Origin of the sequence: Corynebacterium tuberculostearicum, assembly GCF_022347385.1 — a bacterium.
Taxonomy (GTDB): Bacteria; Actinomycetota; Actinomycetes; order Mycobacteriales; family Mycobacteriaceae; genus Corynebacterium; species Corynebacterium tuberculostearicum_M.
Genome location: NZ_JAKRDT010000015.1, coordinates 1 through 53,346, shown reverse-complemented (window position 1 = coordinate 53,346; position 53,346 = coordinate 1). Strand labels below are relative to the sequence as shown.

Annotated in this window: 48 protein-coding genes and 4 pseudogenes; 19 read left to right on the top strand and 33 right to left on the bottom strand. The window is 58.7% G+C overall.

Features of this window, described 5'->3' with window-relative positions:
* The first annotated feature begins 252 nt into the window (after positions 1-252).
* Positions 253-1,605, top strand: coding sequence for a hypothetical protein (locus MHK00_RS09050; protein ID WP_250411435.1), 1,353 nt, complete (start codon positions 253-255; stop codon positions 1,603-1,605).
* 997 nt (positions 1,606-2,602) lie between these two features.
* On the opposite strand, the gene MHK00_RS09045 is transcribed toward MHK00_RS09050, so the two are convergent.
* Together MHK00_RS09045 and MHK00_RS09040 are read right to left on the bottom strand one after the other, a co-directional pair.
* Positions 2,603-3,142: an NADPH-dependent FMN reductase gene (locus MHK00_RS09045; protein WP_250411433.1), complete on the bottom strand. Its 540-nt coding sequence runs from the start codon at positions 3,140-3,142 to the stop codon at positions 2,603-2,605.
* 38 nt (positions 3,143-3,180) lie between these two features.
* Positions 3,181-3,870 (bottom strand): alpha-ketoglutarate-dependent dioxygenase AlkB, encoded by a 690-nt coding sequence (locus MHK00_RS09040; RefSeq protein WP_250411432.1) that lies wholly within the window; start codon positions 3,868-3,870, stop codon positions 3,181-3,183.
* A gap of 52 nt (positions 3,871-3,922) precedes the next feature.
* On the opposite strand from MHK00_RS09040, the gene MHK00_RS09035 reads away from it, so the two are divergent.
* Both MHK00_RS09035 and MHK00_RS09030 read left to right on the top strand, forming a co-directional pair.
* Positions 3,923-4,588: a sugar O-acetyltransferase gene (locus MHK00_RS09035; protein ID WP_250411430.1), complete on the top strand. Its 666-nt coding sequence runs from the start codon at positions 3,923-3,925 to the stop codon at positions 4,586-4,588.
* Complete coding sequence (locus tag MHK00_RS09030) at positions 4,589-6,856, top strand: ATP-dependent RNA helicase (protein WP_250411429.1); 2,268 nt, start codon at positions 4,589-4,591, stop codon at positions 6,854-6,856.
* Here MHK00_RS09030 and MHK00_RS09025 read toward each other — a convergent pair whose 3' ends face one another.
* Positions 6,857-7,627, bottom strand: coding sequence for a TSUP family transporter (locus tag MHK00_RS09025; RefSeq protein ID WP_250411427.1), 771 nt, complete (start codon positions 7,625-7,627; stop codon positions 6,857-6,859).
* Positions 7,628-7,737: 110 nt separating this feature from the next.
* Between MHK00_RS09025 and MHK00_RS09020 the strand changes: the two genes are divergently transcribed.
* Positions 7,738-8,829 carry an AbrB family transcriptional regulator gene (locus tag MHK00_RS09020; protein WP_250411424.1) on the top strand — a complete coding sequence of 364 codons (1,092 nt, stop codon included), beginning with the start codon at positions 7,738-7,740 and terminating at the stop codon, positions 8,827-8,829.
* Here MHK00_RS09020 and MHK00_RS09015 read toward each other — a convergent pair.
* A complete protein-coding gene (locus MHK00_RS09015) occupies positions 8,826-10,496 on the bottom strand; it encodes a DUF885 domain-containing protein (RefSeq protein ID WP_150850490.1) in 1,671 nt (556 codons plus the stop codon). The two genes, MHK00_RS09020 and MHK00_RS09015, sit on opposite strands and share 4 nt — an antisense overlap.
* A gap of 69 nt (positions 10,497-10,565) precedes the next feature.
* Complete coding sequence (locus MHK00_RS09010) at positions 10,566-11,135, bottom strand: LOG family protein (RefSeq protein ID WP_250411422.1); 570 nt, start codon at positions 11,133-11,135, stop codon at positions 10,566-10,568.
* A gap of 108 nt (positions 11,136-11,243) precedes the next feature.
* Between MHK00_RS09010 and MHK00_RS09005 the strand changes: the two genes are divergently transcribed.
* Positions 11,244-12,377, top strand: a complete 1,134-nt coding sequence (locus tag MHK00_RS09005; protein ID WP_086589001.1) for an ROK family transcriptional regulator — start codon at positions 11,244-11,246, stop codon at positions 12,375-12,377.
* On the opposite strand, the gene MHK00_RS09000 is transcribed toward MHK00_RS09005, so the two are convergent.
* From MHK00_RS09000 to kdpF, 14 genes are all read right to left on the bottom strand, one after another.
* Positions 12,360-12,956, bottom strand: coding sequence for an HAD family hydrolase (locus MHK00_RS09000; protein ID WP_005328248.1), 597 nt, complete (start codon positions 12,954-12,956; stop codon positions 12,360-12,362). The genes MHK00_RS09005 and MHK00_RS09000 overlap by 18 nt on opposite strands.
* Positions 12,957-12,968: 12 nt before the next feature.
* Positions 12,969-13,322: a hypothetical protein gene (locus tag MHK00_RS08995; protein ID WP_034668355.1), complete on the bottom strand. Its 354-nt coding sequence runs from the start codon at positions 13,320-13,322 to the stop codon at positions 12,969-12,971.
* Between the two features lie 82 nt (positions 13,323-13,404).
* A complete protein-coding gene (locus tag MHK00_RS08990; protein ID WP_250409660.1) occupies positions 13,405-13,902 on the bottom strand; it encodes a ferritin in 498 nt (165 codons plus the stop codon).
* Between the two features lie 285 nt (positions 13,903-14,187).
* On the bottom strand, positions 14,188-15,669 hold the full coding sequence (locus MHK00_RS08985; RefSeq protein ID WP_005326357.1) for a SulP family inorganic anion transporter: 1,482 nt from the start codon (positions 15,667-15,669) through the stop codon (positions 14,188-14,190).
* 21 nt (positions 15,670-15,690) lie between these two features.
* Positions 15,691-16,203, bottom strand: a complete 513-nt coding sequence (locus tag MHK00_RS08980) for a phosphoribosyltransferase (protein ID WP_005326355.1) — start codon at positions 16,201-16,203, stop codon at positions 15,691-15,693.
* Positions 16,204-16,276: 73 nt separating this feature from the next.
* Positions 16,277-17,680, bottom strand: coding sequence for an AMP nucleosidase (amn, locus tag MHK00_RS08975; protein WP_150851022.1), 1,404 nt, complete (start codon positions 17,678-17,680; stop codon positions 16,277-16,279).
* Between the two features lie 233 nt (positions 17,681-17,913).
* Positions 17,914-19,062 (bottom strand): MFS transporter, encoded by a 1,149-nt coding sequence (locus MHK00_RS08970; protein WP_005328255.1) that lies wholly within the window; start codon positions 19,060-19,062, stop codon positions 17,914-17,916.
* Positions 19,055-19,360, bottom strand: coding sequence for an ArsR/SmtB family transcription factor (locus MHK00_RS12020; protein WP_005326349.1), 306 nt, complete (start codon positions 19,358-19,360; stop codon positions 19,055-19,057). The genes MHK00_RS08970 and MHK00_RS12020 overlap by 8 nt, the downstream gene beginning before the upstream one ends.
* Before the next feature lie 586 nt (positions 19,361-19,946).
* Entirely contained in the window at positions 19,947-20,660 is a 714-nt protein-coding gene (locus MHK00_RS08960) for a response regulator (RefSeq protein ID WP_086589005.1), read from the bottom strand.
* Positions 20,653-23,247, bottom strand: coding sequence for an ATP-binding protein (locus tag MHK00_RS08955; RefSeq protein ID WP_250411420.1), 2,595 nt, complete (start codon positions 23,245-23,247; stop codon positions 20,653-20,655). The genes MHK00_RS08960 and MHK00_RS08955 overlap by 8 nt, the downstream gene beginning before the upstream one ends.
* A gap of 12 nt (positions 23,248-23,259) precedes the next feature.
* The gene (locus MHK00_RS08950) at positions 23,260-23,811 is read right to left on the bottom strand and encodes a potassium-transporting ATPase subunit C (protein ID WP_200436192.1); all 552 of its coding nucleotides are present in this window, start codon (positions 23,809-23,811) and stop codon (positions 23,260-23,262) included.
* Between the two features lie 17 nt (positions 23,812-23,828).
* A complete protein-coding gene (kdpB, locus tag MHK00_RS08945) occupies positions 23,829-25,892 on the bottom strand; it encodes a potassium-transporting ATPase subunit KdpB (protein WP_250411419.1) in 2,064 nt (687 codons plus the stop codon).
* On the bottom strand, positions 25,889-27,604 hold the full coding sequence (gene kdpA, locus MHK00_RS08940; RefSeq protein ID WP_005328265.1) for a potassium-transporting ATPase subunit KdpA: 1,716 nt from the start codon (positions 27,602-27,604) through the stop codon (positions 25,889-25,891). The genes kdpB and kdpA overlap by 4 nt, the downstream gene beginning before the upstream one ends.
* Positions 27,601-27,696 carry a K(+)-transporting ATPase subunit F gene (gene kdpF, locus MHK00_RS08935; protein WP_005328272.1) on the bottom strand — a complete coding sequence of 32 codons (96 nt, stop codon included), beginning with the start codon at positions 27,694-27,696 and terminating at the stop codon, positions 27,601-27,603. The genes kdpA and kdpF overlap by 4 nt, the downstream gene beginning before the upstream one ends.
* Before the next feature lie 535 nt (positions 27,697-28,231).
* On the opposite strand from kdpF, the gene MHK00_RS08930 reads away from it, so the two are divergent.
* Positions 28,232-29,221, top strand: a complete 990-nt coding sequence (locus MHK00_RS08930; RefSeq protein ID WP_250411417.1) for a lipase family alpha/beta hydrolase — start codon at positions 28,232-28,234, stop codon at positions 29,219-29,221.
* Here MHK00_RS08930 and MHK00_RS08925 read toward each other — a convergent pair.
* The 3 genes and pseudogenes from MHK00_RS08925 to bioB form a co-directional block, all read right to left on the bottom strand.
* Positions 29,222-30,144 (bottom strand): annotated as a pseudogene (locus tag MHK00_RS08925) (Sir2 family NAD-dependent protein deacetylase).
* Between the two features lie 10 nt (positions 30,145-30,154).
* Positions 30,155-30,427 carry a biotin synthase auxiliary protein BsaP gene (bsaP, locus tag MHK00_RS08920; protein WP_150850254.1) on the bottom strand — a complete coding sequence of 91 codons (273 nt, stop codon included), beginning with the start codon at positions 30,425-30,427 and terminating at the stop codon, positions 30,155-30,157.
* Complete coding sequence (gene bioB, locus MHK00_RS08915) at positions 30,427-31,407, bottom strand: biotin synthase BioB (RefSeq protein WP_250411415.1); 981 nt, start codon at positions 31,405-31,407, stop codon at positions 30,427-30,429. The genes bsaP and bioB overlap by 1 nt, the downstream gene beginning before the upstream one ends.
* A gap of 79 nt (positions 31,408-31,486) precedes the next feature.
* Between bioB and MHK00_RS08910 the strand changes: the two genes are divergently transcribed.
* Positions 31,487-32,797: a M20/M25/M40 family metallo-hydrolase gene (locus MHK00_RS08910; RefSeq protein ID WP_250411414.1), complete on the top strand. Its 1,311-nt coding sequence runs from the start codon at positions 31,487-31,489 to the stop codon at positions 32,795-32,797.
* 22 nt (positions 32,798-32,819) lie between these two features.
* The gene (locus tag MHK00_RS08905) at positions 32,820-33,386 is read left to right on the top strand and encodes a hypothetical protein (RefSeq protein ID WP_239454646.1); all 567 of its coding nucleotides are present in this window, start codon (positions 32,820-32,822) and stop codon (positions 33,384-33,386) included.
* Positions 33,387-33,408: 22 nt separating this feature from the next.
* On the opposite strand, the gene MHK00_RS08900 is transcribed toward MHK00_RS08905, so the two are convergent.
* From MHK00_RS08900 to MHK00_RS08890, 3 genes are read right to left on the bottom strand one after another with little or no spacing between them, the layout of a single operon-like run.
* A complete protein-coding gene (locus tag MHK00_RS08900) occupies positions 33,409-33,714 on the bottom strand; it encodes a CHY zinc finger protein (RefSeq protein WP_250411412.1) in 306 nt (101 codons plus the stop codon).
* Positions 33,692-34,531 (bottom strand): hypothetical protein, encoded by an 840-nt coding sequence (locus tag MHK00_RS08895; RefSeq protein WP_250411410.1) that lies wholly within the window; start codon positions 34,529-34,531, stop codon positions 33,692-33,694. The genes MHK00_RS08900 and MHK00_RS08895 overlap by 23 nt, the downstream gene beginning before the upstream one ends.
* Positions 34,531-34,896, bottom strand: coding sequence for a heme transporter (locus MHK00_RS08890; RefSeq protein WP_179387218.1), 366 nt, complete (start codon positions 34,894-34,896; stop codon positions 34,531-34,533). The genes MHK00_RS08895 and MHK00_RS08890 overlap by 1 nt, the downstream gene beginning before the upstream one ends.
* 118 nt (positions 34,897-35,014) lie before the next feature.
* Here MHK00_RS08890 and MHK00_RS08885 point away from each other — a divergent pair, with 118 nt between their 5' ends.
* The 4 genes from MHK00_RS08885 to MHK00_RS08870 all read left to right on the top strand — a co-directional run bounded on the left by MHK00_RS08885 (position 35,015) and on the right by MHK00_RS08870 (position 38,145).
* Positions 35,015-35,449, top strand: coding sequence for a hypothetical protein (locus MHK00_RS08885; protein WP_250411408.1), 435 nt, complete (start codon positions 35,015-35,017; stop codon positions 35,447-35,449).
* Positions 35,446-36,246, top strand: coding sequence for a PrsW family intramembrane metalloprotease (locus tag MHK00_RS08880; RefSeq protein WP_250411407.1), 801 nt, complete (start codon positions 35,446-35,448; stop codon positions 36,244-36,246). Before MHK00_RS08885 ends, MHK00_RS08880 begins: the two co-directional genes overlap by 4 nt.
* A gap of 95 nt (positions 36,247-36,341) precedes the next feature.
* On the top strand, positions 36,342-37,538 hold the full coding sequence (locus MHK00_RS08875; protein WP_250411405.1) for an HNH endonuclease signature motif containing protein: 1,197 nt from the start codon (positions 36,342-36,344) through the stop codon (positions 37,536-37,538).
* Positions 37,539-37,566: 28 nt separating this feature from the next.
* Positions 37,567-38,145, top strand: a complete 579-nt coding sequence (locus MHK00_RS08870) for an LURP-one-related/scramblase family protein (protein ID WP_005326299.1) — start codon at positions 37,567-37,569, stop codon at positions 38,143-38,145.
* An 80-nt stretch (positions 38,146-38,225) separates the two neighbouring features.
* Here the strand turns inward: MHK00_RS08870 and MHK00_RS08865 are convergent.
* Both MHK00_RS08865 and MHK00_RS08860 read right to left on the bottom strand, forming a co-directional pair.
* Positions 38,226-38,861 (bottom strand): annotated as a pseudogene (locus MHK00_RS08865) (IS6 family transposase).
* 93 nt (positions 38,862-38,954) lie between these two features.
* Complete coding sequence (locus MHK00_RS08860; protein ID WP_250411403.1) at positions 38,955-41,063, bottom strand: copper-translocating P-type ATPase; 2,109 nt, start codon at positions 41,061-41,063, stop codon at positions 38,955-38,957.
* On the opposite strand from MHK00_RS08860, the gene MHK00_RS08855 reads away from it, so the two are divergent.
* Positions 40,989-41,234 carry a hypothetical protein gene (locus MHK00_RS08855; RefSeq protein ID WP_070818012.1) on the top strand — a complete coding sequence of 82 codons (246 nt, stop codon included), beginning with the start codon at positions 40,989-40,991 and terminating at the stop codon, positions 41,232-41,234. The two genes, MHK00_RS08860 and MHK00_RS08855, sit on opposite strands and share 75 nt — an antisense overlap.
* Positions 41,235-41,240: 6 nt before the next feature.
* Here MHK00_RS08855 and MHK00_RS08850 read toward each other — a convergent pair whose 3' ends face one another.
* The 3 genes from MHK00_RS08850 to MHK00_RS08840 form a co-directional block, all read right to left on the bottom strand.
* The gene (locus MHK00_RS08850) at positions 41,241-41,567 is read right to left on the bottom strand and encodes a heavy-metal-associated domain-containing protein (protein ID WP_150851786.1); all 327 of its coding nucleotides are present in this window, start codon (positions 41,565-41,567) and stop codon (positions 41,241-41,243) included.
* Between the two features lie 140 nt (positions 41,568-41,707).
* Positions 41,708-42,835, bottom strand: a complete 1,128-nt coding sequence (locus tag MHK00_RS08845; protein ID WP_250411401.1) for a sensor histidine kinase — start codon at positions 42,833-42,835, stop codon at positions 41,708-41,710.
* Complete coding sequence (locus MHK00_RS08840; RefSeq protein ID WP_250411437.1) at positions 42,832-43,554, bottom strand: response regulator transcription factor; 723 nt, start codon at positions 43,552-43,554, stop codon at positions 42,832-42,834. The genes MHK00_RS08845 and MHK00_RS08840 overlap by 4 nt, the downstream gene beginning before the upstream one ends.
* Before the next feature lie 404 nt (positions 43,555-43,958).
* Between MHK00_RS08840 and MHK00_RS08835 the strand changes: the two genes are divergently transcribed.
* Together MHK00_RS08835 and MHK00_RS08830 are read left to right on the top strand one after the other, a co-directional pair.
* Positions 43,959-44,534 (top strand): CueP family metal-binding protein, encoded by a 576-nt coding sequence (locus MHK00_RS08835; RefSeq protein ID WP_049378083.1) that lies wholly within the window; start codon positions 43,959-43,961, stop codon positions 44,532-44,534.
* A 71-nt stretch (positions 44,535-44,605) separates the two neighbouring features.
* Positions 44,606-46,087, top strand: coding sequence for a multicopper oxidase family protein (locus MHK00_RS08830; RefSeq protein WP_239279316.1), 1,482 nt, complete (start codon positions 44,606-44,608; stop codon positions 46,085-46,087).
* A 120-nt stretch (positions 46,088-46,207) separates the two neighbouring features.
* Here MHK00_RS08830 and MHK00_RS08825 read toward each other — a convergent pair.
* The 3 genes and pseudogenes from MHK00_RS08825 to MHK00_RS08815 all read right to left on the bottom strand — a co-directional run.
* A pseudogene (locus MHK00_RS08825) lies at positions 46,208-46,342 on the bottom strand (3'-5' exonuclease); the annotation flags it as partial.
* Positions 46,343-47,088: 746 nt separating this feature from the next.
* A complete protein-coding gene (locus MHK00_RS08820; RefSeq protein ID WP_255718269.1) occupies positions 47,089-48,264 on the bottom strand; it encodes an MFS transporter in 1,176 nt (391 codons plus the stop codon).
* A gap of 83 nt (positions 48,265-48,347) precedes the next feature.
* Entirely contained in the window at positions 48,348-48,818 is a 471-nt protein-coding gene (locus MHK00_RS08815; RefSeq protein WP_239279318.1) for a cupin domain-containing protein, read from the bottom strand.
* Between the two features lie 101 nt (positions 48,819-48,919).
* Here MHK00_RS08815 and MHK00_RS08810 point away from each other — a divergent pair, with 101 nt between their 5' ends.
* The 4 genes and pseudogenes from MHK00_RS08810 to MHK00_RS08795 all read left to right on the top strand — a co-directional run bounded on the left by MHK00_RS08810 (position 48,920) and on the right by MHK00_RS08795 (position 52,961).
* Complete coding sequence (locus MHK00_RS08810) at positions 48,920-49,396, top strand: MarR family winged helix-turn-helix transcriptional regulator (RefSeq protein ID WP_250411400.1); 477 nt, start codon at positions 48,920-48,922, stop codon at positions 49,394-49,396.
* Between the two features lie 114 nt (positions 49,397-49,510).
* Positions 49,511-50,220, top strand: a pseudogene (locus MHK00_RS08805) (IS6 family transposase).
* A gap of 151 nt (positions 50,221-50,371) precedes the next feature.
* Positions 50,372-51,259, top strand: coding sequence for a hypothetical protein (locus MHK00_RS08800; RefSeq protein WP_239279320.1), 888 nt, complete (start codon positions 50,372-50,374; stop codon positions 51,257-51,259).
* Between the two features lie 493 nt (positions 51,260-51,752).
* Complete coding sequence (locus MHK00_RS08795) at positions 51,753-52,961, top strand: IS110 family RNA-guided transposase (RefSeq protein ID WP_250411398.1); 1,209 nt, start codon at positions 51,753-51,755, stop codon at positions 52,959-52,961.
* Positions 52,962-53,346 lie beyond the last annotated feature (385 nt).

The following is a 53,346-nucleotide window of genomic DNA, read 5'->3' as shown; positions in this document are numbered from 1 at the left end:
TCAAATAGTTCAACCAACTGCTCCCGCTGATGCTCACTCACCAAACTTCGAGCTCTCAATGAAAACTACTCCCCACTAATCGGAAACTGATTTCTCAGTCCAACTAATGGGGAGCAGTTCAGTGAGCAGCGGGGGCTTTGAAGATTTACTCCGAAAAAGTCGCTCAACTATTGTGCAAACCTCTGCAACCTTTCCAATAACGACTATGATCGGCAACTGCACTAATCCCAACCTAGATTTTCAGGATCTCGCATGAAAGATCTCAGCTCACTCGAGTTAGAAATAGAGAACCCCAAAACACGGGCACTGCTGTCCGAAGCTATTAGTTGCTACCAAGCAGGCGCCCACCGGGCCTCGTTAGTTTCGCTGTGGATCGCAGTTGCTGTAGATCTAATCCATAAACTTCGATATCTAGCAGATTCTGGTGCTAACGATGCACGCCAACACCTAAACAAACTAGACACCGCGATTAGGGATAAAAATGTGGGTCGAGCTCAAGAGTTCGAAAGGAAACTTCTCGACGAATGCGAAAATAAGTTTAATCTTCTGACCCATCGAGAAAGCGAAGAACTCCGGAGGCTCAAAACAGATCGAGACCTATGCGCTCACCCTGGTTTTATCGACAACGAGACTTTATTTGAACCCTGTGGAGAACTGGTCCGGTCCCATATTATCGCCGCACACCGTGCAACCTTCTCTCATCCACCGATAGCAGGTAAGGCTCAGCTCGATCTTATGGAGAAAGAAATCATAAGCGACGGCTGGCCCGACGATGAGAATTATTTTGTGGACCGTTTCTACCGGCGTTCCAGAGAGTCCACCCAATTTAACCTTTGCAAAATTTTGGTCAAGTGGAGCTTAATGCCGCCCGAGAAACTCCCAGAAGAAGATCCGAAGGTAGGTTCACGTGCACGATCGTCAGCTTGCAGCCTTAGCACGGCAGCACCTAGAGACTTCGAAAGAGCGCTTAATGACGTTCTTTCTAATTGGGAGACGAGCGGGAGTCTAGATGACACCACTCTCGTCCGTGCGGTCGGAGCATACGGCTCCCACCAGATATTTTGGGATAGCCTCCCCGAGACTGCCGAAAAGCGTCTATCAGCGGTAATCACCACAACTAATGACTCCGAGCTCTTTTCAAAAGGTTACTTGGTTGGCAACCCACCGCTCAAACAGATGTATAGGGATCGTTGGTCTCAATTAATCAAGACCTTGGATGCAGATCAACTAGCCATGTCGCATGATTCGATTTCCGATCATGAGGCTTTAATTCAAAGAGCTTTAGTTTTAGTCGAAGACTCGGGAAGTTTTCGCGATGCTGAGAAGAATCTTCGCACCTTGGAGCTCTTTGCAAAATACCTAGATAGAAAGCATATAGAGCAACTGTTCCAAGCGATAAAAAATAATAAATTTAATCAGGTGCGTCTCGCAGCGGACACTGAAGCAATTCTTATCAGTATCTTTGACCAACAAAAAGATATAGATGAGTCACGGGACACTTGGAGGTCAATTGCCGATTGGCTAAGTGAACGTGGTGCGGAAGACTCAGATAACTACTATTTATACTCAGATTTATCTAAGGTCGTTAATGATCTGGACCACTAGCCCCTAAGGACAAGCAAAGGAACCCTATGAGGTACTAATCCCACTGACTTCAATTTTTAGTCAATATTTCCCAGCCTAACGGTGGTTCGCATATTTGCCGCGATAAGAGGCTCCGGCAGTCGGTGACAGTAAGTCACACTCGCCGAATCAGCTCTATCTATATCTAAGTTTCTCAGCAAGAGACCTCGGCAGATCCCGCTGGTAAACTTTTGTCGCTCGATTTCCGCTCTGCTACTCCCGCTCAAGACGTTGCTGTGACCTAGTGTATTCCAGGTTTAAAGAGTTGTTACAGCAACAAGTCTCGGAGCAGAGAACCGCGACCATAACAGGTTTGCGATCATTTGCCGCGCGTTTTATATCTTTAGTTAGCAATTCTCTCCTTTGGACGCACTCGCCCTTACAAAACAGCCAGAAACCACGAATACCCAGCCATAGAACTAAAGAATTAACCAAAATGACTTAACTCTGCATGGGCAATTAGATGTTCACCGTGCTCACATTAACGGAAGTCGGCTGGGTGGCGCCCCAAGCGGATTGCCTCGACGGAATCTTAACAACAAAGGTCGACAGGACAATCGTAAAGCGCAACCGCGCCGCTGCTCGTCGCAGACAATCGCAACACCAGCAGGAGTTCCAACCACCAAGCTGAAGTGGATTTCGGTACCGGGTCCATTATGATTTTCCATCCGCAATGCGCGGCTTCTAGCACAGTATCGCCTAGCGGTTCCTAGTCCTTTTCGCCACCACCTTTAGCAACCTAGGAACCCGCTCGTTCTTAATGGGAGCAAAACTCCTTAACGAAAGCGTAAACTATTACGCCCATTTCAAAAGATGCACCACCGGTGTCTCCGGCAGATTTATCGATTACGCGCCCCAATAATCTGCAACCTATTGGGGTCAAGGAACGAGCGAATGTATACGTGATTCCGGAAGCAAAATCAGCTACTAATCCAGTTTTTCCTCGCCCATTCCTTCTAATATTACGCATTCAAGGAAGTTACAAGGAGTCTTCCAGCTCAGCCAGCAAGGAATTGGTGCGTTCCACCTTGGCATCGACAGGGCGGAATTCGCCATCGGCCCAGTCAGTAAAGAAACCGAAGTCGAGCTGATTGCGCAGCTGTGGCATAGAGAAGTTGACCACGATGGTGCGCCATGCTTCCACGCCGCGGATTGCGCCTGCTGGACCGTAACCGGCGAACGCAACCGGCTTAGCGGTCCACTCCCCGGCCAAGCAGTCGAAGGCATTCTTGAATGGACCCGGCACGGAGCGGTTGTACTCCGGAGTAACAAATACGAAACCATCGCAGGCATCCACTGCATCAGACCACGCCTGCACCTTTTCATCCGCGTACTGCTTATTGGCGGTGGCAGGAATGACGTCAGTGGTCAGCAGTGGAACATCAAACTCCTTGAGGTCCAGCAGGGTGTACTCCACCCCATCCTGGCACCCCTGGGCGAGATCATAGAGCCACTCACCCACTACCTTGCCGGCCGAGTTATCGCGGGTAGTGCCGATGATGATGCCGATACGAGGCATAAGAGAACCTTCTTTCCTTCAAGCTTTATGTAACATCCCTAGCTTACCGCCCGTGCAGATACTTGTCTGATAGTGATGTTGATACGTCCTTCACTCAACCCGCACCCCTCCGGCAAAGTGCCATCATTAACGCGCACCACCCCGTGGTAGGCAAAGCGCTTCGGCCCACCAAAGACCACCAAATCCCCAGAGCACAGCGTGATATCATCCCACGGCCGCGTGCGCGATTCGGTATGACCCATACGGAAAAGCGCCTCATCCCCAATGGAAAGCGAAATCACCGGCGCAGGTGATTCCTCAAAGGCGTCCACATGCATACCCATAGCCGATCCCGGTGGATAGTAATTCACCAGCGCCATCTCCGGCACAAAAGTATCCACCCACGCTGCAAGCTCGGGCGCTACCTCGGCCGCGCCGCGCAGCGCCCCCGGCGCAATCTGCCGCAGACTCTCCGGCACCGGCGGAACCCGCGTGCCCTCCATATTGTCCACATACCGATAGCTGGGATAGTGCCAATACCTGCCCAAATGCAACTGAAATACACTCATTTGCCCGCCGGATTTCAACCGCGGCCGCACCATCGCCATCGGCGTATTCGCATACTCGCGCGCAATGCCACGCATCTCTTCTACCAAGGCCTTCTGCTTATCGACGCCCACCCATGCCGGCACATGCCCCACCCCCGGAGCCACACGCACGCTCGGCCGCGGCAGCGAATCAAAAAGCATGACCTCACCCTAATCCCAGCACCCCAATAAATCGATCCACCCACCCTCTACAATGACACCCATGGATGCACAGGAGCGGCAGGACTTGGAACGCTACGGCTCATGGCAGCGGATGACCGGTGGGGAGTGGTTCTTGCCCAGCATGCCGGAGGCGAAGGAAGAGCACCAGCGCACTTTTCGCTTGGTTAAGCAGCTCAACGAGCTACAGAATACGGACCAAGTGCGTGCCGAAGGCATCCTGCGCGAGATACTGCCGGAGGAATCTGCGGTGCCGGGCCTGCACGTGCCGCTCAACCTGGAGTATGGCTGCAATCTCGTATGCGGCGAGCGCGTCTTCATTAACTTTGGCGCTACCATTTTGGCCCAGGCCCAGGTGATGCTCGGTGATGGCGTCATGGTGGGTCCCAATTGCTCCCTGATTACGGTGGGGCATCCGGTAAACGATCATGAAATGCGCGCTGGTGGGTGGGAGATAGCCAAGCCCATCACCATTGGTGACAACACCTGGCTCGGTGCCAATGTCACCGTGCTGCCGGGCATCACCATTGGAAAGAACTGCGTCTTAGGCGCAGGCACACTTATTACCACCGATATCCCGGATAATTCGCTGGTCCTGGGATCACCCGGCCGCGTGGTGCGCACGCTGGAAGACAATGAAGAGGCCTGGGAACGCCAGGATCTCAACGGTCCTGTCGAAGGTTTTGGAGCCGCGCACTAAATGTTTGATCTCGCTCGCATCGGCGCGGGTCTGCCCGTAGCCGAGACCATCGATTCGCTGCCGAAAACCGGAAACGTCGTCATCCAGGCCCCACCCGGCACGGGTAAGACCACACTCGTGCCACCGGCGCTGGCCAATCAAGCGGCAGGGCGCGGCAAGGTCATTGTCACCGCCCCACGTCGTGTGGCCGTGCGCGCGGCCGCGCAGCGATTAAGCACGCTTAGCGGCACCCCGGACAAGGTCGGCTTCGCCATCCGGGGCGAGTCCCGCAAGGGCAGCGAAGTCGAGTTCGTCACGCCGGGCGTGCTGCTGCGTCGTCTGTTGAAGGATCCGGAGCTCGAGGGCGTGTCCGCCGTTGCCATTGATGAGGTCCACGAGCGCCAGCTCGATACGGATTTGGTGCTGGGCATGTGCCTGGAGCTGGCCGAATTGCGTGAGGACTTTCGCGTCATCGCCATGTCCGCCACCGTGGATGCGCAGCGCTTTTCCCAGCTTATGGACGCGCCCGTGCACGTGACCGAGGCGGTGACCCATCCGCTCGATATCCATTACGCGCCCATGCCGGGCAGGGCGGCGGGAACGAGGGAGTTTTATGGGGACGTCGCCAAGCAGGCAGCCCGCCAGCAAGAATCAACGCTGGTCTTTGTGCCCGGCGTGCGCGAAGTCAACCTCGTGTGCGATGCCTTAGCAGGCCATAATGTATTTCCCCTGCATGGCAAGCAGACCACCGCGGAGCAAGACGCCGCGCTGTATACCGATGAACAGCGCATCGTCGTGGCTACCTCTATCGCGGAGTCCTCGCTGACCGTGCCGGGCGTGCGCGTGGTGGTAGATGCCGGGCTTTCCCGCGTTCCCCGGCGCGACGCCCAACGCGGCATGTCCGGGCTAGTGACGGTGTCTACCTCAAAGTCGAGTGCCGACCAGCGCGCTGGTCGTGCCGGCCGTGAGGCACCAGGCACCGTGATTCGCTGCTATTCGCAGGACGATTACCAGCACTTTTCCCCACACACCACCCCGGAGATCCTCTCCGCGGACCTCACCCAGGCCGCGCTGTTTTTGGACTGCTGGGGCGCGGGCCCCGATTTCCCGCTGCTCGATCCGCCCCCGGCCCAGGCCCTCGCATCCGCGCAGGCAACGCTCAAGCGCATTGGCGCCACGCAGGAACTCGCCCTCCTGCCCACCGATCCGCGCCTCGGCGCCTCCTTGCTCCGCCACGGCAGCCAGGCCGCGCCCATCATTGCCTCGCTTGCCGACGCCCCCTTACCCCCCGATCTCACCCGTCACCGCCCACCTCACAAAGAGGTCAAGCGGCTTGCACGTCTCGTAGAGGATCTCGGCCCCGCCGATTCCGGAGAGGTCGTAGCCACCGCCTTTCCCGAGCAGGTGGCCAAGCGCATGGGCGAGGACTACCTGCTGGCTAGCGGCACCCGTGCCCGCCTGCTCGATAACTCGGGCCTCACCGGTGCCTCGTGGCTCGCCATCGCGGAGGTGTCCTTGTCCAACGCGGGCAATGCCATCATCCGCTCGGCCGCCCGCATCGAGGAAACCGCAGCCTTGGCTGCCATCGGCGTCACCGAAGAAACCCGCGCCTTCCTGCGCGATGGCCGTGTGCGCGGCGTCAAAGTCAAGGCCGCGGGCGCCATCACGCTTTCTGAAACCCCTGTCAAAGTTACCGGCCCCGCAGCCGAGGAGGCCCTTGCCGCCGGCATCCGTGAAGAAGGCCTAGGCCTCTTTACCTTCAGCGAGAAGGCCCAAAGTTTAAAAGACCGCCTGCGCCACCTGCACGCCCACTTTGGCGAGCCGTGGCCCGATGTCGATTCCGCGGATCCCGCCGAGTGGCTCGGACCCGAGCTCCACCGTATCGCGGAAGGAACCCCCGCTGCCAAGCTCGACATGTACCCCGCGCTGCAACGCCTTCTGCCCTGGCCGGAAGCCACCCACCTGGACGAGCTCGCCCCTGAGCGCCTCCCAGTCCCCTCCGGCCGGGACGCACGAATCGACTGGTCCGGCGATCGCCCCGTGGTCCACATCAAGCTACAGGAATGCTTCGGCCTGGCCGCATCTCCCGAATACTGCGGCCACCGCGTGCAATTCCACCTGCTCTCCCCCGCCGGGCGGCCGCTCGCGGTGACCGATGATCTCGCCAGCTTCTGGTCCGGCCCTTATGCTGGCGTGCGCGCCGATATGCGCGGGCGCTACCCCAAGCACCCGTGGCCGGAGGACCCGTGGAATGCGATTGCTACCGCGCGCACCAAAAATCGAATGTAGTTAGCCCCATTGCTGCCAGCCCAGGTAGCAGCTCATGACCACAACGAGGGTAAGCAACGCGTAGCGGATGAATTTGGCACCGCCGCCGAGTACGGTACGAGCACCGAGAAGCGCGCCGGCGATATTGGCTACGCCGAGCACGATGCCGAGCGTCCACCACACGTGCCCGCCAATAATGAACACGACGAGCGCACCGAAGTTGGTAGCGGTATTGACTACCTTGGCCATGGCCGCAGAAGTCAGGAAGTTCTGCGCAAAAATAGAGGTAAAGGCCATGATCAAAAACATGCCGGTACCTGGTCCGAAGATGCCATCATAAAAGGAAATGATGCCGGAGAGCACCAAGACCACGACGGTCCGCCAACCGCCACGGGTACCGGCCGAATCGCTACTGCCAAAATCTGGCTTGAAGGCAACGAAGATGCCCACGGCCACCATGAGCACGATGATGATGGGTCGCATAACGTCTTTATCGAGGCTCGAGGCCACGCTGGCCCCCAACCCGGAGCAGACCAGCGCGATGAGGATGAAGCGCGCCATTTCTGCCTTGTCCAGCTTCACCTTGCGCGCAAGGGTCACGGCAGCGGATCCGGTGCCGGTCACCGCGGCGAGCTTGCTAGTGCCCAAAGCGGCGGCCGGAGCAAGGCCCGGCAGGACCGCCAGCAGCATGGGAATCAGGATCAACCCGCCACCGCCGATGACCGCATCGACCCATCCCGCGGCCGCGGTACCAAAGAAGAGAATCACCCACTGCACCAGATCAATTTCCATGCCCCCGATCATAAATCTTGAATGATGTAAGGTGATAACCCGCCTGCCGCCCTCCCCGTAGTGGAGAGAAAAGGGGGACTACACTGGCACAGCAGAACTAGGAGGCTCGCATGGCCGCACAGCAGGAAGGCACCGGGCTCAGTGCCCGTACTGTGGCTCGGTGGGCCCTTGTCGTTCTTGCTTCCGTCGTGCTGGGCTGGCTGTTTAGTATGTGGCACGTACCTGCTGCTTGGATCTTGGCAGCAATCCTCTCCTCCGGCGCCATCGCGCTCTTTACTGGGGAAGATCTACACGTAAACCGCAGTTTTTATAGCATGTCGCGTGGGTTTATCGGCATGATGGCTGCGATCCCACTGACCGTGGTGCCGGTGGGCCAATTGCTTGGCTTCCTGCCTGCCGCCCTGACAATCTCCTTTATCACTTTGATGGTGGGAGTTATCGGCGGCCAACTCTTACACCGCGCGCAGCCAGACGATGTCTCCTCCGAAACCGGCATTTTATCCATGCTGCCGGGTGGTGCTTCGCTAATGCCCGCGCTTGCCGACGAACTCGGTGCCGACTTCCGCTACGTCGCCCTCACCCAATACCTGCGCCTGTTAGTAGTCTCGGTATCGCTACCGGCCGTAGTCGCCTTATTGGACACGCCTGCCGGCGAGGGAGCAGATCTTTCGGTTGACGGCGAAACCACCTGGTGGATAGTTGCCCTAGTGATTGCCATTGCCTGCATAGGAGAAAAGGTAGGCAAGTTCCTCCATCTCCCCGCCGCCGCGGTGCTCGGCCCATTGCTGCTGACGGTTCTAGCCTCTTTCGTGTTGCCGGAGGGCCACACGCTCGAGCCGCTCTACATCTTTAAGGTGATGGCCTTTTTGTCCATTGGTTGGGTCTGCGGCGGTGGGCTTTCGCTGCCAGCGCTCAAGGCCTTTGCCAAGCAATTGCCCGCCACGGTTCTTTTCATCGTGGTCACCATCGGCATCTGCGCGGCCACCGCCTGGCCGCTAACCAAGTGGCTGCACATCACCTACTTCGAGGCCTACCTGGCCACCAGTCCCGGCGCGCTAGAGACGGTGCTCGCACTCTCGGCGGAGGGCGGGGCCGGCCCAGCGGTCATCGCAGTCCAGCTCACCCGCCTCATCGCGGTGCTGGTCGTAGCGGGCTACTTGCCACAGCTGCTGCGACTGGCCCAGCGGCTGCTGCGCCGCTAGTTGTCCAGGACCGCCTCGCGCAGGACGGACATCGGCACGGAGCCAAGGGCGAGGGCCTCCGAGTGGAACTCGCGCGCGCTCATCCCCTGCTTCTCTGCCTCGGCGCGGGTTTCTTGCCACAGGCGCTGGCCCAAAGCATAGGACGGCGCCTGGCCGGGCCAGCCCAGGTAACGGTTGACCTCAAAGTTGAGGTTGGCATCATCCATAGCGGTGTTTTCACGCATGAAGGTCTTCACGTGCGCCTTGTCCCACACGCCGGAGGTCGAGCAATCCGGCAACTGCTTGCCCAAGTGCAATCCGATGTCCACGACCACGCGGGCAGCGCGCAGGCGCTGCGCATCCAACATGCCCATGCGGAAGCCCGGATCATCCATGTATCCCAGCTCGGCCATGAGCTGCTCGGCGTAGAGCGCCCAGCCTTCGCCGTGGCCGGAGTTCCACGTCACGGCGCGGCGCCACAGATTGAGATCCTCCTGCACCAGCGCGGAGCCGAGCTGCAGGTGGTGTCCCGGCACACCCTCGTGGTGGACGGTGGTCAGTTCCTGCCAGGTGTGGAAGGTGTCCTGGCCTTCCGGCACGGACCACCACATGCGGCCCGGGCGGGAGAAGTCATCGCTCGGCGGGGTATAGAAGATGCCGCCGGTGCCGGCCGGATCGATGCAGCACTCGATCTCTTCTACTTCCTCCGGAATATCGAATTCCTTGCCGTTGAGCTCAGCAATGACGCCATCGGCGGTGGACTGCATCCACTCCACCAGCGCATCGGTGCCGCGCAGGGTATAGCGATCCTCGTGGTTGAGCTTGCGCATCGCCGAACGCACCGAGCACTCAGAGCCGTAGAGCTCATGGGCGATCTTTTCCTGCTCCGCGCGCAGGCTGCGCACCTGGTCCAGGCCCCATTCATAGGCCTCGTCGAGGTTGACGGCATCGCCGACAAAGAGCTTGGAAAAGCGCTCGTAGCGCTCGCGACCCACGGCGTCCTTGGTGGGTGCCTGGGGCTGCAGGTCATTGGAGAGCCAATCGGAGAACTCGCCAAAGGCTTCCTTGGCCTGCTGCACCTCGGCGCAGTCGGCGTCGAGGCCGAGGGACTCGAGCATCGAGTCGGCGTCGGCAAGCCGCTCGCACTGCACAATAACCTCGGAGATCTGGCGGTGTGGTGCCACCATGCCGTGGGAGGCTGCCTCTTCCAGGGAGCTGCGGTAGCCGGCCAGGGAGGTCTTCACCTTGGACAGGCGGGAGCGAATGGCATCGCGGTCCTCGTCCGTGTCCTGCGGCATAAGCAGCAGGGTATCGCGGATGGTCTGGACCGGGGAGGCGATGTTATTCAGGCAGCGCACATCCTCGCTGTGGTGGTGCAGATCTAGTTCAAGGCAAAGGCGATCGCGCAGGACGGCCGCGGTGACATAGTCCACGTCATCAAAGTCATCCTCATCATCAGACTCATCGGTGGTGTCATCCAGGGCATCCAAGTCCGCCACCATTTCACGGGTGCGGTCTGCAATGGCGGTGAAGTATTCGGGGGAGAAATCCTGCAATTCGCCCTCGTAGCCGTCAATGCCCCACGCGGTGGCATCGGTGGGGGAAAGCTCGGCTAGGTCGTGAACGAAGTTATCGCACGAAGCGTCCAGTAGAGAGGGCTGGCGCTTAGCGGTCTGCTCAGAACTCATAACGAGGAAGTCTATCCCTAAGTATCGCCTATAGGCCACCCAGGCGGGCCGAAGTTGCGAACTTGTTAACTAATCGTTGTCCCACTTTGTTCCGGGGTAGCTCCAATCGCTGAATTTATCTAGGATGTCCTGCGGTTTTTCCTCCATCACCAAGGCATCGACAAAACGCGGCAAGATGAAGCCGGACTCGGCCATGGCGGCGTACATGGCATGGAACGGGCGCCAAAAGTCCTCCGTATTAACTAGGCCTACCGGGCCGCGGATGTGGCCCAGCTGCTGCAGGGTGAGCACCTCGGTGAGCTCTTCGAGGGTGCCGACGCCGCCGGGGAGGCAAATATAGGCGTCGGCAAGCTGCTCCATGCGGGTCTTGCGCTCGGCCATGGAGCCGACCACCTCGAGGGTGGTCAGGCCGGGGTGGGAAATCTCCAGATCCACCAGGGACTGCGGCATCACGCCGGTGACGGTACCGCCGGCGGCCAGGCAGGCCTCTGCCACCTCGCGCATCAAGCCGATATTGCCGCCGCCGTCGACCAAGGTGAGACCGCGTCGGGCCAGCTCCGTACCCAATTCCTGTGCCGCCTGCGTATAGGCCGGGGAGTTTCCTGTTGCTGAACCACAATAAACCGCTACTGACTGCATGCTCTCCAGCATAGGTATCTGCGCACCCACCACCACCTTTAGACCATTCGGTACATGGTGAGTTTATGAGATTAGACAAAGCAGTCTGGAATATTTATACTTCTTTTTATGATCAAACCTGGCCCAGTGTTCACGCGGCCCCGCACACCGGCCGCAAAGTGCCTTCATTTGGTGCGCCTGAACCCGATCATCACCCGGAGCGAGCTGGTGGAAGCCACCGGACTTTCCCAGCCCACCATCACGCGCGCTACTACTTCCCTACTCAACGCGGGCCTCATTCAGGAACGCACCGACCTCACCCAGTCCCGCGGGCGCGGCCGGCCCACAGTGCCGCTCGAGGCGGCCGATAATGACTGGGCGCTCGGCGGCATCTCCGTGGGCACCAAGCAGACCTACATCGGCCTCTATGACACCAAAGGCCGCACCTTGAGCGAGGAAGAACTAGCTACCCCGGTGGCCGCGCTCAGCGAGGATGACTTCCTCGAGCACATCATGGCCGGCATCAACCGCATGATGACGGACCTGGACCACCGCTTGGTCTCCCTCGGCGTGACTACCTCGGGCACCGTGGATGACAACGGCCTGGTCACCGCGGAAAATCTCAATTGGCACGGCGTGGACATTGCCGAGCGCCTGCGCTTCCAGTTCGGCGTGCCCGTGGTGGTCTCCTCCGCCATCCCGGCCATCCTCGGCTCCGAGACCCAGGCGGCCGAGATTGGCACCAGTGAGCGCGTCCTGGTCCTCTTCGCGGACGATTCCATCGGCTCCGCCCTCTCCGTGGAAGACGAGGTCAGCCCCATTATTCCCGTGCCCCCGACGCACTCCGAGCTGCTAGGCTATGGCGCGTCCGAGCACCTGCTGGCCACCCAGCACATCCTGGAGGCGATACGCCACGAGGGCGTGGAGGCAGCCTCGCTTGCCGACGCCGCCCAGGCAGCCAACTCCCACCCCGCCGTCCGCGCCATTTTGGACGAGCGCGTCCGCCAGTTGGGCGCCATCACCGCGGAACTGGTCAAGGCCCACTCCCCGGCCACCGTGGTTATCGCCGGCGGCGCGTTTACCGACGACCCGAAAGCCCCCAAGCAATTCGCCGCCACCGTCCGCGCCTCCGCGGGCGATGAGTTGCAGCTGCGCATGATTCCGGGCCATAAGGAGATTGTCCGCGCGGTAGCCCGCACCGTGGCCACCGACCAGCTCCTGCGCCAACCGCTGGAGCTAGGCCGCTCACTCCAGCACGCTTAGGACCTCGCGTACCGAGTCGATGCCGCGGAAGAGGTGGGCGTTGAGCCCGCAGTAGTTCGCGCCCTCCACGTAGTCGATGCGGTCATCAAAAAAGTGCGTATCCTTCGGCTGCGCGGCGAGCGCATCCACGGCCACGCGATAGGCTTCTGGGTGCGGCTTGGCCACGCCAATATCGCAGCTAAACGTCACCGCCGCGCAGTCCTCCAGCCACGGCTGCTTTTTTCGCACTTGGCCCGCCAGCGTGGTGGGGATATTGGACAAGATGCCCACGCTATAGCCTTCCCCGATAAGCCCCTTGACCAGCGCCACCATGTCCGGGTCCGCCTCCAGTAGGCCGCTGTTTTCGCACGCTACCGCCTCCGCGACGGGTACCTTCCCCAACCCGGCGCGGGCTGCTACCTCATTCCAGTAGTGACTATCGCTAAAAATGCCGGCATCGTAGTCCGGCCGATAAAACCCGTAGGCCTCCCACATCGCCCCTGGATCTGGCGGCGCAAGGAGGCGCTCCAAGGCCGCGTGGCTTTCTGGGGTTGCCGGGCGCATGAGCACGCCGTACATATCAAAGAGGAGTTTGGGCATAACGGGGCCAGTTTATGCGCGTTTCGGCGCCTGGGTCAGCACGGCTACGATTCCCACACCCGCACCAGCGACAAAAAGAGGCAGCATCGCAGGCGCCTGCTCCATGGACAAGGCGAAGATGCCGCCGATGGCACCAATGAGCAGCATACCGCCGAGGCTATAGAGCGAGCGTGTGACTACCCCACGCTTGCCGGCGACGCCATAAACCAGCAGCGCGAGCCCGGCGAATGGGCCGAGCATCAGCGCCGCGGTGGTCAAAAATACCCCCAAGGCCACGTGCGTGGACATGATTGCCGCTCCTACGATGAGAAAGAGCGCCAGAACTAACAGGCTTATGGCGCACAAAGCCTTGCGTTGCGTTGACATAGAAACAATCCTCCCACCGCACCGCAGTGCCGTGGGAGGATTGCTCTAAATCTTGATGGGTTTGTTATTCACCCACGCGGGCTTAAGCGCCGCCTTCGGTGCGACCAGCCAGGCGCTCATCGATGCGCAGTAGGCCAGAACCATCATTGCCCACCAGCTTGATCTGGTCCAGAATCTCAGAAACGGTAGCCTCTTCTTCCACCTGCTCGCTCAGGAACCAGTCAACGAGCTGGCGGGATTCCAGATCCTGTGCGTCCAGCGCCGCGCGAGCGATGGTGCGGATTTCCTCGGAGACCTTCTGCTCGTGCTCCAGGGAAGCCTGGAAAGCATCCTGCGGGTTAGCAGCCTTCACGGAACCAACCGGGATGTCAGTGAGCTCTACGCGATAACCGCGGGAGAGCAAGTGGTCCGCAATCTTCTCGGCATGCACGCGCTCTTCAGCGGCTTGGCCCATAAACCAATCGCGCATACCCGGGAAGGAGAGGTTGTCCATCTCGAAGGCCAGCTGGGTATAGACCATGGAAGCGCCGTACTCGCTAATGACCTGGTTATTCAGGAGGGTTTGCAGTTTCTCGTCCATTGTAAAAATCTTTCTGTGCAGGGAAATCAATAAGTGCTAAACACTACACTACCGAAGATTCTCCCGTGATCCAGCAAGGCCTACTTAAGTAAACTTGCACGTCATTATGCTTTTTTAGATTGGATAACCTAAGTTAGCCAAGACAAAGCTAGCCATCGCGCGCAGGCAAAGTTCCCCTAAGAACGCGAGGTCATCGCGGATCCTTTGCATTTACGCCAACGCGAACTCAAGGTCAGTTCGGCGCCTACTGCTTGAGCCCTCACACCCCAGTCCATAAATGTGATGTTAGTCACCTAAGCGGCCGCTAAGGTGATTCAGGCGCTGCGCACTAGCTCCCTCCAGGCCACGAAACTCTACTTCGATGCCCCGCTCGGCATATTTCTTCTGCACCGCATCCAGCGTCGCCACCGTAGAGGCATCCCAGACCTCGGCCTCCGTCATATCTACCACTACACGCTGGGTGTCCAGCGTGTAGTCAAAGGCATAGACCAAGTCATTGGAGGAGGCGAAGAACAGCTGGCCACGCACCGCATACTCGGCATCGCCTACTTGCTCTACCTCCACCAGGTGAGCCACGCGGCGGGCAAAGCCAATGGATGCTGTCACCACACCGAGCACCACACCGACCGCCAAGTTATGCGTGGCCAGCGTGCCTACCACCGTTACCAGCATCACCAGCGTTTCTGATAGCGGCATGAGCTTAAGCGTGCGCGGGTGAACTGAATGCCAATCCACCGTAGTTGCGGCCACGATGATCATCACCGCCACCAAGGCGGCCATCGGAATGCGACCGACGGTCTCGCCAAGAAGAAGGCACAGGATAAGGAGGAAGGCGCCCGCGAGGAACGTCGACAAGCGCGTGCGCGCCTGGGATGCCTTCACGCCGATCATGGTCTGGCCAATCATGGCGCACACTCCCATACCGCCGATGGCCGCGGCGAGGATATTGCCCACGCCCTGACCAAAGGACTCGCGCGTTTTATCGGAGTGGGTATCCGTAATATCATCCACCAGCTTGGCCGTTAGCAGCGATTCCATCAGCCCCACCAAGGCCATGCCAAAGGCATAGGGCGCAATCAGCTGCAAGGTATCCAGGTTCCACGGAATATCCGGCACGAAAAGTCCCGGCAGCGAGGTAGGAAGCTCGCCTTGGTCCGCCACATCGGGGACCTGCCACCCGGCCACGACCGCAATGATGCTGACCACCACAATGGTAACGAGCGGGGCGGGAATCACCGTGGTCAGCCGCGGTAGCCCCAACATAATTGCCAAGCCAATGGCCACCAGCACATAGACCATCCACGGCACATCGATAAGGTGCGGCAGCTGCGTGGTAAACATCATGATTCCCAACGCATTCACAAACCCCGTCATCACCGAGCGCGGGATAAAGCGCATGAGCTTGGCGACGCCCACCGCAGCCAAAACTACCTGCATGATTCCTGCCAAGAGCACCGCGGCAACCACGTAGTCATGCCCATGTTCATGCGCGAGCGGTGAGACAACGAGTGCCACCGCGCCGGCCGCCGCGGAAATCATCGCCGGCCGGCCACCGGTAAAGGCAATGGACATTGCCATCACGACGGAGGAAAACAATCCCACCCACGGGTCTAAGCCCGCAAGAATGGAAAAGCTTAAGACCTCTGGGATCAAAGCAAGCGCCACCGCCAGACCGCCAAAGACTTCCTTACGCAGTCGAGCAGGCGAGGAAAATGCATAACGGAAACTGGCGATGACGCCGGTAGGGGCAGGCTGTTCTTTAATCACGCCTGCACATCCTAGTGGACTTTAGGAGCCTTCCTTAAAGGAGCCATCTGCAGTGATTACGGGAAGCACGGACCAGGCGAAGTTGATCCACTGATCGGTCTTCTTCCACGAAAAGTCCGGTTCAAAGATGGTCTTCGGCTTGGTATAAATGACGGCCGAGCGCACCTCGTCTGCGGTTTCCTTCAGCAGATTTACCACGAGATCCAGGGTCTTGCCGGAGTCCGCGACGTCATCTACTACCAGTACCTTCTTGCCCTTTAGCGAATCCGTGTCCAGCTGCGGGGACAAGATGATCGGCTCTTCCAAGGTCTGTCCGATATCGGTGTAGAACTCCACATTGATAGCGCCCATGGCCTTGACACCGATGGCATAACCGATAGCACCGGCTGGGATGAGGCCGCCGCGGGCGACGCCCACGATAAGGTCAGGGAACCAACCAGATTCCACAATCTGTTCCGACAGGTTACGGCTCGCCTCGCCGAAGACCTCCCAGGTGAGGTTTTCCCGGTCCGGGTGGATCCAATTTTCAGTCACGATTGTGTGGCTCCTTTTGCGTCATGGGATTTCTTTGTAGTTTAACGAGCATTGCCTGCCAAAGAAAAGGCACCTACCGGAATGGAACCTCGCCCAAAGTCCGGCGCAGCTTGCGAGTGCGCAGGCGCTCCGGATTTTCGGCTAGATGCTCCATCGCACGCACCGCGCACATTACGTGAGCTTCCTTCGAGTTGGAGTAGAAGGCCTGCGCCTGGGCCGGCAGCTTCGGCACCGCATGCAATGGCAGGTCAGAGACCGAAAGCAGAGTTCCATAAGGAACGCGGTAGCGATAGCCATTGGCCGCGAGCGTGCACGATTCCATATCGACAGCCACCGCGGTGGAGGTACGCAGCCACTCCCACAAATCCCGGTTAGTGCGCCACTCCCAATTGCGATCATCGGTGGAGAGCACCGTGCCTGTTCGCATGAGCGAATTATCGTCGCCGTACACCGCCTTCACCGCAGACTCGAGCATGCGCTGTACCTCCGGAATCGCCGGGATGGGAGAGGTCGCCGCAACCTTTTGGTCCAAGATGTGGTCATTGCGCTGGTAGGCATTGCCCAAAATCAAATCCCCGATGCGCATGCGCCCATCCATGCCAGCGCAGTGGCCGATCATGATCCAGGCCTCCGGCCGCAGCACCGCCAAGCAATCCGTAATGGTCTTGGCATTGGAGGGCCCCACACCGATATTGATCATCGTGATGCCATCACCACCGGCAGTAATCAGATCAAAGCGCGGCATTTGGAAGCGAGAGGTCAAGGTCAGACCATCCACATCGAGGTCCACCGCATCGTTGGGGTGGATGGTCTCGCCATTGGGCAGCACCAAGGCGGTATAGCGCGAGTCTTCCCTGGTCAACTCGCGCAAACCGAATTTCACAAACTCGGTGGTGTGCATCGCGTAGTTAGTAAACAAAATGTATTTTTGCACCGTATCGACCTCGATGCCGGTGTAGTGCTCAATGCGTGCACACGCGATATCAAAGCGCTGGGCGCCAAAATGAAAAAGCGGCTTTTCCGCACCGTGGAAGGCATCCCATTCGCCATCAATGATTGCATCATTGACCTCATCCAGCGTCGGACGCGGAATAGGCCCGCGTTCCTGCGGGGCTTTCCTTGTGTCCTTGATGTACTCCGGTGGAATGCGCTGGTCGGATTGGCCAACAAAGATATCGCACGGATAATTCCCCGCCAGGCGAGTCAGCTGCTCGTGCAGGTAGTCCCGAATGATGTGCGGCTTGGAAACTACCGCCGAGTACTTGCCCGCCTCGTTGACGTAGCCAAACGGCTCGGAACGATCGATGGGCTGCCATTTGCGGATATCCACTGTGACCTTGGGATAAACCACATAGCGATAGTCATCAAGGTTTCCTGATTCCAAAGTCTTGCGCGCAAGCTCGCAGGAATTCTCGTAAATCTCGATCAGGCGGTTTACCGCCTCATCAACGGAGTGGACATGCTGCAGATCGGTCATAAGCGCGAGTGTAGCGGGGACTTCGCAGCGCGGCAGCGGTCCGCGCAGTTCTTTATTCTTTTCCGCGGTAGCTTCAGTGATACCAATACTGACATGATTTACTGCGAGAAAATCAAAGACCTAGGATCAGTCCTTTAAGCTGCTAAGAGTGTCAAAGCAAAGGCCTCAAAGGGAATGCGACGAAGAGCTCGACTATGTCAACTCGGGCATCGTCCCATCAATCCGAAGTATTCCTAATTCACATTGTCCCCAGTATGAGAGCGAGAAGAGGCACTAGCCCCAATACTGCAGACGATTCCTACTAGGACTGCACCTAATGCTCCTAACAGGATTCCCGTGGAGGAGGGCAACAGTAATCCACCCACTGCGGAGCCGACTGCCGAGCCAAGGTAGTTCGCAGATGCATTAGCAGCAACAGCAGTCGCCCCTTCATCAGGGTTTGCACTAAGCATCGAATGCTGCTGCGGTGCCATAGACGACCACCCCAAAAGCCCCCAAGCAAAAAGACACACCACTGCCACCACGTGGCTCGAAGGGAAGAGCAGCAGTAGAGCGAAATCAGTCACGAGTAATGCAATGATAATGACCGTTAGTTTGCGTGAACTATTAACCTTGTCGAGCACCCTCCCAATCCCAAAAGCACCCGCTGCCCCGCCGATACCCCAGACCCAAATACCAGCAATGGTGTCTACCTGCACACGATCAAGCACTACAGGAATATAGGTGTACAACCCCAGCGAACCCACTCCAACAAAGAAAGTAACTAAGATCGTCAGGAAATTATCCACTCGGCCGATGACTCGGAGTCGCTGCCCCAACGAGGAAGAGGGCACAGCTGGTACCACACTCGCTTTGCGCAACGCTAGACCCGCTAACGCCACTATTCCAATGGCCGAGACCAAACCGATGGTAGCCCTCCAGCCTAGCTGTTTAGCTACCCCCAATCCCACCGGTACGCCCACGACAGTTCCCACCGCTAAGCCAGCCAGCACCATTGACAGTGCGCGCCCGCGATACTTTGCTGGGACGGACATCCCCGCTACGGCTGAGGACAACGGCGAATAAATTCCCGCTGCCGCACCTGCGATCAAGCGCGACACGAGAAAAACGCTCACTGTAGGCGAGACTGCAGTCACGACATTCGCCAAAGAAAACACAGCAACAGCTCCAAGCAGACCACTCCGCGGATCTTTGCCTGCCCTACCCGAGAACAGCGGACCAGATATTGCGTACGCGCCGGTGAAGGCGGTAACACCCAAGCCGATCACACTGCCACTTGTACCCAAGTCGTTTGCAATCTGTGATAGCAGTCCAGCGATAACATATGCGTCCAATCCGAGCGCTACACTGCCCAAAACTAACGGCCACAGCTGTTTAAGCATTCGAAATCACCATATCGAGTAAACCAGGGAACCGTTCGTCTAGATCGCCTCTGCGCAAAGAGATAACACAAGTTCGTCCCTGGCTTCTTGTCCACGTCACACCGGCTTCACGCAGCTGCCGAGTGTGGTAGGTCAGGGTAGATCGAGGCAGGTCATCAGCGAGCGTCAAACTATCGTGCTCCTGACCGTCTGCCAGGCGCCTAACCATCTCTAACCGGATGGGATCACTTACCGCAGCCAGAACACGGACGAATTCAAGGTCCTCGGTGGCCGGATGCTCATACTTTCGTGGGCTCATCACAACTCCAATCGTGCAAGAATTCCTGAACGATTGACCACAGTAAGCTACCCGAGAGATTCGTGCAAGATTTCTTGCACGAATTCAGGTGCGCAGATAAAGCCCCACCCAGACAGCGATAAATGAACACCGGAGTCTTGAGGAGCTCTATTTTTAGATACCAAGCTTTCAACCCCAGACGTCTCTAATTCATAACCTTCAACGTTGGCACAATAAATCGAGCCAAGTTTATGAAAGTAGAGAGCCCTATTCCTTCTTCTAACGGTACGTACAACGTAGCTTGATTTAATAGACCCTTCTACCCAAAAATATGCTCGAAAGTTCTTTGGTCAGGAAAGCATGACAGACACCGTCACCTCTTCAGGGAAAAGCAACTAATCTGCAGCACCAGAAATGATTTAGAGAACGAACAATCGCTGGTGACCAGTTGAAATGTTTAGTTCTCACGCACTTGCAGTTGGTTAAATGCGCAGGGCACACCGAAGCCCTCGACGCATAAGCGTTATGGATACCAACTCGCACCCCTCCACTGCACAGAATTGCCACTGCAAGAGTAGTTCCCTGCAGAAAATGGCGTCAGCTACTCCTAGACCCCAGGGGAGGTAACGAAGCGGTATCCCAATCCGGGTTCAGTGAGCAGGTATTGGGGGTTAGATGGATCGGTTTCCAGTTTGCGGCGCAGCTGCGAGGTATAGATGCGCAGGTAGTGGCTTTGTCCTTCGAAACCCGGACCCCAGATTTCTGCGAGGAGGTCTTCTTTGCGCACTAAACCGCCGTGGGCACGCAGCAGCGTCGTAAGCACGCCCCACTCAGTGGGGGTCAGGTGAAGGGGCTTTCCTGCCTTGGTGATGGAGTGTCGAGGGACGTCGATAAGCACATCGCCCGCCCGCACCATCGTGGCTTCCCGCTGGGCAGATGGATGCTGGGGACTGCCATGCCGCAAAGCCACGCGCACACGAGCCAAGAGCTCTTCCATGGAAAAGGGTTTGGTCACATAATCGTCAGCACCGCGATCTAGAGCCGAGGCACTAAATAGGGGATCGGATCGGGCCGTAAGAATCAGAACGGGGATTGCTGACCATCCACGAATCCCATCGAGGACCTCCCGCCCATCCATATCCGGCAGACCCATATCCAAAATCACCACATCGGGCTGATGCTGGGAGACCACCTGCAGACCCTCCGCCCCGGTGCTCGCTGAATACACCTCATACCCACGCGCCTTAAAGTTAATGCTCAAGGTGGTGAGCAAACGCGGATCATCATCCACAATGACAATCGTGGCCTTCTTATCAGTCATGGCTTTTCTCCTCCCGCAGCGGGAAACTCAGGATAAAGGTCGCTCCTGGGGTGGCCTCTACGGTGATAGTACCGGCCATGGCCTCCACAAATCCGCGTACGACGGAGAGGCCTAAACCCACCCCGTTGTCATTGCTAGTATCTCCCAAGCGCTGAAAGGCTTGGAAAAGCTCCCGCTGCTTTTCCGGTGAAATTCCCGGCCCCTCATCGCTCACACTCAGCTCCACGCGCCCATCCCTAACCTGCGCATCAACGTTGACTGGTCCGCTCGGCGCATAGCGCAAAGCGTTATCGAATAGGTTCGCCAGCACGCGTTCCAGCAAAACGCTATCCGCGCAACAGGTGCGGCCACGGAGTCCAGAACCAATATGAATGCGACCAAGTTGGTCCTTGCTATGCCCAAAGGCACAGGAAGCAATAGCCCGATTGGCTACCTCGTATAACTCCACAGTATCCCGGCGTGCAGTTACCGCTCCTGCACTCAAACGCGAGTGATCCAATAGGTTGGTCACGAGCAGCGTGAGTTGATCGATGCTAGCTGCGGTTTCCGCCAGCAGTATTTCTTGATCCTCTGGACTGAATTCGATTTCGGAATTCCGCAAAGAGGACACAGCCAGCTTGGCCGTTGCTAAGGGCGTGCGCAGATCGTGGCTCACGCTCGATAGCAGTGCACGACGCAATTCATCAGCGGCAGCAATGGCATCGGCACGTGCGGCTTCAGCCGAAAGCTTGTCGCGGCGCACTATGCCGGCTAAGTAACCTGCCACAACCGCCACCAAAGCACGGTCGCGGGCGGATAACGCTGGGCCTTCCATCACAATCTGGACCGTAGTGTCCTCGCTGGAGACCAACGTTTCTACCTCACGTTTATGAGTCTTTGCGGGGATATGCAGGTGTCTACTTTGCCGGGGCGAGGCCGCCGAAGCGTGCCAGGTAGAGAGTATGTCCCCGGAGGCGTCAAGAAGCACGGCCTTATGGCAGCCGAAGGTCTCTCCTACCTTGCGAAGCACTGCGTCGATGGGAGATACGTCCGCACGGCGGTTGAGGGCTGCGCGGGAAAAGACCGTCAAGAGCTCAGCATCGCGCGTGGCAATGGACGCATTATGGTGCTCTATTTTGGTGCGCCGCACTTGTAGGCCCACGGCCAGGGCAATGGCTACCATGACCACGAGGATGACAGCGTTAGCCGGCTCAGCAATATCGAAGGTGTACAGGGGCTCGGTAAAGAACCAATTGACCGCCAAGCCCGAGGCAAACGCAGTAATTACCGCCGGCCACAGGCCAGCGAGCATGCTCACGAGGAGGATCAGCGCAAAGTAAAAAGCAGAACACGTGCCTGTTCCCAATGCCGAGCCGTCGATGCCTTGCAACAGTGCGGTCAAGGCGATGAAAGCGACAGCCGCGCCCACCCAAGACACCGCCCGGCGCGGAAGGGAATGCAATGGTCGCAGCAGTGGTGAAAGAGGCGAGGGCTTATCGGACGGAAGATTAACAATGTGACAATCAATCTTGCCTGAATCCCGCAACACGGCCTCAGCAACGGTGCCGCGCCAGTGCAGGCCTAAGCGACGCCGTGGTGAAACCCCCAGGACCAACTGGGTGGCGTTGACGCTGCGGGCAAAATTAAGCAGCGCTTCTGGCACCGAGTCACCGGTGACCTGATGCAAACGGGCACCCACGTCCTGAGCCAAGGATTGTAGTTTGGACAGTTGTTGAGCGGAACCTGCAACAGAAGATTCACCGGAAGAAAAGGAGTCCCCAAAAATTACGTGGACGACATGTAGCTCGGCTGAGGATTTGGATGCGATGCGGCGCCCGCGGCGAATGAGCAGTTCTGCGTGCGCGACGTTCTGAATGGCCACAACCACCCGTTCCCGCGCTTCCCAGGTATCAGTAATGTCTTGTTCAGAGCGGTAGGACGCGAGAGCCTCATCAACCTGGTCCGCCAACCACAACAGGGCAAGCTCCCGCAGTGCAGTCAGATTGCCCACCCTAAAATAATTATTCAAAGCAGGGGCAATGCGCGCTTCTTTATAGACTTGGCCATCACTCAAGCGGGTGCGCAAGAGCTGCGGGGATACATCCACCAATTCGATCTCGTTCGCCGCACGCACGACCTCGTCCGGCACCGTCTCCTGCGGGGAAATACCGGTGATCTGCTTTATTACGTCATTGAGGCTTTCAAGGTGCTGGATGTTCAGGGTAGAAATCACATCGATTCCTGCGGCTAGGATTTCCTCTACGTCTTCCCAGCGCTTAGCGTGTTCCTCACCGCGCGGATTGGAATGGGCAAATTCATCGACCAGAACGGTTTCCGGCTGGCGCGAGATGATGGCTGCAGTATCGAGTTCTCCGGTAGATAGCCCGGCGGCGTAGCGCCGCGGGATGGTCTCAAGGCCATCACACAGCGCCCGAGTGAATTCGCGCCCATGATCTTCCACGATGCCAATGACCACATCGCGGCCGGCCAGCACAAGGCCGTGCGCCTCGTTGAGCATTGCACAGGTCTTACCAGACCCAGGCGCCGCGCCGAGGTAGATCTTCAAAGCGCCACGCTTGGTGCGCGCCGGAACTTTCTTGTCGTTCATATGGCACTCATCTTATGAGCAGGACGGTGGAATGGGCAGTGCTCGGTTGAGAGTAGTGACGTTGACTGCGTCTTCGCCCAGGAACCCGAGGCTGGCATGCTCTGTGTTGTCTTCGATGAGGCTTCGCACTTCTTCGGTGCTCATCCCCTGCTCTCGTGCGACACGCGGAGCCTGTAGTTCAGCGTACGCAGGGCTAATGCCAGAATCGACACCAGAGCCGGAACCGGTTACCGCATCGGTGGGCACATCTTCTGGGGCGGCGCCTTCGCGCTTGGCGATGTCCCCGCGCCGCTCCTGCACGGCTTTTTCTAGCTCGGAGCTGCTAGCGCCGTAATTGCTCATGCCTTCGGAACGGGGGAAGAAGTACGGGCCTTCGGTCTGGCCATCTTGAAGCTGGGTCGAACCAGCTAGGCACTCACCTTGGTAAATGAGGTTGCCCTCGGCGGAGTCCGGCTTGATGCGGGAGATTCCCCACACGGCAGCGGGATAGATCATTCCTAGTGCGACAACGCACAATAGTACGGCTACGAATCCAGCGGCGAGGTTACGAAAATAGACACGCATTTTTGGTCCTTCTTTTTCTATATACCTGGAAGCAGGTTGACTACCTGGTCAATGAGCCAGATGCCTAGGAATGGGGTGATCACGCCGCCCAGTCCCCAAATGCCCAGGTTACGGCGGAGCAGGGACGAGGCAGAGGCCGGCTTATAGGCCACGCCCTTGAGCGCCAATGGGATAAGAGCAACGATGATGAGCGCATTGAATACCACTGCAGACACAATGGCGGATTGCGGCGAGTGCAGGTGCATCACGTTGAGGCGCTCAAGGTGCGGAAGCTGGGTAGAAAACAGGGCCGGCAAGATGGCGAAGTACTTCGCTAAGTCATTGGCCAAAGAGAAGGTGGTAAGCGCCCCACGGGTGATGAGCAACTGCTTGCCAATGCGCACGACATCGATAAGCTTGGTCGGATCAGAATCCAAGTCCACCATGTTGGCGGCTTCCTTCGCTGCAGAGGTACCAGTATTCATGGCCACACCCACGTCCGCCTGCGCCAGCGCCGGCGCATCGTTGGTACCGTCACCGGTCATAGCGACCATGCGGCCGTGCGCCTGCTCCTCGCGGATCCTGGCCAGCTTGTCTTCTGGGGTGGCCTCCGCGATGTAATCATCGACGCCTGCCTCTTGAGCAATGGCCGCTGCCGTCAACGGGTTATCGCCGGTCACCATGATGGTTTTGATGCCCATCTGGCGCAGTTCGGCGAAGCGCTCCGCCATGCCCGGCTTGACGACGTCACTGAGCTGCACCACCGCAATAACCCTGCGGGTGCCGTCGGATTCTTCCACAGCAACGGGCAGCGGGGTTCCACCACCTTCAGCAATCTGGGTCACGGAGTCTTCAATTTCTTGCGGCCAGTGGCCACCCGCCTCGGTTACCCACCGGCGTACAGCATCGCCGGCGCCTTTACGCAGCTTTCGGCCTCTGAGGTCAAGCCCAGACATGCGGGTAGAAGCGCTAAATGGAATGACCTCAGCGGTCTTTTCTTCCTCTCCTGCTGCGGTAGAAAGGTGGTAGTTTTCAGTCAACCACGACACGATGGAGCGCCCCTCCGGGGTCTCATCGGCAACCGAAGCAACGCGGGCTATCTCCGCAGCTTCCTGCTCATCGACACCGCGCGCAACGATAAGCCCGGTGGCCTGCCGGTTGCCATAGGTGATGGTGCCGGTTTTATCCATGAGTAGGGTCGCTACGTCGCCCGCCGCCTCTACCGCGCGTCCGGACGTAGCCAGAACATTGTGGTGCACTAGCCGGTTCATTCCCGCGATTCCCACCGCCGACAGCAGGGCAGCGATGGTGGTTGGGATGAGGCAGACCAACAGGGCCACCAGCGAGAGCGGAGAGAGCTCCGCGCCGGTAAACAACCCCATTGGGGCCAGTGCGGTAACCGCAATGAGGAAGAGGATAGTCAAGGTAGACAGGAGGATGCTCAGCGCTATCTCATTCGGGGTCTTGCGTCGCTCCGCCCCCTCCACCAAGGCAATCATCGTATCGACGAAGGTTGCTCCCGGCTCCGAGGTGATCTGTACCAAGATGGAATCAGACAGGACCACGGTTCCGCCGGTTACAGCACAGCGATCGCCACCGGCCTCGCGAACCACGGGAGCAGACTCGCCGGTAATGGCAGATTCATCGACGGTTGCCGCGCCTTCAATGACGTCGCCGTCACCCGGGATAGTTTCTCCGGCCTCCACGCGCACGATAGCGCCCTTGGTGAGCTCAGAAGCGGCAATGACCTCGATGCCGCCATCGGTAACCAGGTTAGCGGTGGCGTCATCACGCACGGCGCGCAAGCTATCCGCTTGGGCTTTACCGCGGCCTTCGGCATATGCCTCAGCAAACGCCGCGAACGCAATGGTAAACCACAACCATACGGTTACCACCCAGCCATAAACGCTGGGGCTAAAGATGGACCACAGGGTAGTCAGCGCGGCACCTACCCACACCACGAACATGACGGGGTTGCGGGCTTGGGCGAGTGGGGACATCTTGTGCGGCAACGACTTTAACGCTGCCGCAGCCAACCCACTGTTTTTGGTGGCAGGGCGCTGAGGAGTGCGTTGCTCAGTGGTCATAGTTGGTGTTGTCATGAGAGTGCCTCCGAAATGGGACCCAAGGTAAGAACGGGGAAGAAGGTAAGGGCGGCGACCAACACAATGACGCCGATGGTAAGCAGCGCGAAGGTCACGCCGGACGTCGGCAAGCTGCCGGCGGTAGTGGCCTGCCGGCGTTGACCGGCTAGGCTGCCCGCCAAGTACAGGGTGAAAACGATGGGTAGAAAGCGGCCCAACAGCATGGCGATACCGAGGGTGACTTGCCACCAGGGCTCGGTTACCGTCAGGCCCGCGAAGGCCGAGCCGTTATTATTCGACGCCGAGGTAAAGGCATAGAGCACCTCGGAGAGACCGTGCGCGTTATCCGGGGTTCCCGGCGCGCCGAAGTTGGTCGCGGAAAGCTCCACCAGCTTGCGCTGAGCCACCGATGCCCCCACGCCTACCAGGACGAGGACCGGCATGGTGAGGATGTACAGGCTCACCGCGGAGATTTCCTTGCGGCCGACCTTATTGCCCATGAACTCCGGTGTGCGCCCAACGAGCAGGCCGCCGATAAAGACGGCGAGGATTGCCACCATCAGCAGACCGTAGAGGCCAGTGCCCACGCCGCCCGGTGCAATTTCGCCCAGGAGCATATTGAGGATCAACAAGCCGCCACCCAATGGTGAATAGCTATCGTGCATCGAATCGACCGCACCGGTAGAAGTGCCCGTGGTAGACACCGCAAAGAGTGCGGAAGCGTCAATACCTAGGCGCTGTTCGATGCCCTCCAAGTTGCCGCCCGCGGCTTGGGCTGCCGCACCGGTGGTAGTGTGCTGCGCCCATACCACCAAAGCAACCATTACGGTCCAAATGCCGCCGATGACGCCAAGCAGGGTCCATGCATGCTTTTGGGATTTCAGCATTACTCCGTAGGCACGGATAAAGCAGAAAGAGATAACCAGCAAAGAAAAGATTTCCACGAGGTTGGTAAAACCAGTGGGGTTCTCAAAAGGGTGCGCCGAGTTGGCGCCGAAGATGCCACCACCATTGGTTCCCAGCAGTTTAATTGCCTCCTGGCTAGCTACCGGAGCGCGCGGAATATCCACGCCCGCGGAGCTCACCAGGTTGGACCCGAAGGTTTGCATGGTTCCGCCCAAGATGAGGACGAAGGAAATCAATAGAGAAAGCGGCAAAAGAATGCGCACCAAACCGCGGGTGAGGTCAACCCAGAAATTTCCGATGAGGTGCTGTCCGCTCTCAGAGCCCAGCTTGTCACGGCTATATCCCAAGTGACCGATACCGCGAATGAGCGCAACCGCCACACACATGCCAACAGCCGCGGAGGCGAAGTTCTGAACGGTCAGGCCAAGCATCTGCGCACCATTGCTCAGGGTTTCTTCGCCCGAATAGGACTGCCAGTTGGTATTGGACACGAATGACGCCGCGGTATTAAACGCCATCCACGGTTCCACCGCTGCGGAGCGGGAATTGCCAAAGCTAGGCAAAACGGTTTGTAGGCGCTGCACCGCGTAAAGAACGAGTACGGATGCCAAGCTGAAACCAAGCAATGCACGGCTGTAATTCTTGCTGTTATGCCCGCGGTTTGGGTCAACGCGCAGGACCTTATACACCGCACGCTCTATCGCCCAGTCCTTGTCAGAGGTGTAGCTGCGTGCGATCCAATTGCCCAAAGGAACATATGCCGCCGCGAGCAAGACAACGAGGGCGAGGAACTGCGGTAACACCGCCCCAATGCCGGCGATCATGCGAAACGCTCCGGATCAACTAAGGAAATGATGAGGTAGGTCACCAAGGCCACAACAATGACGAGGCCAATGACCGCTGTAATGGTGTTCATGGTTATGCATCACCGTCCAGAAGCTCGTTGAGGACGGAGGGACAGCCAACCGTCAGGATGGCTATCAGGATTGCCACGATGTCTAACATGTGGGAAACCCCCTTGTGCGAGTGAAACTTTCCTGTGCCTGACAGATATGCCTGCCAGGTGCCGGTACCAAGGCAGCACCTGCTACGCACAAACGTTAGGACCACACCCCCGCTGCCCTAGGCAATCTTTGCGCTATCTTTACGCCTCTCGCTCGCAATTTTTATATTTCCTTTACACCCCTTGTGCGCCACCTTTTCTTCAGGCCGGGAACCGCCCTTTATCCACAACGAAGGCCCGCCGACAGCACATCGGCGGGCCTTCTCCCCATGACTAATCTCTCGGTACCCAAGGAGGGAATGGAGCGCACCCTCCTGCAGGCACCGCCCGTGATTAGGCAAGCCTAAGTTTATAAACCTTTCGTAGGATGGTCAAGGGTTTGCCCATAAATTTCTTCACCCCTGATAAAAACACAGTTAACCTGCAATAACGAGTACAATCCGGAACCATGGCTGAGTTGAAATCCACCATTTCCGAGCAACTCCGCAAATTCTGGCGTGCCAATGAGAAGGAATTGACCGATTCCCCGCGTCGCGGCATCGCCTCCCCTGCCGAAGCCACAGCACTACGCGAGGAGGTCGCGGCCGAGATTGCGGACCTCATCAAAGCCCAGAAGATCAAGACCAGCCCCGGCGATACCGCCCTCGACGCCGATGCCGCCGCTACCCTTCCCCTTGGTGCCCGCATTAAGCCGCGCGGCGTCTTTGAAGATGACTGGAGCGCGCGTCCCACCGCACAGCGCCCCTGGCCAGTCATCCTCATCCACGGCACCTGCGATACCAAAGGCGTATGGCAGCTCCTAGGCAATGAACTGCGCCAGGACGGCTGGGCCGTCTTCGCCCCCGATTATGGGCACCGCGCTACCCAGCCCCTCGCGGAATCCGCGAAGGAGCTTGGCGCCTATATTGATGTCGTGCGCGCAGTCACCGGCGCGGACAAGGTCATCCTCATCGGCCACTCGCAGGGCGGGCTGCTTGCCCGCTATTGGATGCGAATGATTGGCGGCGCCGAAAACGTCCTGCACCTGATGTGCATCAGCGCGCCGAACCACGGCACCACCTATGGTGGCATCGTCAGCCGCCTCATTCGCACCCCGCGCCAAGAAGCGGTAATGCGCTCCGTCATCGATGGTTGGTTCGGGCCGGCGGGCATGGACCAGGTCGTCGGCAGTGAGGCGCTGCGCGAAACCAACCGGGACGGCGATCTGGAATCCGGCGTGAGCTATACCTGCATTGCCACCCGGTCTGATGCCGTCGTGGTCCCACCCGAGACCTGCTTCCTCGACCCCCGCGGCGTCGCAGAGGGCACGGTCCGCAATATTTATGTCCAAGACTTCGACCGCCTCGCGATGGTCATGCATGAGGATATGCCGATGGATAAGCGCGTCCGTGCAATCGTGCGCACCATTTTGGAACTGGTGGAAAGCATCCCGCGCTAGTTATAGCCCCAGCTCATCGAGCAGCGCATCGAAGGCGGGACCTACCTGCGTGCGCCACAGCGTATCCACCTTCTGATCGCCCCGGCCGGGCCCGCCATTGATGACGGCCACGCGCTTGCCCTGCTTCTTTGCCTCCAGCACAAAGCGGTATCCGCTCATAACCGCCAGCGAGGAGCCAGCAACCATCAGCGAGCGGGCCTGGCCTAGCACGGCAAAAGCGGCATCGCGGCGCTCGGGCGGCACGGGCTCACCAAAGTAGACCACGTCCGGCTTCAATAATGCAGAACCACAGCGCTCGCACCCTGCCATGCGGAACGCAGCCACGTCAGCTTCATCAAGCGTCACGTCACCGTCCGGGTTCACTTGGTCCGCCTCCACGACGAGGCGCTCCAAGTACCCCGGATTTGCTGCGGCCAAGCGCGCATCGAAGTGCGGCCGCGCCTCCCGCTGCCCACACATTAAGCACACGACGGTTTCCATGTCGCCATGCAGTGCCACCAAGTTCGCGGTTCCCGCCTGTTTATGCAGGCCATCCACGTTTTGCGTGACCACGCCATTGACCAGCCCGGCGCGCTCCAGTTCCACGAGCGCATAGTGCGTGCGATTCGGCACCGCGGAATCCATGACCCGCCACCCCACAAAGCTGCGGGCCCAATACCTATGGCTTGCGGCCGGGTCGTGGCGAAATTCCTGATAGGTCATCGGCCGGTGCCTACTGAGCGAGCCGCGCGGCCCCCGATAGTCCGGCACGCCCGAGTCCGTAGACACCCCTGCCCCGGTTAGCACCATCACTGGGCCCTCGCGCAGCTGCTTTACGACGTCCCTAAGGCCTTCCCTTCCTCCGTATGCGGCGCCGATTCTTCGACCACTCGCGCGATCGAGCGCAGCGCAGACTGGTGGGCAAGGGAGACGGCTGGATCCATGCCCCCGATGCTAGCTTTCGGGCAGGTGCTCTACATAAAGCCACTCCGAATCCAGCTCCCCGTGGCGCGAGCACTTAGTATGCCAGCCATCGGGGCGCACCTGGGCCACCATGCGGCGGCCACAGATCTGGCAGTAGCGCGGCACGTCGAGGCCGGCTGCAGCCGCGGGGTGCAGCGTGAAGACCTCTTCGATCGGCTTGCCGGTATTCGGATGGAAAATCGGCTCATCCCCAGCCAGCACGGCGGCAGCCAATTCGGATGTTGGCTCGGATAAACCAGGCACTATAGGGCCTTAATCGGCAGGTCGATGCGGTTCAACATGTCCACATCCTTTTCAATCTGCTGGCCCAGGGTGGTCAGGTAGTTACCGGCGATAATGGCGTTGATGCCGCCGAGGAGGCCGCGCTCAGTGCCGTCGTCGCCAAGCGAAAGCTCGCGGCCACCAGCAAAGCGCAAGGTGGTAGACGGCATGGCCAGGCGGAACGCCGCCACGGCGCGCAGGCCCTCTCCCAAGGGAACCAGCGGGCGGTCCGCGAAAGGGGTGCCAGGGCGCGGGTCGAGGAAGTTCATCGGTACCTCGCACGGGTCAATCTCTGCCAGCTGCACTGCAAACTCAGCGCGCTGCTCCAGGGACTCACCCATGCCGATGATGCCGCCGCAGCAGACCTCCATGCCCACCTCGCGCACATAATCGAGGGTCTGCTTGCGCTCCTCCCAGGTGTGGGTGGTAACCACATTAGGGAAGAAGGAACGGGAGGTCTCCAGGTTGTGGTTATAGCGCTGCGCTCCCATATCCTTCAGGCGCTGCGCCTGCTCGCGGGTCAGGGTGCCTAGCGAGCAAGAAATCTCAATATCGACGGCGTCATTAATCGCGGCAATCGCCTCGCCCACCTGGTCCAGCAAACGATCGTCCGGGGACTTCACCGCGGCAACAATGCAGAACTCGGTAGCGCCGGACTTAGCGGTCTTCTGTGCCGCCTCCACCAGTTCCGGAATGTTCAGGCGCACGGCGCGCACCGGGGACTCAAAAAGGCCGGACTGGGAGCAGAAGTGGCAATCTTCTGGGCAGCCGCCGGTCTTAATGGAGATAATGCCTTCCACCGATACGTCTGGGCCACACCACTTCAGGCGGGTCTGGTGGGCAATATCGGCGATCTCCTCCAGCTGGGAATCCGGAACCTGCAGTACCTGCAGTAGCTCTTCCTGGTTGAGGCCTTTGCCTTGCTCTAGGGCTTTCTCACGGGCGATGTCAACGATGCTCATGGTGGTAAACCCTACTTGAACGGCGTTCAACTTTGGTTAAAACCACATATAAATCTGTACGGAACTACCCTCGGGGGGCATGACGCTTTATGATGACACCCTCTCCCTCCTCCAAGAGCTGATCCGCAATGCCTGCGTTAATGACCTCACGCCGGATTCCGGCCACGAGGTACGCAATGCGGATAGCCTGGAGAAATTCTTCGCGGGCGAAGACGTGCAGATTGAGCGCTTCGAGTCCCACCCGGGCCGCGTCTCCATCGTGGTGACCGTCCCCGGCGATCCGGACAAGGAACCGCTCACCCTCATGGGCCACACGGACGTCGTCCCCGTAGATGAGCCGAAGTGGACCAAGCCGCCTTTCGAGGCGCTTATCGAGGATGGCAAGCTTTACGGCCGCGGTTCCGTAGACATGCTCTTTATTACCGCCACCATGGCCGCCGTCACGCGCGAGGTCGCCCGCGCCGGTAACACGGGCGGCACCCTCGCCTTCGTCGGCATGGCCGATGAAGAGGCCCGCGGCGGCCTTGGCGTGCGCTTCATGTCCGAGAACCATCCCGACGCCTTTTCCTGGAAGAACTGCCTGTCTGAGACCGGCGGCAGCCACCTGCCCGGCGCGGTGGGCTTCAACGTGGGAGAAAAGGGCGCCGGTCAGCGCCGCCTGCACGTACATGGCGATGCCGGCCATGGCTCCACCCCTTATGGCAAGGACTTTGCCATCGTAAAGATCGGTGAGGTGGCCCGCCGCATCGCCGCCGCTGAGCCGCCCACGGCTTCCAATGAGATCTGGGAGGGCTTCGTGCGCACCTTCAAGTTTGATCCCCAGACGGAGCAAGAGCTTATCGACGGCACGGGGGACTACTCCAAGTTCGGCAACCTCGACGCCTACGCCCACGCCTTTAGCCACACCACCATCGCCGAGACCGTCCTGCGCGCGGGCGGCGCCATCAACGTGCTGCCTTCGCACGCTTACCTGGAAATGGATGTGCGCCCCTTCCCCGGCCAGACCCAAGAGGATCTGGATGACTTCCTGCGCAGCGCTCTCGGGGACATGGCCGATGAGGTAGAAATCGAGCACCTCATCACCGAAGATGCCACGCAATCCTCCACCGATACCGAGCTATGGCGGGCCATTGAGGCCACCTCCAAGGAATTCTTCCCCGACAAGGACGTTGTCCCAGTTCACGCCACCGGCGGCTCCGATCTGCGCTTCGCCCGCCGCAAGGGCGGCAATGCCTATGGCTTTGCCATGCACGCCGAGGGCCGCGATATGGCCAGTGCCAATTCGCAGCTGCACAGCCACGACGAGCACCTCTACCTAGAGGACCTCGAGCTCACCGTCCGCGCCTACCGCAGCCTGGTCAATCGCTTCCTCGGCCTGTCACAGGCGTAACAAATGTGGCAAGATGTCTGGCATGAGCTTTGCACGTAAGTCCGCGCTGCTTTCTGCAGCTACCGCCCTGACCGTAACCCTCGCCGCCCCTGCCGCTGCCCATGCCGACGCCGTTGATAATCTCCTCGACAAGATGCCTGCCGGCCAGATTTCCTGCTCCCAGGCACAGCAGTACTGGACCAACTCCGCTGACTACAACCAGAAGAAGTCCCAGGCCCTCGCCGTTGCCACCGTGCACCCACGTGGCAACGAGGTCCGCGGCGCCATCGGCCGCATGGATGAGGCCATTGCCCGCTGCGGCCTAAACGGCACCACCGGCCAGGGCAAGCCGGTCAACACCGGCGGCCAGCGCGGCAATGCTCCCGCACCAAAGCCGGCCCCGGCACCGGCCCCTGCCCCGGCGCCAGCTAAGAACGCCAAGGTCATCGAGCTGGGCACCATCCCTGGCCAGCCGACTGTTGACGTCCCCTTCCTAGGCCAGACCTTCCGCATCCCGGACGCGGCCAAGATTGCCCAGAACGCCGTATCCCAGTTCCAGCTGCCACAGATCCCGCAGATCCAGCAGCTACAGCAGCTGTCTTCCTTCTAAGACCCTGACTTGGCCGGACCGCTTAGCGGTCTAGCTGAAAATAGATCCCGGCATGCGCACTGCAGCCGGGATTAAATTTATGCCCACAGTGGGGACACGCAGGCGCGGCGGAGTAGGCATGATAGTTCATTTCGGTGTGGCAAGCGCCGCAGAGGACCGAGGGGGCGTCGACAAGCATGGGCCCAAACTCATGCTCAGTAAGCTCGGCGTGGCACAGCGCGCAGGCAAAATACTCGCGGCAGGTGGCGCACTTATTGGCCACCACATCCAGCGGGGAATGCCAATGCTTGCACCGACCCTCCGCATCAATCGCGCCGTGAATCTTCATGGCCGTCAGCATACGCGCCATCCTGTTGCCACTGGTGCTTCTTTTCCTCTGATTTCTTGGCATTGCGCACGGCCTGAATGCCCACCACGATGGCGATGATGAGCGGTACCCACACCTTGCTGTAATCCATAAGGAATACGAGCCAGTCGGGCGGATCGATGTCGATGTTGAAGTCGAAATTCGGCACCGGCAACTCTATCTGCGGAAACTCCGGTACGGGGAGCGCGATATCCGGCAGGTTGATGTCCGGCAGCTCCCAATCCGGAAGCAACCGGGACAAAATGCGGCTGATAATCGGGCCGAGCACGATAACGCCAATGGCCCAGCCGGACTTGCCCAGCCCGCCCAGAAGCGGATACAGCACCCGCTTGAAGGAACTTTCCTCCATGGCATGGCGGCGCTTCTCCCCCAAGGAGCCGGCCGGCGGGTCGAGGGCGACTGCTTCCTCGCCATTGCGGTAGTACACATCTAAAAGTTCGCCAAAGGGTGATGCCTGAATGTCCAGATAAGGTTTGCTGCGCGGGGCGGAGTTCTCGAGCAGGGTGAGGTCTTTTTCGATCTTCTTCTTAAGCGAATAGCGGCCCCCACGCGGCCGATCGTGGCGGCTGCGTACCTGACCGTTCACCACAATCTGCAAGCGTGGGCTCGGGTTCTTCCGCCAGAGCCGGAGGCGTTCCGGCAGGGTGGCATCGCCTGGAACCGGGGTGAAGTCCTTCGCTTTCTTAGGCCACTCGCCTAACTCAGCGAACTCGGCATCATACCCGCGCTGCACCTCGATGGTGCCCACCTCGGGGTGCTCTAGGCGCCACGTCTCCATTAGCTCTTCCCTGCCTTAGAGCCCACCACGGCACCCAGCTTGCTCGCGGCCCATGCCAGGAAAACAAACACTGGGAGGTAAATCCACGTTCCTTCATTGAAATACAGTGACATGGCGGCAAAATAGGCCAGCCCAGCCACACAGAAGATGGTCCAGGAGGCGCGGAAAGTGGCGCCGTCGACAAGAGCAATGATCACCGTCAGCACGGCCATGAGGATGAGCAGGGCAAGGCCGGGGACAAGGTGGTAGACAGCGGGCGGAATAACGATGAAAACAGCAGCGATGGCGATGGGTGCCCACCATTGCCACCAGACGCGGCTGGGCTCGTCTTTTGCTTCTGCTTCTGCCTCTAGCTCCTCAAACACGCACCCAACCTATCACAGGGCTTAAGGAAACTTATGGGGAAGAAATCCTCCCTGCGGCAGGCCTAATCCTCCCCGCGGAGGATACCGCGCTGAGCAGTGCGTACCTAGCGTTGAAGGCATGAAAAGCACACCACTCATCCTCGCGGCGGGCGTAGTATTTGGCGCCATCTACGGCACCAATGCGCTCCTGCCAGACATGTATGACAACCCCACCTCTGAGGTGCAGGCCGGAAAGGCCCGCATCCCCGGATTATCCTGCACGGAAGAAGATGGCTCCACCAGCAGTGAACCACGCTGGGACTGTGACGGCACCCAGATCCGCGCTAAAGAAGTCGGTGTACAGGACAAAGACCAAGCCACTCGGCGCTACCTCCGGGCAATGGGTGAAGGTACGGCCATGCCGGAAGGAGACATCGACCGCGACGGGGATAAGCGCACGCTTAGCGATGGCGACCTCGTAGCCATCAGCATCGAGGGCGATGGCCCCACCACGTTCCTCTCCCTGCGCGGACCGCGCGCTGCAGAACTTGCCCAGGAGGTAGAAAAGGCATGAAGAATCTGTACTGGCTATCTATCGCTTTCGGCCTGGTAGTTTCCGGCTTTTTCTTTGTTGATCGCCGTTTTACCGAGGTCGGACTCCTCGGCGCGCTCATCTGTGCGGGCCTGACGCTTGGACTGGGATTCTGGTGGTTTAGGCCGCGGCCGATGTGGCAGGGCATCCTCTGGGGCGCGCTCGCCCAGCCGGTGGTGGTAAGCCTCAACGACCAGATGGTGGGAATTTCAAACAAGCTGGGACTCACCCACCTAGACGCGGCCTTCTACTCACCGCTTCCGGAAGAAACCATCAAGCTCCTCGGCGTTGTCATTATCGTTGCAGCCTTTAAGAACGTGCGGCATCCCTACCAAGCCGCCGCGATCGGCATGGCCATAGGCCTTGGTTTTGATGCCATGGAAAATGTGCCGTTCATCCTCCACGCGGCCATCGATAACTTGGACGGCGACCTCTGGGGCGTCATCATTACCGGTACCGGACGATTCTTCGTTGGCGCCTTTAGCCATGCACTGTATACGGGGGTTGCGGCATGGGGCGTCGGCAAGCTCTATGCGGGCGCGCGCCACGGGTACTGGCAGGTGGCCGGATTCTGGCTGGCCGGTATTGCCCTACATACCTTGTTCAATGGCTCGACCATGATTGCGGGTGAATGGCCGGCGACCATCCTCGTTATCGCCCTCATCACGTGGGCGCTTATTATCTGGGGCCTGCGATTCATGCGCAAGCAGGACAAGAAACACGCGGCACAAAGCAGCGAAAATCCCCTCCCCACTAAAGATCCGGAATATAGCTCCTGAGCTGGCTCAATGCGAAGAAAAAGGCTCGTGTCCGAGGGGTGTTATAAGGTGTGAATCGTACACAAGTTCACACGATTATTTAGGTACGATGCGCCATGGAAGAACCCTACTTTTCCACGACCAACACCACCGACCCCACCACACGCTTAGCCTTTGAGATGCGAAAGGCGGAATACGAGTTCTGGGTGAGCCAAGTCCCGGATCTCGATTCTGATTTCGAATTAGTTACCCAATCCCTCTACCGCACCACCGGCGTTAATGAAGGCCGGATTGGCCATATCCTCATGGCGCTGCACCGCTTGGAAGAGCTGCCCGAGCTCCAAGCGCTGCAGCACCGCCTCTATCACTTGGACCTCGACCGGATTATCGCCATCAATAAGTCCCTCAACCGCTTGGGCAATCCGACGCCAGAGGTGGTGGCGCGCATCGATGAGCAGCTCACCGCTTACCTCACCCCTACCCGGCCCAACCAGGCCATGCGCACACAGGCGCAGATCAAGCGCAAGCTCAACGAGCTCATCAACCTCGCCGATGACACGCTAGCCGTCACCCAGGGCCCTACACAGCCGCGCTACACCATGGAAAATTGGGGCGATAACACCTCGGCGGTGACTTTGAGTGCGGACCCGGCGGTTATCGCGAGCGTCGATAAGTGCGTCCGGCAGACCGCGCTGGAGCTAGATTGCTCGCTTGCCGACGCCGCCGTTGCACTCCTCACCGGCCGCACCCAAGCCCCCGAGATCATCCTCAACGCCTACAAGGCCACCGACGTGCCCAATTCCCCGACGTTTATCGAATCCGTGGGCTGGCTCGACCCGGCGCGCTCCAATGCGCTGCCCTACACCAAAATCCGGGAGATGGACCCTAACCACGAGGTCAAGGGCTATGTCACTCCCGCGGCCATGGCCGCGTACCTGGAAGGTTTCGACGGCACCTGCCGCTACCCCGGCTGCAACCGCCCGGCATCTGCCTGCCAGAAGGATCACCGCATCAACCACGCGGACGGCGGGCCGACCGCCCCGGCAAACCTCGCCTGCTTATGCCAGCACCACCACAACGTAAAGACCGACGGCCGGGCCTTTTATGTCATGGATCCACATACACGCGACATCATCTGGCTTTTTGAGGACGGCACCTGGACCACCACCGAACCCTCTGGCCCATTGGCGCAGAAGAACAAGAACTGGGTGCAGATCTTCGCCCAAACCATGACCTCCCACCGCGCCCGAGCATATGAAGAGGCGCAAGAACTCATGCGCCAGCAGAAAACCACCCCTAGGGAGGAGGAATAAAACCAGCAGCTTCCCTACAGTGGCTGGTATGACGCAAAATTTATTCACACTTGACGAGCTCGTAATTACCCAGACCAAGTCCTTCCTCAACGATCAGTTCATGATCACCGATCTAGACGGCACCCCTGTGGGCACCATCCTTCAGTCCACCAGTCTCAAAGACATGGTGTTTAAATCCTCTCGCAGCTTGGAGGTTGCCATCACGGATGCTGAAGGCAACCCGCTACAGACGGTCATGACGATTTCGGACCCGCCGAATTTTCTGCGGGATACCTATGAGGTGCACTTGCCGGGAATCGAAAAGCCCATGGCCGTCATTACCAAGCGTTTCTCCATGCTCAAGACAAAGTTGGACTTGACCATGGAGGGCTTTGCCGACGTCGAAATTCACGGCGACTTCTGGGATTGGAATCTTTCCATCACTTCAGAAGATCGCCTGCTTGCTGACGTCTCTAACGAATGGACTGGCATGGGTAATTTCTTCATGGGCAAAAACACGTATCGCCTGCGCATCACGCCGGGCCTCAATGAGCAACATCACGCCGCCATCATCGGCGCCGTGATGAGCATGGATATGCTGCGCACTAAGCAGAAGAACAGCGACTAGAAGGTGTTGTTGCAAAGTTGGGCGGAGAGCAGCGAAGACTCAGTTTCTCATTCCCTGATGGCCGCTGCGTGTGGGCGTTGTTAGGCCGTCTCGAAGACCCGGTTGACGATCACCGCGTCCGGGGTCGGTTGCCCGTAGGCAAACATCACACCTTGCCCTTTCCGCAATGAGTACATCGCCTCCATCCCTTTCGGCCCGAGGATCCGCTTCAGCCGACCATGGTCGCCTTCCAGGATGTTGTTGAGGTATTTCACCTGCCGGTGTTCCACTGTTGGCGGGCAGATTCCCTCTGACTTCAACTCGGCGATTGCCCTAGCTAGGGAGGGTGCTTTATCGCCGTTGATCACTCTGGGATACTCGGCTGACGCATTGGATCTGACGGCCTTGGCCAGGAGACACTTCGCTGCGGCCACGTTCTGCTTCGGAGAGAGGTAAAAGTCCAGGGGCTGGCCACCATCGGTGATCGCCCGATAGAGGTCTCATCCACCCGCCAGGAACTGGCCTGCCAGTCAGGTACCTGCCGGTACCACCGTGTTTGCTTGTCCAGCTCAGGGGCGTATTTCTGGACCAGCGATAGATCGTGGTGTGATCGACCAGCACGCCCCGCTGAAGTCATCATTTCCGCCAGAGCGCGGTAGCTCACCCCGTAGCGGCAGTACCACCCACTGCCCACAGAATAATGTCACGGGGAAATGACGACCGGGGAAGATACCCATGGCTGTGACTATTTCACGTCACTCTTCCTACTGCCCCAACTTTCCAACAGCACCTTTCAGGGTCATATGGGGGCAGTGGAGAGAAGTGGTGGATCAGTGGACGGCGGTGGATGCCGAAGTAGGCGTGGCGTGTTCCTCTTTCGACTCGGTCGGAGCCAGGTGAGCCGGATCCAGATCAATGCGGCGCAACAGCTGGGCGTTCAGGGCCACCACGATGGTCGAGGCAGACATCAAGATCGCGCCCACGGCCGGGGACAGCACGAACCCGATCGAGGCGAGCACTCCGGCGGCCAGCGGCACAGCGAGGATGTTGTAGCCAGAGGCCCAGATCAGGTTCTGGATCATCTTGCGGTAGCTGGCCTGGGACAGCTCAATCATCGACAGCACTGCCCGCGGGTCATCACTGGCTAGGACCACCCCGGCAGATTCCATGGCCACATCCGTGCCGGCACCGATGGCGATACCGACGTCCGCGCGGGTCAGAGCGGGGGCGTCATTGACACCGTCACCGACCATGGCCACGCTCAAACCCCGGTCCTGCAGCTGCGTGACCTTGGTGTCTTTGTCCTGGGGCAGGACCTCGGCGAAGACCTCATCAATGCCTAGGTCCTGACCAACCGCCTGGGCCACCTGCTGCGCGTCGCCGGTGATCATCGCGACCTTCACCCCGCGGTCCTGCAGGGCTTTCACGGCGGCGCGGGATTCGGGGCGGATCTTGTCCTCGACGGCCACCGCACCGATGATCTGACCGTCACGGACAATATGGAGCACACCGGCCCCACGCCCGGTCCAGGCGCTGGTGGTGTCGGTGAGCTCGGCCGGGGTCGTGAGGTTGAACTCGCGCAGCATGTTCGGCCCACCCACGAGGATCTCAGCGCCATCGACAGTGGCCCGGACCCCCCGGCCGGAGGCGGCGCTGAAACCAGTTGCACGGATTTGCCGACGGGAGGCCTCGGGATGGGCGGCCGCGGCCGCCACGATGGCGCGGGCCACGGGGTGCTCACTGTCGGCCTCCGCGGCGGCGGCCAGGGCCAGCAGCTCGCCCTCGGTGACGCCAACAGCTGCCGCGACACCGGTGACCGCGTGCGCACCCTCGGTCAGGGTGCCGGTTTTGTCGAAGAGAACCACGTCGATGGTGCGCATCCGCTCGAGCGCCATCCGGTCCTTGATGAGCACCCCGGATTTCGCGGCCCGCTCGCTGGAGATCGCAATGACCAGCGGAATCGCCAGACCCAGGGCATGCGGGCAGGCGATGACCAGCACCGTGACCGTGCGCACCACGGCATCGTCCGGGCTGCCGATGATGGTCCACACCACCGCAGTGATCAGAGCGGAGATCAGCGCGAACCAGAACAACAACGCCGCCGCCCGATCCGCCAGGGCCTGGGCCCGGGAGGAGGACTCCTGGGCGTCGGCAACCATGCGTTGGATCCCGGCCAAGGCGGTGTCCCCGCCGGTAGCCTCCACCCGGATGCGGACGGTGTTGTCGGTGGCCACGGTACCGGCGACCACCTTGTCACCGGTGTCGCGGAAGACGGGACGGGATTCGCCGGTGATCATCGCCTCATCGAATTCGGCGGCTCCATCGAGGATGGTTCCGTCGGCCGGCACCCGGGCACCGGCCCTCACCAGCACGACGTCGTCGACGACCAGGTCGGAGATGGCCACGGTGCGGGTGGTCCCGTCGATGACTTTCTCGGCCTCATCCGGCAGCAGGGCAGCCAGCGCGTCAAGCGCGGAGGACGCAGCCCCGAGAGCGGACATCTCCAGCCAGTGGCCCAGCAGCATGATGGTCACCAGCAGGGCCAGCTCCCACCAGAAGTCCAGCTCGAAACCGCCCAGCCCCAGAGTGGTGACCCAGGAGGCGACAAACGCCACGGTGATGGCCATGGCGATCAGGAGCATCATCCCGGGTTGGCGGGATTTCAGTTCTTTCCATCCGCCCTTGAGGAAAGGCGTTCCGCCGTAGACGAAGATGATCGTGCCCAGCACCGGGGGAATCCAGGTGGATCCGGGGAATGCCGGGAGGTGGTAGCCGAGCAGCTGGGCGACCATGGGGCTGAAAATAACGACGGGAATGGACAGAATCAGCGACCACCAGAAGCGGTCCCGAAACATTGCGGTGCTGTGTCCGGCGTGTTCGCCGTGACCATGAACGTGGTGGTCTTCGTCCAGGGCGGAGTGCGGGTGATCGTGGGGCATCGCCTGGCCGTGGGTGTCGGCATGTGCGTGGTGTTCGTGGCCGGCATGATCCGGGTGGTGGGTGTGGTCTGTTTCCGGAGCGGGGTGATCACCATGGTGATCACCCGAATGGTGGGGAGTGCTCATGACGTTCCTTTCGCTCAACCCGGTCGGGGTCGAGATGATGGGTAAAACTGATCAGGATAAGACGGTGTAGCCGGCCTCCTCGATGGCCCGGCGAACCATCTCCGGAGGTACGACACCGGTGACCGTGACGGTGGAAACACCACCAGCAGCGAGATCAATCTGGACGTCGTCGACCTGGGGAAGGGCCTGAAGGGCCTGGGTCACGCTTTTCGCGCAGTGCCCGCAGGTCAGGCCGGTGACCTGGTAGCTAGGGGAGGACCCTCCTGCTGACGAGTCGCTGGTGGCAGGGGTGGAGGCGGTGTCGGCACGTGAGGCAGGTCCGCAACAGCTGCAGCCGTGGGAGGCCATCGGCAAGAGGCGGGGCGGGGAGGTGATCATGGGAAAGCTCCTTCGGTTCGGTGGGGTGCGGCGATGCCGCTCTCTAGCGTATACCCCCAGGGGGTATATTTTCAGCATACCCCCTGGGGGTATATTTTCAAGGGGTAGAGGGCACGGCCCTCACGCGGGGCAGGGTGTGGTCACCGAGCAGCCTCCTCACTTTCGGGAGGGGACAGCGGGAGGCGGAGGGCAAACACCGCTCCGCGACCAGGTCCGGGGGAGGTGGCGGTGAGAGTGCCGCCGTGGGCCTCGATCAATGCCTTGGAGATGGTCAGACCGATACCGGCCCCGCCGTTGTCCCGGCTGCGGGCGGCATCCCCCCGGTAGAAGCGTTCGAAGATGTGTCCGAGCTGGTCAGGTGGGATGCCCTCGCCATCATCGGCGACGTGGATGAGCGCGGTGGACGCCCCCTGTCGGTGGACGCTGATTCGGACCTGCCCGCCGGCCGGGGTGTGCCGTAGCGCGTTCGACAGGAGATTGCTCATCACCTGGCCGAAGCGTTGCCGGTCCACGAGCACCCGGGCGGTGTCTGCAATGCTCTCGACCTGTAAATCGACGCCTTTGTCAGCATAAGCTTCCCCCGCGGCAACAGCGGCGGTATGGAGCAGATCCCCGAGCCCTTCCTCCGCCAGGTCCAAATCGATCCGGTGTTCCTGGGCCCGGGAGACATCGTCGATGTCTTCCATCAACCGGGTCAGGCGGGTGAGTTGGTCAGCCATGATCGTGTGGGTGGCATTATTCCAGTCCACGACCCCGTCCTGGAGACCATCGAGGTAGACCGTGAGCACCGATAAGGGGGTGCCCATTTCGTGGGCCAGATCAGAGAGCATCTGGCGGCGGACCTGTTCGGTGTGTTCCAGCCGGTCGGCCATGGTGTTGAAGGCATGCGCCAGGGTGGTGACCTCGGGGCCTGCTTTTCCGGCGGGCACGCGGATACGGGAGTTGCCGGCCGTTAGGCTGGTAGCGGCGCGGGTGAGATCCTGCAGGGGGGTGCGCAGACGACGCGATAACCACAGGCTGGCCAGCAGGGCACTGATCAAGGCGGTGGGTAGGGCGACGGCCAGGGTGATCAGGTTGGCGCCCCGGTAGGCCTGCTCGGCATGGAACAGCTCCAGCGAAGGGTCCTCCCGGCCGGTCATCAGCATATGATCGTGGAACAGGGTCGGGCCCACCATCGTGGCCACGGCCGCGGCCACCAGCAGGCTAATCACCACGACCAACACCTGGGCGGCCAGGAAGCGGAAGGTCAGGCCGGGTCCGTGATTCATGGCTGCCCCACCCGGTAGCCCACGCCACGCACGGTGTCGATAAACCCCCGGCCCTGGGTGTCGGTGCCGAGCTTGCGACGCAAGTTGCCGATGTGGACATCGACGATGCGTTCATCACCGACCCAGGTGGTGTCCCAGACCTCGGTGACCAGGTCGTGGCGGGTCAGCACCTGGCCGGGGCGCAGGGCCAGGGCAACCAGCAGCTCGAACTCCGTGCGGGTGAGCTCCACGGTCGTCTCCCCCACCCGTACCTCATGGGCGACGGGGTCAAGGATGAGGTCACCAACGATCAAGGGGGTGGTCACCTGCGGTGGGGTGGTGCTGGTGCGTGGGCGGCGCAGCACCGCATGCACCCGGGTCACCAGTTCCCGGATGCTAAAAGGTTTGGTGATGTAGTCATCCGCCCCCAGGGTCAAACCGCTGATCTTGTCGTCCTCGCTGCCACGCGCGGTGAGCATGAGGATGTAGCAGTCCGAGAAGGTGCGGATGCGTCGGCACACCTCCAGGCCGTCGAGTTCGGGCAGCCCCAGATCCAGCACCACAACATCGGGGGAAAAGCGACGGGCCTCGTCCATGGCCTGGGTACCGGTGTGCGCCTGGCGGGTATCGAAGCCAGCCCGGATGAGGTAGGAAGCCACCATCTGAGCCAGGGGTTGTTCATCATCGACGACCAGCACCCGCCCCGGGGGCGTGGCGGTGGTCGGTGTGCGGTCAGCCATAGACCCCAGTATCGCTCCGGCCAGGGGGGAATACCACCCTCGCTCAGTACCCGGCGGGGAAATCTTCATCAAATCTTCAAACATCACCCTTCGACCGCCGTCACCCCTGTGTCCCACCCTGGGTCGGCGGCATCGCCTCCCCTGGTCGGTTCAGCAGGCGCCACCAGGGATTTCACTGTCTGCACCGCATACCCGGGGCGGGTAGAAGTACATCACCCACGGCTGTGGGGTGGTGTCCCGGTGGTGACCCAGCCCACCGAATTCACCCCCTTTTCGCCCTGTTATAAGGCTGTGAACAGGGTTTTTGATTTCTAGTCCGTCAGGCACCCGTGCTAGATAAAGGTATGGCATCGACCTTGAGACGGTGTCTTCTCATGGTCTTACCACGATCCAAGGAGATTGACGTGAAACGAGCAGCGATCGCAGCCGCCGCCCTTGCCCTCGCCCTCACGGGGTGTTCGGCTGCCGACCCGGAACCCACCGCCGATGGGACGGTGTCGCAGGACACATTCCTGACTGCCCATGGCCTGGCCGACATGGACGCGGTGGAGATCATTGATCACCTCGACCGGCAGAAGGTCACTGAGCGTCCCACGGATCTGATCGCCTCAGTACGTGCCGATGAACTGCTGCTCTCGAGCGATGACCAGGAAGTTGTGCTCGATCTTCCCGACAATCAGACGTATGTCTCGATCGCACCCTATCTCACCTCCACCCACGACTGCTTCTACCACAGCCTCACGACCTGCCAGGGGGAACTCGACAATGAGGATATCCAGGTCACGATCACCGATGAGGCGACCGGTGAGGTGCTGGTGGACGAGACGACAACCACCTTCGACAACGGGTTTATTGGCTTCTGGCTTCCCGATGATGCCACCGGCCTGATTGAGGTCAGCTACCAGGGGCGTACCGGCACCACGGAGTTTTCCACCGCCGACGACGGTGCCACCTGTGTCACAGACCTGCGCCTGACGTGATGGCTCAGCAGGGTCCTCACCTGCGCCTGTCTCCCGTGTCACTGAAATCCTGCACCAAGGAAGGTTAAATCATGATGAACGCGTTTTCCCGACGACAGTTTCTGCTCGGCGGGCTCGTCCTCGCCGGCACCGGGGCCGTGGCCGCCTGCACCAGCGACCCTGGACCCGCTGCCTCGGCACCAGGTTCCTCTCTTCGCCCCACTCCCACCCCCACTGCGCTCGGTGAGCCGACGGTGCGCCGGACACTGAACGCCCGGCCCCTCTCTCTGGATATCGGCGGCATCGAAGCCAAGACGTGGGGATACGTCTCTGACACCGGGGATGCGGCCATTGAGGCCACTGCCGGCGACGTCCTACAGGTCGATATCACCAATGAACTGCCTGAGAGCACCTCCATCCACTGGCATGGCATCGCACTCCACAACGCAGCCGACGGTGTGCCCGGCATGACCCAGGACCCCATTGAACCTGGCGAGTCTTTCTCCTATGTTTTTGAAGTCCCCCATGGTGGCACCTACTTCTACCATTCCCACTCCGGCCTGCAGCTTGATCGCGGCCTCCACGCCCCACTGATCGTCCGTGACCCGCAAGACGCTGAGGACCAGGACGTCGAGTGGACCATCGTGCTCGACGACTGGGTCGATGGCATTCAGGGCACTCCCGACGATGAGCTCGACAAGCTCACCGGAATGGGTTCGGGTGACCATAACGGGAAGAAGGGGATGGGAGGTCACGGCCATATGATGCACGGCACCCCGGACCGGGTACTGGGCGGGGATGCCGGCGATGTGATGTATCCGCACTACCTCATCAACGGACGTATCCCCCGTGCTCACCGGACCTTCGAGGCTCGCCCGGGCGACAAGGCCCGCCTGCGGTTTATCAACTCCGGCGGTGACACCATCTTCAAGGTGGCCCTCGGTGGCCACCGCATGACCGTGACCCACACCGACGGCTTCCCTGTCCAACCCAGGGAGACCGAATCGATCTACCTGTCGATGGGCGAGCGTGTCGACGTCGAGGTCATCCTCGACGACGGTATCTTCCCGCTCACGGCTTTGGCGGTGGGTAAGGACGACCGTGCCTTCGCCGTCATCCGCACCGCCGGCGGCCAGGCCCCCCACCCCGATGTCGACTTCCCCGAGTTGTCGTCCACCGGACTGCTTCTGTCCTCCCTGAAGCCAGCAGACCGTGCACTCCTGCCCGAGGACACACCAGACCGAGAAGTCAGCATCGACCTGGGCGGGCAGATGATGCCGTATGAATGGAGCATTCTCACCGACGGCCAATCCTCCTCCGCGACCGTGCAGGAGGGCCAGCGCCTGCGGATGGTCATGCGCAACAGGACCATGATGCCCCATCCCATGCACATCCACGGCCACACGTGGGCGCTGCCCGGCAGCGGCGGGCTACGCAAGGACACCGTCCTTCTCCGCCACGGTGAAACCATGATTGCCGACCTGATCGCTGACAACCCCGGTGAGTGGGCATTTCACTGTCATAACGCCTATCACATGGAAACCGGGATGTTCAGCTCGCTTCGCTACGAGTAACCCCCACAGCAGGGTTGAGTGCCGAGGTGGGCGGGGGTGCCCCCGAGTAGTGGACACGGCGTTGGTGTCAGGGTTGAGCAATGTGTGCCAGGAGTTGACGGGATTGAAGTATGCGTCGGCGTGCACGGCAGCAAGTTCAATGATGCGGTCGTAGCACTTGTTAAAGCCGGTGGTTTCGGCATCAATGACCGCAAAGACCGGCTTGCCCGGTGTGCGCGGGGCGTAGCGGTTGAGGAGGTTTTCTAAAAAGCCCATGGCCTCAAACCTAGAGGCCCATACCGACATGCCCACCTAAACGCTATCGAACACTGCAACCAACGTGGATTTCTGTGGATAACCACACTAGCCCTGTGCGGGTTGTCCACAAGGTTAGTGTGGTTGGCCTTTCGTAGCGGGCGTGGGTGTGGTTGCCTTAGTGCTATGAGCACTTCGCAGGACTATCCGAACTCCACCCCAACCCCCGCTACTACGACCACTGGGGAGGGTCAGCGGCGGGGCCGAGTTTGCGGGATATTTCCCAGCAGGAATTAAATACTGCTACCCAGTACATGATTGATGAGCATGGATATGCTGCGCACTAAGGAAAAAGGAGCGACTAGGAAAAATAAAAAGAGCCGGAGTGGAAACTTCTGTGGTTTCCATCTCCGGATTTCGATGGTGGGATGTTCACGATGGCAGCTCAACATTGCTTTTCAAGAAGCGTATCCCGAGCTGCGGATATGAAATCTCCCGGGAATTACCGGATGGAACCGGCATCTGCATAGAAAACGGAATAAGAAAAATTACAACAAGGTGTTTTCTCCAAGCAGCAAGAAGCGTTTGCTCGGATTTGTGGCGCAACATGTTTGGAAGACTTGTTCAATTCGCTTTTTGCCACGTTGCCGGATCCACTCCCTGGAAACTGGCACACTGAAGTGAGACTTCACAACGCGTGATGTTCAAGATGGAAGTTCAAGCCTGTTTTAAGAAGCACTTCCCGGCCTGAGCGTGTGGCCTATCTCTCAAAGCTGCCTTCCAAAATCTCTACTCCTCACAACGAGCAATCCGAAAACTAAGACACACATCACCCCTGCACCAATACTAAGGGAAGAAACACCCCAAAGACTCGATATTGCCCCTCCGAGCGCACCACCGATACCTACACCAAAATTGAAGATAGTAACGAAAAAGGACTGTGCAATGTCTGCCAAGTTAACTGCATTTCTGGCTAAGGCAGTCTGCAGAACTGTCGGTGCACCACCAAACCCCAGTCCCCAGACGATTATTCCAGAAATGAAAAAATAGTTGGGAGCTGCCGGTACCGACAAGAGCAAGAATCCTAAAAGCATCAACGCGCCTGAGATTAGACCAGTCAGGAACAATCTCTTATCTACAACGACAGCAGTAAGTAAAATACTGATCCCCGCAGAAATCCCGAAAAATAGAAGCACGACATCTACGCCAAGAGCTATTCCCACACCACTGGTTAAAGGTTGAATGTACGTGTAAACCATGTTGTGCGCTACTGTCCAGCCGAAGAGCGCTACAAGCACCCCCATCACACCAGGCATCAAAATCGATCTCTTAAGAACTTTGGTTCCTGGGCCATCTCCAACAAGTCCCGGCCGGGGAGGAACTGTAAACATAATCCATAACGCCAAAACGATGGATGCAACTGTTAGCATGCCGAGCGTCAATCTCCAACCAAAGTGTTGACCCCCTAATGCACCAAGCGGGACTCCAAAAGCTAAGGCGAAAGGCTGCCCAAAACCGATAATGGCAAGTGCGCGACCTTGGTTTTCCGAACTGACCAAACTCCGAGCGTAATTTGCCACAAGGCCCCAAACGACGCCTCCAGCCATACCGGCAAGAAACCTAGCAAGAAAGGCTAACCACAAATACGAAGTAATAGCAGTGAGAGCGTTGAAAACGCCAAGCCCCATGATAGCTATAACCAAAAGACGCTTACGCGGCATTTTTCGAGTTGCTGTCATCACCGGTATTGCAGCCACCACAGATCCAGCTGCATAAGCGGTTAGAAACTGTCCTACTTTTCCCGTTGTCGTTCCAAAGGACTCACCCATATCAACCAAAACCCCCGTAGGAATGGTCTCGGTCATTATGGCCAAGAAAGCGGCAAACGCTAACCCTGTCAATTGTAGGACTGGTATATCTGCTTTCGATTTCCGATTCGACATGATTGGCAATAATCAATCTTCCTAAAATGCTCGCAGTCCGGTCTCCCTACATCCGGAGTGCAAGCAACGTAGATTCTGGCTCCCTATCCTCCTCTATGCGCTTTCCAATCTTGTGCTTCCACAAAATACGTATCGAATTCATCTTCTCGACGGGCAAGCTCATCTTCAGGCGCCTTGCCACTCATTATCCGTCCCAAGATACGGAAATACTCAAACCTCTCCACACCGGGTGCGATAGTTACCAGTACATCCGCATCGCTACCCTTAGCGGCTCCAAAAGCATGAGGAACACCCGGAAGAACCAATGCGCAATCACCCGCACCTAGCTGGTAAATGTGGCCATCCTCCCAAAACTCCAGTTCCCCTTTAGTGACGTAGAAGAACTCACACGAAATCTTATGAAAATGTGGAACGGCTCCCTCACCCCCATCAAAAAGTTGAATATTTTGTACACTCACATTTCCTTTTGCATCCGAGGCATCCACCAGCAATCTTGCCTTCGGAAGGCGAGAGGAGGAAGCATCTGCCACTATTTCGGGTTCAGAAATTAACATCTTAAATCTCCATTGGTTGTTCGCTGACGAACTATATAGTTCGCTACCGAACTTCTTTTGTCAAGCGCTACACTAAGTTTCAGCAACCCGAAAGGAACAAAATGGACCCCATCTCCACAGCCATGAACAAATGGACGAGGATAAATCCCCACGTCGATGTGGATGCAATGGAAACAACCCTTCGCCTCACCCATCTGTTAAGAGCAATCAAAAACGAAGTGACGACCATCCATGAACAAGCTGAATTAGCTCCGGGCGACTTCGATGTTCTAGCAACGATCCTCCGCCAGGAAAACATCACCCCGGGACAACTTGCACACGCCCTACTTCTGTCAAAGGCCGGAATTACCGGAAGACTTAACAAGCTCAGAAAGCAAGGACTCATTGATGAAGAAATGAATCTTAGCGATAAGCGAGGAAAAACTCTGACACTAACGCCAGAAGGACACGACCGAATAATGTCCATCGTTGAAGCCCATGCCACAGCTGAGCGAAAAGCCCTCAACCACCTGTCCAGTACACAACAGGATGAACTGCTCGAATTGCTACGATCTTGGAGCAAAGAAAGCCCAGCCTAAACGACAGGATGTGTTGGCGAGGTTAGATGATTAGCCATTCTGGCGTGCTGCTTTTAGGATGGTGCTGTTGCAAAGTTGGGGCAGTAGGAAGAGTGACGTGAAATAGTCACAGCCTTGGGTATTTTCTCTGGTCGTCATTTCCCCCGTGACATCATTCTGTGGGCAGTGGGTGGTACTGCCGCTACGGGGTGAGCTACCGCGATCTGGAGGAAATGATGACTTCAGCGGGGCGTGCCATTCGATCACGCCACGATCTACCGCTGGGTTCAGAAATACGCCCCTGAGCTGGACAAGCAAACACGGTGATACCGGCAGGTACCTGACTGGCAGGCTAGTTCTTGGCGGGTGGATGAGACCTATATCCGGGTCGGCGGCCTGTGGTGCTATCTCTATCGGGCGATCACCGCCGGTGGCCAGACCCTGGACTTTTACCTCTCTCCGAAGCGGAACGTGGCCGCAGCGAAGCGTTTCCTGGCCAAGGCCCTCAGATCCAATGCGTCAGCCGGGTATCCCAGAGTGATCAACACCGATAAAGCACCCTCCCTAGCCAGGGTAATCGCCGAGTTGAAGTCAGAGGGAATCTGCCCGCCAACAGTGGAACACCGGTAGGTGAAATTCCTCAACAACATCTTGGAAGGCGACCATGGTCGGCTGAAGCGGATCCTCGGGCCGAAAGGCGCGTTTAAGAACCGGACACTGTATATCGGACGTTGAAAGGGATGGAGGCGATGCACTCATTGCGGAAAGGGCAAGGCGCGATGTTTGCCTACGGGCACCCGAACCCGGACGCGGCGATCGTCAACCGGGTCTTCCAGAATATCTAAGCAGGCTGGGCCATAATGCTGGCCAGGCGACGAAGAAAGGAGTGTTCGCGGTTCTCCACCCAACTTTGCAACAGCACCGTAGCTCGAGTCACCACTTAGTGTAATATTGGTACAAACCTTCGATTCATCGAGAGGGTGACCTGACAAAACAATGAAAGGATTGGAAGTGGGATTCACATTTAATGCAGAGAGGGCCATTTTTTGGCTTTATTTAAACCGCAAATCATACGCATCTCGTCTCCCATTTGAGGTTGTCGAAAACGAACATCAGGAGTCAGTCTTTGTTGAACTGCTTTCCGCTGCGATGATCCTTAATACACGTACAACCGATAATTCTTTCGACTTTCATTTTAGTGACAGAGGTCTCGCAGAAGCGGCTCGAATGCACAGCGGATATAGGGCTTCTCTTGCACAGCGTCGGATTTTGGAATGGCTTTACTCGACAAAACGCCCCACCAACTTGGGCGAAATTCTAAACACCCCCTACATCGAAGACTTTTCCGGCGATCTAACTATCCGTGAAATCGAAGAAACAGCAGAAGATCTCGTCTCACACGAGCTAATTAAATGCATGTCTAGTTGGCAAAACAGCTTTCTACATCCGGAAATAACCCCAGAAGGACGCAGAGTGCTGAGAAGCAATATGAGTCTCGACCAAATCATGCAGTCAGGAGCAGCAACCACCTTGAATATCAACTCAATCAACCATGGTGTAATCGGAACTCAATCCAACGGCACCAACTACGGGTCTGTAAGTTCCCACAACCGGATTGACGTCAGTAAGCCAAGTGAAGAGCTCATTGCCGTTACGGTCAAAGAACTTCGCCACATTGTCGACCAGCTCGAGGGACTCGATGAAGAATCAACGGAGGATCTTTTGGATGACCTGGAGGTAGTGGAACAAAAGTCGAAACGCCGAGGCATTCAATGGACGATTGATTCCCTTAAAGCTTTTGGAGCAGCTTTCGCTGAGAAAGCAGGTACAGAAGCCTACCAACAGGTCGCCGATGTACTAACCCAAAATGGACTAAACCCCTAGTAGGTAACAGCGCTATATCGCTAATTAAGACTGCCATACCCCGACTGAGTTATAACCTGTTTTAGGTTTTTAAGGCAAGACTGGAATCTGTCCGAAACCAAACGCGAATTCGTCTGGGAATTACATCGACACTTGGCCCCTCATCTGAGTCGCCAGGTCGATCCCATTACGTTGTTAGCAGTTCCGCTTGAAGGAGCCCAGGATTCGTACTCCTAGCCCCATGCTGGGGCAGGCTATGTTTATCTGCGTTCCTTCTGCCTTGTGGCAGTGGAACTAGTCGCTGGCTTCGGTATGGCTTGTTTTCGTCCCTGTCTGAAAATGATCCGGGGGGTGATGCCGCCGAAGGCAGTGACATACTCCAGACTGCTAATAGGAACCTGACCCGCACAGAATGTGCGAGGTCTCAAAGTAATGTGGATGCCAGCGTGAAGTATGTCCGACCACCAGCGATGAAATAAGTCCCATACTCATTCAATTCGCTAGGAGGTCTGGCATGACCTACGACTATGTCATCGGCATGGACGTTGGTAAATACTTTCACCACGCTTGCGTCTTAGATATCGACGGCACCCAGGTGCTATCTAAGCGCATCAACCAAAACGAAAAATCCCTGCGCGCACTGTTTTCAACGTTCAGCGCACACGACCACAAGGTCCTTGTCGTCGTGGACCAGCCAAATAACATTGGTCGACTAACTGTCGCGGTTGCTCAAGATCTCGGGATCGACGTGCGCTACCTTCCCGGTTTGGCCATGCGTCAACTCTCACGCATCCACGCTGGCAATGCCAAAACTGATATCCGGGACTCCTATATCATCGCCCACGCTGCAAAGAACCTTCCGGAATCCCTCCGCAGCGTCGACCGTGCCGAAGAAGCCTTCCTCCAGTTGAAAGTCCTCAACGGCATCGATGAAGACTTAGCGCGCTCCTACACCAGGCTCATCAATCAGATTCGAAGTGCACTAGTGGGCTGCTACCCGCAATTTGAACAGGCCCTTCGCGGTCAGATAATCCACCGCAAGTGGGTTCTGCACCTACTTGCACGCTACGGCGGGCCGACCAAGATAAAGCGCCTCGGAAAAGCCAAAGCAGCTGCCTTTGCTCGACGCTATAAGGCACGCAATCCTGAACCTGTCCTTGATGCCATATTCGCTGCCATCTCTGAGCAAACAGTCGACATTGCTGGTGCACACTATGCCGAAATGGGCGTAGCAATGTCAGCGAAGGACGCACTCTTAAAGCTCGAGCACCGCAAACAAATCGAGCAGGAAGTCATCGAGCTCATCAACGACATCCCCCACACTCAAATCCTGCTATCCATGCCGGGAATCGGGCCGAAGACGGCTGGCCAAATTCTCATGGCTGCGGGCGACATGTCCGACTTTCCGACAGCTGGGCACCTAGCTTCATACGCTGGCTTATCACCCCGAACAAATCAGTCCGGAACCTCCATCATGTCGAACGCACTGAACAGAGCCGGCAACAAGAAATTAAAGAACGCCCTATGGCAATCATCTTTTGCATCCATCAGATTCCACGAGCGTTCACGGCAATTCTATGAACGAAAGCGCCGTGAAGGCAAGAGACACAATGCCGCAGTAGTAGCGCTAGCCCGCAGACGGCTCAATGTCCTATACGCCATGATGAGCAACCATGAGCACTACCGCGACCCCGACCAATCACAGGAAGTCAAAGCAGCCTAAACACCAAGAACCAAACAGCCGACTGGGTAAAGTCCCAGTCGGCTAGCAGCCATGCAAGAAAACAACACGGCCAAACAACCCCGGCTGGAAAACTAACCCCGGCTAATCCACCCGCGAGGTTGACAAACTATATAGGAACACCCCCCAACCGCACCCAGGTGACCAAGACAACGCCTAAAATTAGGAAAACCGGAGGTCACGGACCCTTTCGAGTTTGTTACCTCCGGTGTCGCAGTTTGTTCAACTGCTCAGGGTGCCCGGGGCGGTGTCTGGTTCGGAGACATCGTTCCGCATGTCTTATGAGATAGTTCCGGTCTAACCAGCACTAATGTCTCATTACATCGATCCGGTAGAAAACTCTGAAGTTAAATTTGCCCGGCCGCGA

What these genes read in the sequence shown, in the direction of transcription:
- MHK00_RS08990 (WP_250409660.1), bottom strand. Translation starts at nt 13,902, where the DNA reads ATGGACGAGAAACTGCAAACCCTCCTGAATAACCAGGTCATTAGCGAG.
- kdpF (WP_005328272.1), bottom strand. Translation starts at nt 27,696, where the DNA reads ATGAACACCATTACAGCGGTCATTGGCCTCGTCATTGTTGTGGCCTTG.
- MHK00_RS08880 (WP_250411407.1), top strand. Translation starts at nt 35,446, where the DNA reads ATGAAGAATCTGTACTGGCTATCTATCGCTTTCGGCCTGGTAGTTTCC.
- MHK00_RS09020 (WP_250411424.1), top strand. Translation starts at nt 7,738, where the DNA reads ATGGCCGCACAGCAGGAAGGCACCGGGCTCAGTGCCCGTACTGTGGCT.
- kdpA (WP_005328265.1), bottom strand. Translation starts at nt 27,604, where the DNA reads ATGATCGCCGGCATTGGGGCGGTGTTACCGCAGTTCCTCGCCCTCGTT.
- MHK00_RS09005 (WP_086589001.1), top strand. Translation starts at nt 11,244, where the DNA reads ATGATCAAACCTGGCCCAGTGTTCACGCGGCCCCGCACACCGGCCGCA.
- MHK00_RS08795 (WP_250411398.1), top strand. Translation starts at nt 51,753, where the DNA reads ATGACCTACGACTATGTCATCGGCATGGACGTTGGTAAATACTTTCAC.
- MHK00_RS08900 (WP_250411412.1), bottom strand. Translation starts at nt 33,714, where the DNA reads ATGAAGATTCACGGCGCGATTGATGCGGAGGGTCGGTGCAAGCATTGG.
- MHK00_RS08910 (WP_250411414.1), top strand. Translation starts at nt 31,487, where the DNA reads ATGACGCTTTATGATGACACCCTCTCCCTCCTCCAAGAGCTGATCCGC.
- MHK00_RS08930 (WP_250411417.1), top strand. Translation starts at nt 28,232, where the DNA reads ATGGCTGAGTTGAAATCCACCATTTCCGAGCAACTCCGCAAATTCTGG.
- MHK00_RS09010 (WP_250411422.1), bottom strand. Translation starts at nt 11,135, where the DNA reads ATGCAGTCAGTAGCGGTTTATTGTGGTTCAGCAACAGGAAACTCCCCG.
- MHK00_RS08875 (WP_250411405.1), top strand. Translation starts at nt 36,342, where the DNA reads ATGGAAGAACCCTACTTTTCCACGACCAACACCACCGACCCCACCACA.
- MHK00_RS08800 (WP_239279320.1), top strand. Translation starts at nt 50,372, where the DNA reads ATGAAAGGATTGGAAGTGGGATTCACATTTAATGCAGAGAGGGCCATT.
- MHK00_RS08885 (WP_250411408.1), top strand. Translation starts at nt 35,015, where the DNA reads ATGAAAAGCACACCACTCATCCTCGCGGCGGGCGTAGTATTTGGCGCC.
- MHK00_RS09035 (WP_250411430.1), top strand. Translation starts at nt 3,923, where the DNA reads ATGACACCCATGGATGCACAGGAGCGGCAGGACTTGGAACGCTACGGC.
- MHK00_RS08850 (WP_150851786.1), bottom strand. Translation starts at nt 41,567, where the DNA reads ATGATCACCTCCCCGCCCCGCCTCTTGCCGATGGCCTCCCACGGCTGC.
- MHK00_RS08995 (WP_034668355.1), bottom strand. Translation starts at nt 13,322, where the DNA reads ATGTCAACGCAACGCAAGGCTTTGTGCGCCATAAGCCTGTTAGTTCTG.
- MHK00_RS09050 (WP_250411435.1), top strand. Translation starts at nt 253, where the DNA reads ATGAAAGATCTCAGCTCACTCGAGTTAGAAATAGAGAACCCCAAAACA.
- MHK00_RS09045 (WP_250411433.1), bottom strand. Translation starts at nt 3,142, where the DNA reads ATGCCTCGTATCGGCATCATCATCGGCACTACCCGCGATAACTCGGCC.
- MHK00_RS08830 (WP_239279316.1), top strand. Translation starts at nt 44,606, where the DNA reads ATGATGAACGCGTTTTCCCGACGACAGTTTCTGCTCGGCGGGCTCGTC.
- MHK00_RS08815 (WP_239279318.1), bottom strand. Translation starts at nt 48,818, where the DNA reads ATGTTAATTTCTGAACCCGAAATAGTGGCAGATGCTTCCTCCTCTCGC.
- MHK00_RS09000 (WP_005328248.1), bottom strand. Translation starts at nt 12,956, where the DNA reads ATGCCCAAACTCCTCTTTGATATGTACGGCGTGCTCATGCGCCCGGCA.
- MHK00_RS08970 (WP_005328255.1), bottom strand. Translation starts at nt 19,062, where the DNA reads ATGCTTAAACAGCTGTGGCCGTTAGTTTTGGGCAGTGTAGCGCTCGGA.
- kdpB (WP_250411419.1), bottom strand. Translation starts at nt 25,892, where the DNA reads ATGACAACACCAACTATGACCACTGAGCAACGCACTCCTCAGCGCCCT.
- MHK00_RS08950 (WP_200436192.1), bottom strand. Translation starts at nt 23,811, where the DNA reads ATGCGTGTCTATTTTCGTAACCTCGCCGCTGGATTCGTAGCCGTACTA.
- MHK00_RS08840 (WP_250411437.1), bottom strand. Translation starts at nt 43,554, where the DNA reads ATGGCTGACCGCACACCGACCACCGCCACGCCCCCGGGGCGGGTGCTG.
- MHK00_RS08960 (WP_086589005.1), bottom strand. Translation starts at nt 20,660, where the DNA reads ATGACTGATAAGAAGGCCACGATTGTCATTGTGGATGATGATCCGCGT.
- MHK00_RS08905 (WP_239454646.1), top strand. Translation starts at nt 32,820, where the DNA reads ATGAGCTTTGCACGTAAGTCCGCGCTGCTTTCTGCAGCTACCGCCCTG.
- MHK00_RS08955 (WP_250411420.1), bottom strand. Translation starts at nt 23,247, where the DNA reads ATGAACGACAAGAAAGTTCCGGCGCGCACCAAGCGTGGCGCTTTGAAG.
- MHK00_RS08820 (WP_255718269.1), bottom strand. Translation starts at nt 48,264, where the DNA reads ATGTCGAATCGGAAATCGAAAGCAGATATACCAGTCCTACAATTGACA.
- MHK00_RS08895 (WP_250411410.1), bottom strand. Translation starts at nt 34,531, where the DNA reads ATGGAGACGTGGCGCCTAGAGCACCCCGAGGTGGGCACCATCGAGGTG.
- MHK00_RS09015 (WP_150850490.1), bottom strand. Translation starts at nt 10,496, where the DNA reads ATGAGTTCTGAGCAGACCGCTAAGCGCCAGCCCTCTCTACTGGACGCT.
- MHK00_RS08845 (WP_250411401.1), bottom strand. Translation starts at nt 42,835, where the DNA reads ATGAATCACGGACCCGGCCTGACCTTCCGCTTCCTGGCCGCCCAGGTG.
- MHK00_RS09040 (WP_250411432.1), bottom strand. Translation starts at nt 3,870, where the DNA reads ATGCTTTTTGATTCGCTGCCGCGGCCGAGCGTGCGTGTGGCTCCGGGG.
- MHK00_RS09025 (WP_250411427.1), bottom strand. Translation starts at nt 7,627, where the DNA reads ATGGAAATTGATCTGGTGCAGTGGGTGATTCTCTTCTTTGGTACCGCG.
- MHK00_RS08810 (WP_250411400.1), top strand. Translation starts at nt 48,920, where the DNA reads ATGGACCCCATCTCCACAGCCATGAACAAATGGACGAGGATAAATCCC.
- MHK00_RS08870 (WP_005326299.1), top strand. Translation starts at nt 37,567, where the DNA reads ATGACGCAAAATTTATTCACACTTGACGAGCTCGTAATTACCCAGACC.
- bioB (WP_250411415.1), bottom strand. Translation starts at nt 31,407, where the DNA reads ATGAGCATCGTTGACATCGCCCGTGAGAAAGCCCTAGAGCAAGGCAAA.
- MHK00_RS12020 (WP_005326349.1), bottom strand. Translation starts at nt 19,360, where the DNA reads ATGAGCCCACGAAAGTATGAGCATCCGGCCACCGAGGACCTTGAATTC.
- amn (WP_150851022.1), bottom strand. Translation starts at nt 17,680, where the DNA reads ATGACCGATCTGCAGCATGTCCACTCCGTTGATGAGGCGGTAAACCGC.
- MHK00_RS09030 (WP_250411429.1), top strand. Translation starts at nt 4,589, where the DNA reads ATGTTTGATCTCGCTCGCATCGGCGCGGGTCTGCCCGTAGCCGAGACC.
- MHK00_RS08860 (WP_250411403.1), bottom strand. Translation starts at nt 41,063, where the DNA reads ATGCCCCACGATCACCCGCACTCCGCCCTGGACGAAGACCACCACGTT.